A 57,671-nucleotide genomic window follows, 5' to 3' on the forward strand; every position below is an offset into this window, starting at 1 on the left:
CCCTTAGTTCAGTCGGTAGAACGCCGGACTGTTAATCCGTATGTCGCTGGTTCAAGTCCAGCAGGGGGAGCCAATTTCTACCTGGTAATACAGGTGATAGTTTTAAACCATTCCCCCTTAGTTCAGTCGGTAGAACGCCGGACTGTTAATCCGTATGTCGCTGGTTCAAGTCCAGCAGGGGGAGCCAATTTTCTTGCCTTCTCGAGCATCCTTGCTCACTATAATGCCCCATATATCGAACCTGGCTGCTCTATCAGCTAACTCTGTCGTCTAACCTCCCCGATTTAACAAGGATTGTGACTATGCGGGAAACTCGTCCCTTTGGTCAGGCTCTACTGTTGTCCGGTTTTATCATGCTGCTATGCAGCATTCTTCTCCCCTGGTGGGCCAGCTATCATAAACTGGATCAACAAGCAGAGTTTGTGGCCAGTCACCTCGCCCGCATTGTGGCAAGCCAACAGGATACCCTGCCCCTGACCGGTATCGCCGAATTGTCTACCGAGCGTCCGCTTGCCAGCCAGCACCCGGCCTGGTGGTTTGGGCAGCCTGCGGCCAATCAACAGCAAACCATTGATAATATGCCGGTGTTTTATCGGCTCGACAGTCAGATGGCGACTCGTCAATGGCTGCGGACCAGCCTGCCCCTGTCGTTGTCGATTCTGGTACTGTTTGCTGTTTTGTATTGGCGCTGGCACCGAAGAGAGCAAGCGCTCAACCGCTACTTGCACTCCTTGTTAACCGGCCCTGAAAAAGCAACACCGGGGCGTCAACATCCCCTTGCACAAGGTATTATCAACCTGCATCAGAGCTATAGCAGTCAGCTGGAACAGCTGCAGCAACAACTCAGCACCGCGCAGGACCAAAGCTACCAGGACAGCCTGACCAAGCTCGGCAACCGCTTTGCCTTTAACCGGGATCTCAAGGTCATACTCGACGATGAAAATCAGTTGGCAACCGCCACCCTGATGATAGTTCGCGCCGATGCACTGCCAGAAATCAACACCGCACTCGGCTTTCAGACAGGCGATCAGTATCTGCAAGACATCGTCAAACTGGTACGCAAAACCATTCAGTCGGAGCTGGGAGCCCATGCCTACCGTATCAGCGGTACCGAAATTGCCGTGCTGACCAAGGGCCAGTGTGAGCCCCTTGCCCAGCGACTGGGTACCCTGCTGAGTCAAGAGCTGCATCACTATCAGCATGTACATGAACTCAGTTGCGCCGCCTATATCGGATTCACCCAAATATTACCCGGGCAATCGGCAGAGCAGGTGCTCATTCGGGCCGATTTGGCGCTGGCTCAGGCGGAACAGGAAGCGCCCAATAGCTGGAGTATGGTGCTCAAGCAGAATGACGATGAAAACATGGGGGAGAACCAGTGGCGCCAACGTCTGCAGAGCATGCTGAGCACCAACCATATTCTGTTGCAGGTTCAGCCGGTACAGGTTTACAAGCCGGCCATGCTGGGCTACAACGAAATTTACACGCGTTTCCCCAATGACAAGGGCGGCATCTATCAGGCCGGCACCGTGTTTGCCATGTTGCAGCGTTTGGGCATGTCGATGCTGTTTGAACAAAAGATCATCGAGATGATTTTGCAGCACATAGAAAGCAAGCCCTTATCCGGCCAGCGCTGGGCCATCAACCTGACCCCCGCCAGCCTGCAACAAAGATCCTTCCTGATCTGGCTGGAGCGTATTCTGACGCACAACCGCGACATCACTTCAAAACTGGTCTTCGAGCTGGATGAGCAGGTGCTACAGCATCAGCTGGTGGCCGGTAAGCGCCTGCTCGATATCATCCGCCGCTGTGGGGCGCGGTTTGCCATCAGCCGGTTTGGCCATGGTTATGGCTCTTTTCGGCTGTTAAAAGAAGTGAAGCCCGACTACATCAAGCTCGATGGCCAGCTGGTCAGGCAACTAAAACAAGACAGCACCAACCAGCAGTTTGTACGCATGATAGTGGATCTGGCCCAACGCCTGGGCTGCTATGTGATTGCCGAAGGCGTGGAAACCCAGGAGCAAAAACAGCTATTGGAGTCGATGCATATCGATGGCGTACAAGGCTACCTGATTGCCAAGCCCAGTGACTTCGACAGCTTTACAGGCCTGATGACTTAAGGCGGATCAGTTGATTGATCAGCTCACCCAAATGACGGTAGCGCTTGAGCTCATCGGGGTTATAGTGCGTCGACATGATGGCCGGGCTGTGCCGATACTTGAGGTAGCGCATAATTTGCAAGCGATTGAAACCACCGACCCGATAGACTAAATCCAGCAGATTTTTAACCTGTTCCGAGTCCAGTCCACAAAGCTCGGTGTAGCCCGAGTCGAGTGGGCTGTAAATATCCACTTCAACTTCAGCCAGGTGACCCGCCTCCTGCAGGTATTCCAGCCACTGTTCCACATACATGGGTTTGGTACCGGCCAGGAGTTCAAAAAAGCCCTGCCCCGAGCGACACTCCGTCAGCAGCAGTACCGCCAGTTTATCGTTATCGCAGATAAAGGTCGTTGCGCCCTGTTCACTCCAGTCGAGTGCCTGCAAACGAATTTCGGCCTGGCCACCTTCTGAGCCTCGTACCTTGAAAATAAACACGCTACCTCTCCTGTTGATTAGGGGGTTGTTGTTCTTTCCCGTCGAAAGGTCATAGCCCCCGGGGCTTATCTTGTCGCAATCTCTATCATGGGTCAAAACCGGGCTTCACAGTTCCCGGTTATGGGTGTAAGGTTGGGCCAAAATTGTTCCCGTCGCTAGAGAGTTAGGAGTCATTGTCATGCCCAATAAGGAAGTGACCTATAGTATTTCTGAGTTGGCCCATGAGTTTGAGATCACTCCCCGCACGCTACGCCACTACGAAGAGTTGGGTCTGCTGGCTCCCAGGCGCAAAGGCAATACCCGCATTTACAGCCATAAAGACAGATTCAGACTGGCACTGACCATCAGAGGCAAACGACTGGGTTTCAGCCTGGCAGAAATGCGCGAGCTGTTCGAACTCTACGATGCCGAGCACCGCTCCCGGCCTCAGTTGCATTCCATGATCGCCATGATTGCAGAAAAGCGCGCCAGCCTGCGCCAGCAACAAGAAGATATCGCCAAGGTACTGGCCGAACTGGACGCCGCCGACATCATGGCCCGCGACACCCTGGAAAAGATAAAACACCACTAATTGAAACGTGAGGCGTTAAACGTGAGGCGAGAGGATCCCCTCACGCCTCACCATTCACCCATCACCGTTTTTTCTAGCAGCTGATGCTGGCCAGTTTGTCGAAGTAATCAGGAAAGGTCTTGGACGTGCATTTGGGATCCAGGATCACCACGGGGGTATCGCTTAACGCGACCAGCGAAAAGCACATGGCGATGCGATGATCGTTATAGGTGGCAATCTCGGCTTCCTGTAATTGTGCAGCCGGTGTCACCACCAGATAGTCTTCCCCTTCTTCCACCTCAACCCCCAGCTTGGTCAACTCGGTGGCCATGGCATAGAGGCGATCGGTTTCCTTTACTCGCCAGTTGTAGATATTGCGAATGCGGGTGGTGCCGCTGGCAAACAGCGCCGTGGTCGCTATGGTCATGGCCGCATCGGGAATATGGTTCATGTCCAGATCTACCGCTTGCAGTGGTGCTACGTGCTCGGCCTCAATAAAGTCATCACCCCAGGTGATCTTGGCTCCCATGGCTTCCAGCACGTCGGCAAAGCGAATATCGCCCTGAATACTGTTACGCCCAATACCCGTGACGCGCACCTTGCCCTTGATGGCCCCGGCTGCCAGAAAATAGGACGCCGATGACGCATCACCCTCTACCAAAAACTGGCCCGGCGACACATAAGTCTGGTTACCATTGATATAGAAGGTCTGGTAGTTGTCGTGCTCCAGCTCAACCCCGAACTGCCTCATGGTGTGCAGCGTAATATCGATATAGGGCTTGGAAACCAGCTCCCCCTTGATGTGGATCCGGGTATCGCCGGAGGCCATGGGTGCGGCCATCAGCAAGGCGGTCAAGAACTGGCTGGAAACAGAGCCATCAACGTGAATGTCACCGCCCCACAGCCCCTTGCCATTAATGAACACGGGGGGAAAACCATCGTTCTTGAGATAACTGACATCGGCGCCGGCTTCACGCAAGGCTTCGACCAAATGGCCGATGGGGCGTTCCCACATGCGTGGCTCGCCGGTCAAGGTAAACTCCCCGGTTCCCAGACAAAGGGCGGCGCACAAGGGGCGCATGGCCGTACCGGCATTTCCCAGAAACAAGGAAACCGGCTCGGCGGCACTAAACGCACGGCCCAGACCGTGGACCACACATTCGGTTTTATCGTCCGACAGCTCATATTGCACACCCAACGTCTTGAGTGCATCCAGCATGTAGCGAATATCATCGCTGTCGAGCAGGTTGGTCAGGCGAGTCGTACCCTGAGCCTGGGCGGCCAGCAACAGTGCTCGGTTAGAGAGCGACTTGGAGCCAGGCAGGTTCACAGTGCCCTCCACCCGGGCGATAGGAGATAATTTAAGGCTTTCCATAATATTCCTAGAGGTAAGGATAAACAAAACTGAGCTGCCTAGACGTTAACAGGGGCAAGGCGTCTGGGCAAGCTCACGACCTTGTGCAGGTCGCTTTACGCCAATATCCTGGCCAGTGCATCGAGGCAACGCTGGTTTTCATGCTCAAGACCGATGCTGATGCGCAAACAGTGTGGCAGTCCATAACCGGCGATGGGCCGCACTATGACCCCCTCGCGCAGCAGGGCTTCATAGACAGGCGTTGCATCCCGCTGCAGATCCAGGGTGATAAAGTTGCCTCTGGATTTCACGTAGCGCAATCCCTGCTGTTCAAAGAAGTGCTCGTAACGCGCCATTTCACGCTGGTTTAATGCCACCGCTTCAGACAGATAGGCTTCATCGCCCAATGCCGCTTCCGCCGCCGCCAGCGCCAGGCTGTTGCAGTTAAAGGGTTCGCGAACCCGATTCAGTACACCGATCAGCTCGGGGTGCGCCACCATGTAGCCCACGCGCAGCCCCGCCAGACCATAGGCCTTGGAAAAGGTACGCGACACTATCAGGTTGGGATATTGCGCCAGCCAGTCGATGGACGGATGCCGTTCGTCTTCGGCCACATACTCGGTGTAGGCCTCGTCCAGAATCACCAGCACCTGCTCCGGTACCTTGGCCAGAAACGCCGCCAACTCGGTCTTGGTCAAAAAGGTGCCGGTCGGGTTGTTGGGGTTGGTAATGCACACCAGCTTGGTCTGGTCGGTAATGGCCGCCGCCATCGCGTCCAGATCATGCCCGAAATCTTTAGCCGGCACTTCAACCGCCTGGGCACCGTGGGCCTGAGTCGCCATGGCGTACACAATAAAGGTGTACTGGGAAAATACCACCTGCTGACCCGCCGCCACAAAGGTGTGAAACACCAGATCGATCAGTTCGTTGGAGCCGTTGCCCAGCACCAGCTGCTCGGTACTCACTCCCAGCTTGTCGGCCAGCGCCGACTTTAACGCAAAGCCATTGGCATCCGGATAACGCGCCAGCTCGGGCAAGGCCCTTTCTATCGCGTCCCTGGCCTTGGGGCTCAGCCCCATGGGGTTTTCGTTAGAGGCCAGCTTGACGCTGTTACTGATGCCGAGTTCACGCTCCAGCTCTTCTACCGGCTTGCCCGGCTGATAAGGATGTAACTTCTCTACCCCGGCATTGGCCAGGGCTAAATAATCAATACTCACGATAGCTCCTTTACATTCTCAAGACCAGGTGATGAGTGAGGGAGAAACATTGTTTACCCCAGACCTTAAAGACCAAGAACTTTCTCAGCCACGGAATACACGGAACCACACGGAAAAATCAAGACCAAAGACACGCACCATCCTTTGTAGGGTCGAATTCATTCGACCAGACAGGAAGACGTGGCCTTAAAACGGTCGAATGAATTCGACCCTACCACAGGTTTACTTCTGTCCTTTCTCAAGCAATGGGGGATGGTGCTTGTCGCTCTTCCGTGGTTGCCGTGCTTCTTGTTACAAAGAGTCGTGGCAAAAATAGTTTTAGACTTGGGGAGGATCTCGTTCTCTACCCTTCACCCCTCACGCACTCTTATCGCTACTTTAAGCGTGTTGCTTGGCAAACTTGTCCATGAAGTCGACCAGTGCCTGCACCCCTTCAATGGGCATGGCGTTATAGATACTGGCGCGCATGCCACCCACAATGCGATGGCCCTTCAGCGCCAGCAGTCCCTCGGCCTTGGCTTGTGCCAAAAAGGCTTCGTTCAGGCTCTCGTCTTTCAGCTGAAACGGAATATTCATCCAGGAGCGCGCTTGTGGATGCACATTGTTGCTGTAGAAATCGCTGGCATCCACATAGTTGTACAGCAACTCGGCCTTGGCCTGGTTGCGCTTGCCCATGGCGTCCAGACCGCCTTCCCGCTTCAGCCACTTGAACACCAAGCCGGCCAGATACCAGGCATAGGTCGGCGGCGTATTCAGCATGGAGTCGGCCTTGGCCATGGCGGCATAGTCCATGATGGCCGGCGTTTGCGGGCAGGCCTGATCAAGCAGGTCTTCACGCACTATCACCACCGCCAGGCCAGATGGCCCTATGTTCTTTTGTGCGCCCGCATAAATCAGACCAAACTTGGTCACATCGATCGGCCGCGACAAGATAGTCGATGACATATCGGCAACCAGGGGAACATCGCCGGTCTCCGGTATAAAGGAGTACTCCACACCTTCAACGGTTTCATTGATACAGTAATGCACATAAGCCGCTTCGGGGTCGAGATCCCACTCGGTTGCCAGCGCCCGCGGGCCCTGTTCCGAGGCGGCGGCAAAGCCGTCCAATACCCGTACCGAGCCTACTTTCTCTGCTTCGGCAATGGCGGATTTAGACCACTGACCGGTGACAATATAATCGGCCCGGGCATTTTTCCCCATCAGGTTAAACGCCAACGCCGCAAACTGGCCCCGGCCACCGCCTTGCAAAAACAGCACCTTGTAATTGTCCGGGATCTGCATTAAATCGCGCAAATCCTGCTCGGCTTCTGCGGCCACGGCAATATAATCACTGCTGCGGTGACTCAGCTCCATGACCGACACACCCAGGTCATTAAAGTTACAAAACTCGGCCTGTGCCTGCTGCATGACGTCAACCGGCAACATGGCCGGACCAGCACTGAAGTTATACATCTTCTTCATTTCCCTGCGTTACCCTGTTTGCTACATAATGATAAAACGCCCGCCGAGTACCAGTGACCGGCAAGGGCGTTCTGGAATTCACAACCTGCATCATCCGACTCACCATCATAATGACATGATCGTTTTACACCGCCAGATGGCTAAATTAAAGGGATTTTATCGCTTGAATACCAGATGAACAAAAGGGGCCACCAGGGCCCCTTGTTTTCAACTGTCATTACTGTTCTGGTTCTGGCTGCTCATTGTCGCTGCCCTCGCCGTCTTGCTCGGCGGCTTCGGCACCGGTTTGCTCAATGGCTGTTTCCCCATCTTCGCTATCCAGTAACTCGTCGTCTTCTTCGGGCTCTTCAATGCGCTGCAAGCCCACCACCTGTTCGCCTTCTCCGGTACGGATCAAACGCACACCGGCGGTGTTACGGCCAATGAGGCTCACTTCCTGCACGCGGGTGCGCACCAGAATGCCACCATTGGTGATCAGCATAATCTCGTGCGTATCGTCGACCTGAATCGCTCCCACGACGGCACCGTTACGCTCGCCCACTTTTATGGACACCACACCCATGGTGCCACGACTCCGGGTTGGGTACTCTTCTAACGCCGTGCGCTTGCCATAACCGTTGGCGGTCACCGTCAGAATCGGACCTTCGCCGCGCGGTATAATCAAGGACACCACTTTATCTTCGGCGCCCAGGCGTATACCCCGTACCCCGGCGGCAGTACGACCCATGGGGCGTACCCCCTTGAACGGTCTGCTTTCGCCGGCGTCTGCCTCTTCATGATCGGTTGCATCGGACTCAAGGTCTTCGGCGTCATCATGGCCGCTGCCTTCGGCAAAGCGAACCACTTTACCGGCATCGGAGAACAGCATGATTTCGTTGCTGCCATCGGTAATGTCCACGCCAATCAACTCATCGCCTTCGCGCAGGTTAATGGCGCGGATGCCCGAGGCCAGAGGACGACGGAAGGCCGACAGGCTGGTCTTCTTCACGGTGCCATCGGCAGTGGCAAAGAACACATACTTATCGTCGCAGTATTCCTGCACCGGCAAAATGGCGGTAATACGCTCATCTTCGTCCAAGGGCAACAGGTTGACGATAGGACGGCCACGGGCAGCCCGGCTGGCTTCAGGCAACTGGTAGACCTTGAGCCAGTACACCTTGCCGGCAGTAGAGAAGCACAGAATGGTGTCGTGCGTGTTGGCGACCAGCAAACGTTCGACGAAGTCTTCTTCTTTCATCTTGGTAGCCGATTTACCACGGCCACCACGGCGCTGGGCTTCGTAGTCGGTCAGGGGCTGATACTTCACATAGCCCTGATGGGACAGCGTGACCACGACATCTTCCTGGGTGATCAAATCTTCGATGTTGATCTCGGAACTGGAGTTGGTGATCTCGGTGCGACGGGCATCGCCATACTGGGTTTTAATCAGCTCCAGCTCTTCGCGGATCACTTCCATCAAGCGTTCCGGGTTGTTCAGAATATAAAGCAGCTCGGCAATCAAGGTGAGCAGGTTTTTATATTCTTCCAGGATTTTCTCGTGCTCAAGACCGGTCAAACGGTGCAGACGCAAGTCCAGAATCGCCTGGGCCTGCTGTTCGGTCAGGTAATACATACCTTCACGAATACCGAATTCCGGCTCCAGCCACTCGGGACGGGCGGCATCGTCACCGGCCTGTTCCAGCATGCTGGCCACATTCCCCAGCTGCCAGCCTTGACTGATCAGGCCGGCTTTGGCTTCGGCCGCCGTCGCCGAGGCGCGGATCAGCTCGATAATGGGGTCGATATTGGCCAGTGCAATCGCCAGACCTTCCAGAATGTGGGCACGGTCACGGGCCTTGCGCAATTCAAAGATGGTGCGGCGCGTCACCACTTCACGTCTGTGCTGAATAAAGCACTTCAGCATGTCTTTCAGATTAAAAATGCGGGGCTGATTGTTATCCAGCGCCACCATATTGATGCCGAACACGTTTTGCATCTGGGTTTGTGAATAGAGGTTGTTCAAAATCACCTCACCCACTTCACCGCGGCGTACTTCAATCACAATGCGCATGCCGTCTTTGTCGGACTCATCACGCAGGGCAGTAATGCCCTCGATGCGCTTTTCTTTTACCAGATCGGCGATTTTTTCAATCAAACGCGCCTTGTTTACCTGATAAGGCAGCTCGGACACGATAATGGTCTCGCGGCCGGTTTTTTCATCGGTTTGCACTTCGGCCACGGCACGCACATAGATTTTGCCACGGCCGGTGCGATAGGCATCAATAATGCCGGACTTGCCGTTGATGATACCGCCGGTAGGGAAGTCGGGACCCGGGATCAGCTCGATCAACTGCTCGATGGTGATGTCTTCGTCTTCGATCAACGCCAGACAACCGTCGACCACTTCATTCAGGTTATGGGGCGGTATATTGGTCGCCATGCCCACGGCGATGCCTGACGAGCCGTTCACCAGCAGGTTGGGCACCTTGGTCGGCATCACGGCCGGTATCATCTCGGTGCCATCGTAGTTAGGCACCCAGTCGACGGTTTCTTTGTCCAGATCGGCCAGCAGTTCGTGGGAGATTCTGTCCATACGTATTTCGGTATAACGCATGGCAGCGGCGGAGTCGCCATCTACCGAGCCGAAGTTACCCTGGCCATCGACCAGGGTATAACGCATGGAAAATTCCTGTGCCATACGCACTATGGTGTCGTAAACCGCACTGTCTCCGTGCGGGTGATACTTACCTATTACATCACCCACCACACGGGCCGATTTCTTGTAAGCTTTGTTCCAGTCGTTGCCAAGTTCGTTCATGGCGAACAGCACGCGGCGGTGCACTGGTTTCAAACCATCTCGTACATCGGGCAGCGCACGTCCTACGATTACGCTCATGGCGTAATCCAGATAGGAGCGTTTCAGCTCGTCCTCAATGTTTATCGGCATGATTTCTCGGGCCAGATCGGTCATAGCAAGTCTTGTCCCCAGTTTATTGTTGGTATCGCAATAAAAAACGCATCATTCTACCATACAAATGCGCGCAGGGAGCACTGAAGCTGGCAGTGAATAGCTGCTTGGCTATAATGGCCACACTCACTTTTCATTTAACTAGCAATTAAGGCGCAGTCCGTGAATGTAGACCAACAGGAAATCGAGAAATTTGACGCCATGGCCTCCCGCTGGTGGGACCTAGACGGCGACTTCAAGCCACTGCATCGGCTCAACCCCTTGCGCCTTGGCTGGATTGCCGATAAGGCCGACGGCCTGTTTGGCAAGCACATTATCGACATTGGCTGTGGCGGCGGCATTTTAAGCGAAAGCATGGCCCGCGATGGCGCCGAGGTGATCGGCGTCGACATGGGCCGGGAGCCGCTGGCCGTGGCGCGCCTGCACGCGCTGGAAGCCGGGGTCAGTGTCAATTACCGCCAGGGAACGGCAGAGCAGGTAGCCGAGGAGCAACCCGGGCAATTTGACGTGGTGACCTGCATGGAAATGCTCGAGCATGTGCCCAGCCCGACGTCCGTGGTGCAGGCCTGTGCGCAGCTGGCCAAACCCGGGGCGACCCTGGTGTTTTCCACCATCAACCGCAACCCCAAAGCCTGGCTGATGATGATAGCGGCGGCCGAGCACCTCTTTAAAATGGTACCCAAGGGCACCCACGACCATAAAAAATTCATTACTCCCGCCGAGTTGTGTCGCTACATAGAGCAGGCAGGCCTGGTGGTAAAAGACATCAGTGGCGTTGTGTATCAACCATTAACCGGTGACTTCAAACTCAGTACGGACGCCGACGTCAATTATATGGTGCATGCCATCAAACCGGAGTAAACCATGACCTTGAGAGCCGTGTTGTTTGATTTGGATGGCACCCTGCTGGACACCGCAGGCGACATGGGCGCCGCCGCCAATCACGTGATTGCTAGTTTGGGCTTGCCGACGCTGTCTGAATCCGTGCTACAATGCACCACGTCAGACGGCTCTTATGCCCTGCTCAGGGCCGGTATTCACGCCGAATTAATTGAACAGCACGGCCTGGAGCAGTTACGCCGGCAGATGCTGGGCTTTTACGGTGACAACCTGTTCCATCACACCCGCCCCTACGACGGCGTGCCCGCCTTGCTGGACTGGCTCAACTTCAGTGGTATTCCCTGGGGTATCGTCACCAACAAGCCGGCGGCCCTGACCCAGCCCCTGCTGGCCGGGTTACCGCTGTTTGCCCGTTGCGGCGTCACTGTCAGTGCCGATACCCTGGCGCAGAAAAAGCCCCACCCTGCTCCCTTGCTGTTTGCCGCCGAGCAACTGGCCGTGGCACCCCAGCATTGCGTTTATGTCGGTGATCACAAGCGCGACATAGAGGCAGGTCGTGCCGCCGGCATGACCACAGTCGCCGCTACCTGGGGCTATATTTCGGCGGGAGAAGACCCCGCACAGTGGCAGGCGGACCATCAAATCAACACGGCTTCTACCTTGCACGACTGGCTGAAAGACACAATTGAAGCCAAACGCTGAAAGAACCAACAGGATCGCCAATTCTCCCTTTTTGCAAGGCAATTATTTTTAAAAATGTTTAGCGCCGAGCAGAAAAACAGCAGCCATTCGCTAACGCCAGACCGCCCAAGGGGTAGGCGTTAGCGAGTACAAACCAATTGCCGACTAATCACAGATTATCCACAGACCAGCGGCTTGACCGCAACTTGAGAATTAACACGCAACACTCTATATTGTGTCGCCTATCCACTACAGCAACTATATGTTGTGCTTTCTTCGGCAATCTACCACACTATATGGGATGATAGGTGGCACGCTCACGTTTGCCCGAAGTCGATGCAACACTACGGGAGAAGGTCTGTTTCATGAATAAAAATCTGCTGGTCACCAAGCGTTCAGGCGCGAAGGAACATCTTGATCTGGATAAGATCCACCGTGTGCTCGATTGGGCGGCCGAAGGCCTGGATAACGTCTCGGTGTCCCAGGTTGAACTGCGTTCACACATCCAGTTTTATGAAGGTATCCGTACCGAAGATATTCATGAAACCATCATCAAGGCCGCAGCCGACTTGATCTCGGAAGAGACCCCGGACTATCAATATCTGGCCGCCCGTCTTGCGATGTTCCACCTGCGCAAGAAAGCCTATGGCCGTTTTACGCCACCGCACCTTTACGACCATGTCGCCCGCCTGAGCGAGCTGGGTAAATACGACCAGCATATTCTGGCCGACTACAGCCGTGAAGAATTCAATGCCATGAATGACCACATCGTTCATGATCGCGACCTCACCTTCTCTTATGCGGCAGTCAAGCAGCTCGAAGGCAAATACCTGGTGCAAAACCGGGTCAACGGCGACATTTATGAAAGCCCGCAGTTCCTGTACATGCTGGTGGCGGCGTGCCTGTTCTCCAAATATCCCAAAGACACCCGTCTCGATTACGTGACCCGTTTCTATGATGCAGTGTCCCAGTTCAAGGTGTCTCTGCCCACGCCGATTATGGCCGGCGTACGCACCCCGACACGTCAGTTCAGCTCTTGCGTCCTCATTGAGTGTGGCGACAGCCTGGACTCCATCAACGCCACTTCCAGCGCCATCGTGCGTTATGTTTCCCAGCGTGCCGGCATTGGCATCAACGCGGGTCGCATTCGTGCTCTGGGTAGCCCGATCCGTGGCGGTGAAGCATTTCACACCGGCTGTATTCCGTTTTACAAGCATTTTCAAACGGCCGTTAAATGCTGCTCTCAGGGCGGCGTGCGTGGCGGTGCAGCCACCTTGTTTTACCCCATGTGGCACCTGGAAGTAGAGTCGCTGCTGGTACTGAAAAACAACCGCGGCGTAGAAGAAAACCGCGTGCGGCACATGGACTATGGCGTGCAAATCAACCGCCTTATGTATCAGCGCCTGATCAAGGGTGGCGACATTACCCTGTTCTCGCCCTCCGACGTACCCGGCCTGTACGATGCCTTCTTTGAAGATCAGGCCAAATTTGAAGAGCTGTACGTCAAGTACGAGCAGGACGACAGCATTCGCAAACGCACCATCAAGGCACTCGAGCTGTTCTCGCTGATGATGCAAGAGCGCGCCGGCACCGGTCGTATCTACATTCAGCACGTCGACCACTGCAACACCCACAGCCCGTTTGACCCAAGCGTAGCGCCGGTACGCCAGAGCAACCTGTGTCTGGAAATTGCCCTGCCCACCAAGCCGCTGACCGATGTTAACGACGAGGAAGGTGAAATTGCGCTGTGTACTTTATCGGCCTTTAACCTGGGTGCCATTAATGATCTGAGCGAGCTGGAAGAGCTGGCCGAGCTGGCCGTGCGTGCGCTCGATGCCCTGCTCGACTATCAGGACTACCCCTTGCTGGCGGCGAAGAATGGTTCCATGAACCGTCGTACTCTGGGTATTGGCGTGATCAACTATGCCTATTACCTCGCCAAACACGGCGTAAAATACTCCGACGGCAGCGCCCTGGGCCTGACCCACAAGACCTTTGAAGCCATTCAGTATTACCTGCTGAAAGCCTCGGTGAAACTGGCGCAGGAATTTGGCCCCTGCCCGGCCTTTGGCGACACCACTTACGCCCAGGGTATTCTGCCCATCGACACCTATAAAAAGGATCTCGATGCACTGTGCCAAGAGCCACTGCACCTGGACTGGGAAAGCCTGCGTGAGCAAATCAAGACCGTGGGTCTGCGTAACAGCACCCTGACGGCCCTGATGCCATCAGAAACCTCCAGCCAGATTTCCAATGCCACCAACGGCATTGAGCCACCTCGTGGTCTGGTTTCGGTGAAAGCGTCCAAAGACGGTATCCTGAAGCAGGTGGTGCCCGACTACGCCGAGTTGAAAAATCAATACGAACTCTTGTGGCAAATGCCGTCTAACGATGGCTACCTGCAACTGGTGGGCATCATGCAGAAGTTTGTTGATCAGGCCATTTCTGCCAACACCAACTACGATCCCTCACGCTATGACGGTGGTCGTGTACCCATGAAGCAGCTGCTGAAAGACCTGCTCACCGCCTATAAGTTTGGCCTGAAAACGCTGTATTACCATAACACTCGTGATGGTGCAGCCGACGCGCAAAACGATATGCAGGAAGACGATTGCGCCGGTGGCGCCTGCAAAATTTAACAATTGTGCCGACGGCATCTGCAAAATATAACTAATGATGGCGAGGTTCTCCTCGCCCTTATGCGTGGAATAGATAAATGTCTTACACTACTTTCAGTCAAGTTCAGAACGACGCCATGAAAGAGCCGATGTTTCTCGGAAACTCGGTCAACGTGGCGCGTTACGATCAACAAAAATACGATATCTTTGAAAAGCTGATCGAAAAGCAGCTGTCTTTCTTCTGGCGTCCGGAAGAAGTGGACGTGTCTCAGGATCGCATCGATTACCAGGCGCTGCCCGAGCACGAGAAGCACATTTTTATCAGCAACCTGAAGTATCAGACGCTGCTCGACTCCATTCAGGGCCGCAGTCCTAACGTGGCATTTTTACCCTTGGTATCGATCCCCGAGTTGGAAACCTGGATTGAAACCTGGTCATTTTCCGAGACCATTCATTCACGCTCTTACACTCATATTATTCGTAATATCGTGAGCGATCCGGGTGTGGTTTTTGACGATATTGTGGCCAATGAAGAGATTCTAAAGCGCGCCGGCGATATTGCCGGTTATTACGATGAGCTGATCCGCTACACCAGCCTCTACCATTTATATGGCGAAGGTAAGCTTGAATATAAAGGCCAGTCACTGGATATCAGCCGCTATGAGCTGAAGAAAAAGCTCTATCTCTGCATCATGAGCGTGAACGTGCTGGAAGCCATTCGCTTCTATGTCAGCTTCGCCTGCTCCTTTGCCTTTGCCGAGCGCGAGCTGATGGAAGGCAACGCCAAGATCATCAAGCTGATTGCCCGCGACGAAGCCTTGCACCTGACCAGTACTCAGCACATGATCAATATCTTGCGTGCCGGGGACGACGACCCAGAAATGGCGCAGATCGCCAAAGAGTGCGAACAGCAGTGTTTTGAACTGTTCCGTGATGCGGCGATTCAGGAAAAAGAGTGGGCAGAATACCTGTTTAAAGACGGCTCCATGATCGGCCTGAACAAGGACATTCTGTGCCAGTACGTGGAGTACATCACCAACCTGCGCATGCAGGCCATTGGCCTGTCGCCGGCCTTTGACAATGCCAAGCAAAACCCGATTCCCTGGATTAATGCCTGGTTATCATCAGACAATGTGCAGGTAGCCCCCCAGGAGGTTGAAGTCAGTTCGTATCTGGTAGGCCAAATTGATTCGCAGATGAATCATGATGACCTGGGTGACTTCGAACTGTGAGCCGCGTCTGTACCCAGGCGTTACGCTTTGAGCTTCGAGCAGGAGAAACCCTGCTCGAAGGGCTGGAGCGTACCGGTCACAGGGTAGAGTATCAGTGTCGCAGTGGCTACTGCGGCGCCTGCCGCATCCCTCTTGTGGCAGGTGAAGTCCGCTATCAAAGCCCCCCGCTCGCCTTTATTGCCGCCGGCGAGATCCTCCCCTGCTGCTGCCGCCCCCAGGGTGAAGTGGTACTGGATGTAGACGCCGAATTGCTCAAGCAGCAGGCTTGACGTCGTGAGGCGTAAGACGTAAAGGGTGAGTTCACTCTATACAACAAGGGTTAGCAGCTTAACGCCGCTAACCCTTTTTGTTGCCTGTGATGTGGGATCACACCAAGAGTATTACTCGCTCAAAACATTCAGATTTTCGTCCTGAAGCCGCACGACTCGCCAGTTATGTTGGGAACATGGCACCGGGCTTTTCCGTCTGGCCACAGTCGTGTTATGTTCGGACTCGCCATACTCACGGTTTGACAAGATAAAACGAGCCCCGTTAGCAAACGGCCGCCGGATATATTAAGGAAAATAACAATGCGCAACCCATTTCGTTCACTTCGCCGTACGCTTGGTGTGTCGGCGGCGACGCTGGCACTCGCCAGCGCTGTTTTCTCCGCTCATGCCGACACCCGCGTGACCTATAAATCGGCCTCGGCCGGTACCGCCTATTATCAGATGGGCGTAGAGCTCTCGGAAGCCATCCGTCAGGGTACGGATGACGCCATTATTCTGACCCTTGAAGAGAGTCAGGGTTCGGTACAAAACGTGATGGAAGTGATGGCTCGCCAGGGTAACTATGTATTTACCACGCCGCCCGCCCTGGTTAATCAAGCCATGGCCGGAGAAGGCGCCTTTGCCAAGCGCCAGCACCCGCGTTTTCAAGAAATTCGTGGTTTGTTCCCGATTCCCTCTATTACCATGCACTTTGTGTTGGCGGGTGACGAAGGTGTGACCGATATCAGCGCACTGGAAGGTAAGCATTTATTGATTGGCCGAGGCAGCTTTGGCGCCCGTGAAGCCGCTCGCTACCTGACACTGTTTGGCCTGGAAGACAGCGTGAAAATTGCCGATGCTGCCATTGGCAGTGGTCCCGACGCACTCAAAAACGGCCAGGTGGACGGCTTTGCAACTGCCAGCTCCTTCCCCTCGCCCAATGTCATTGAAACGGCCGCCAGCATGCCGGTGACCCTGATCAGCCTGACCGATGAGCAAATAGAACAGACAGGCGCGCCACGGCAAACCATTCCGGGTGGCACCTATCCCGGTGTTGCAGAAGACGTAGAAACCACCTCGCTTCCTGTCATTGCCTACACCACAACGTCTATGGAGGATGACACCGCCTATACGCTGACCAAAACCTTTTGGGAGCGTCGCGATGCCATGGCAGAAGAGGCCGCATGGTGGAGCAGCATTACCCCTGGCATGCTGACAAACATGACCGGCAAGCTACACCCGGGCGCGCTGCGTTATTACGAAGAAGCGGGCTTTGTGGTGCCTGACACCCTGCGATAATCCTTTTCGTTCCGCTGTTCACAGCCACGGCGCCAGCGCCGTGGCTGTGCTGTATTGATAGGTAATTTAGCATGCGTGTTTCTACTTCGTCGCCAGCGGCGACCCCTGCGGATGATGACTCGATAGCCTTTGGCTGGATCGCGTTAGGGGCGACCAGTGTCGTGTTTCATCTTGGATTAATCTTTTATGGCTTGACGCCTGCGCTCGTCAGTCGACCACTGCACATGGCGTTGTTGCTGCCCTGGATACTGGTCTACATGGCCAACACACCGGCACAACGAATAAGTGGTTGCCTGCTGACGGTGCTGGGCATTGCCGCCTGTGGCTATATTGCCGTTAACGAGTCTGCTCTGGCTGATCAGTACGGCTTTATTGATACCCACCTGCAGATGGCGATAGGCCTGTTTTTAATCGCCCTGGCGCTTGAGGCGGCACGCCGGGCGATTGGCTGGCCATTGCCGCTGGTGGCCCTGCTTGCCTTGATGTATGGCGCTTTTGGTCAATACATTCCGGGGACCTTTGGTCACCCGGGGCTGCCGCTGCCAAGCATGATCGGCACCCTGACCATTGCCGAAGGCGGGCTATGGGGGTCACTGACCGGCGTCAGTGTCAGCGTGGTCGCCATTTTTGTGATTTTCGGTGCCGTACTGAATGCCGGTGAAGCAGGCCAGGGCTTTATGAACCTGGCCAGCGCGGTCGCGGGTCGGCTCACGGGGGGAGCGGCCAAGGTGGCGGTGATTTCCTCTGCGCTCATGGGATCTATATCCGGCTCGGCATCGGCCAATGTGGCCTCCACCGGGGCCATCACAATTCCCTCAATGGTACGCCTGCGTTACCCGCGCTCGCTGGCCGGCGCGGTGGAAGCGGTTGCCTCCTCCGGTGGGCAAATCATGCCACCGCTGATGGGCGCGGGCGCCTTCGTCATGGTGGAGCTCACGGGCACACCCTATACGCAGATTATGGCGGCAGCCATGCTGCCGGCCGTGCTCTACTTTTTGACGGTTTGGGTAGGTATTAATGCCTATGCGACCCGCCATGATCTCAAGCCCCTGGACGAAAGCGAGCGTCCCGGCGGGAAAGAGGTATTGATTACCTCGCTGTTTTTCGCCATCCCGTTCGTGCTGCTGCTGGAGCGTATTTTTAACGGCGGTTATACCCCTCAGTACGCTGCCAGCATTGCGATTTTTGCCGGTATGGCGCTGCTGATCTTTGATGTGACGCTGCGCGTTTCGCTGTCCGGCTTTGCCAGGCGTTTATCGGAAGCCGCGGTGACCGCCGGGCGTCAAATTGCCGTGATTGGTGCCATCATCCTCTGTGCGTCACTGGTGGTCGGCGTGCTGTCGTTGACCGGATTAGGCGTCAAGATTACCTCGGGTATTCTTTCGCTCTCCAACGACATGCTCTGGCCTGCGCTGCTGCTCACGGCATTGGCCTGCTTGATTCTGGGTATGGAGGTACCGACCACCGCCGCCTATGTCATCTGCGTTTCTGTTGCTGGGCCCGCGTTGATCTCCCTGGGGCTGGAGCCACTGCTCGCGCACCTGTTCGTCTTCTGGTATGCGCTACTCTCTACCATCACACCGCCGGTGTGCGGCGGGGTATTTATCGCCGCGGGCATGGTGGGAGAGAACTGGCTGAAAGTGGCGCTCAAGGCCATGGCGTTAGGCATAGGGCTGTATATTATCCCCCTGGCGATGGTCGCCAACCCTGACATGATCCAGCTGGCCTTTAATCCTTCAGGCGCCCTGCTGGGTGCGCTGAAAGTGGCGGTTGGCCTGGGTGCTATCTCTTACGGTGTGATTGCACGTAAAGCCCTGTGGCAACGAGGCGCACTGATTGCGGCTGGCGGCATACTGATCTTCGTGATTTAAACCTGTGCATCCAACCGCAGTGGTGAAGAGGCCGGCAACGGCTGGGTAGCAAACATCACCCAGGTATCCAGCGCAGGCCCCAGTGACTGTAGCAAACGCAACTGCTCGGGGGCCTGCTCTATTACCTCTTCGGCGCAAATGCCCGCCTCAAAACGCCCCGCCAGCAGCCCGTCTGCCACCGCCACTATGGTAGGGACATCAATGGTCTTGTATTCCGTCAGGTCGGTGTAGTAGCGTGTTGCTGGCTGAATCGCCACCTGAGTGGGCCGGGCAATGGCGCGTTGTGCAACCAGGGCGAGTGGCTTGCTGCCCGCAATAAAAGTATCCACCGGGTAAGCTCTATGCATATAGCGACCAACGCAATCGCCATGGGTGGCATGGGCGCTACACTGCAACACGTGACTGACTTGCCCACTCATCAATGCCTGAAACGCCTCGTCGAACTCGGTGAATAGCACCAGGCTGCCCTCGCCCGAACAGCGCATTTCAAGATAACGCCTGGCAATCATTTCGTGGTTGCTACCACTGGGCCCTAAGGTCGCAATTTTCACGGCGCTCCTTATCAATCAACAGTTGGCTTAAAACAATAAGTTATCACGTATAACTGATGTGGGCTCTGGGCTAGACAGTCTGCCTTTAAAGACCAAACCACCTTTGCCACGGAATCCACTGAACCCACGGAAAGATAGACATCAAGACAAGACGCTATGAGCCAAGCCACAATACTCAATCCCTCAGGGCTCGGGTGTGTTGCTGGTCCTCTTTACTCTTTACGCATCACCCTTCACGTGTTTTTGCGCAAATACTCGTTCAACAGCCGTACGTTGCGCACGTTAGCCTTGAAGGCAAAGTCGAACAGATCGCCGAAGAGGGGGATAATGCCCACCACCAGCTCGATCAGCACATTCATCGCCATCCGTGCCAATACCCGCAACGGCAACTTTAACCGGGCCGCTTCCACCACTATGTACGACGATAACGCGGCACCTATCAGATCGCCAATGCCGGGAACCAGCCCGATAATGCCATCCAGCCCGACTCTAAAGCCGCCAGGTAACCTAACGGCGCTGTCGAGTATCCAGGCCACACGCTCCAGGCGCTTGCTGGCCGCCGCCTGGCTATAATGTGTCGTCTTGGCGTTCAATACAGTGCGCTCAATTTTTTACACTCGACTCTTTGCATCAACATACCGGCTCATTTTTTGGCTATCACCCACACGGCATGCACGATACCCGGAATATAGCCCAGTAACGTCAGCAGAATATTGATCCAGAAATGCTTGCCGATCCCGACCTGCAGAAACACCCCCAGCGGCGGCAACAGTATGGCAATAATGATCCGAATAAAGTCCATAACAAGCTCCTGTGATACTGGTATCAGGCCAATCAACCCTAGGGTCAACAGACCCTAGATAACGGTAGCAGATAACCGGGCCCTTATTTGTACATCGGCTGTGAGTGCGTCATGGTTTATCCGATGGCGCTAAAGGAAATCGGTGCCAGCTCAAGCGACCATTCTGCTCGAAGGATTTTTCTCGCTCGCACACAAACAGTTGCTTGCCCATTTCTATTACCGCGCCTTTCGAATAACGCTGATCGGCATAAAAGCACACCGGCTCCAATTCCGCGTTCAGGTTCAACTCGAGTGCCGGCTGCGTACTAATGGTATTGGCCGCCACCGAGGTCGAGCAAATCAGTAAAAATCCAACCCGAGCTCTCATCATGATACCCTTTCTCTTTACCTGTCAGTAACCCCATGGTAACACCCTGTCAGGTACATAAAACAAGGTTTGATAATGACAACACCCTATTGGCTGCTACTGGTACTCATACTAATCCCGCCACTCTTCATCAACCCTGCCCATTCGGCGGAAACAACCGCCATTGCCGCGCCGGCGACGGGCAGCCAGCCAATCGATTACCAGCGCGATATCAAACCGGTTTTTGAACAAAAATGCATTGCCTGCCATGCCTGTTATGACTCCCCCTGCCAGCTGAAGCTATCCAGTCATCAAGGTGTGCTCCGTGGCGCCAGCAAGGCCCCCGTATATGACGGCACTCGTACCAGAGACGCCCAACCCAGCCGCTTGCATGTGGACGCTCATCACGAGTCGGACTGGCGCCAGCGCGGCTTTTTCAGTGTGCTCGACAGCCAGGATGACCAAGCCGCCATCATGATGCGCATGCTGGCACTGGGCCGCCAGACAACCTGGGGCAACAACGAACGGCTGCCGGATGAACTGGACCTCTCCCTTCACCGCGCCAATCAATGCAGCCGACCGGATGAGTTTGATCTGTATGCCCGTCAGCATCCGCAGGCAGGCATGCCCTTTGCCGTGACCGGGTTAACCGACGAAGAATATCAAACCGTGAGCGACTGGATAGCCCAGGGCGCCCCGGTACCCGAACAAACCCTGACCTTGTCGCCGGCTCTGCAGCAGGCGGTCAACCAATGGGAAAGCTGGTTAAACCGCGACAGTGACCGCTATCAGCTGGTGGCGCGCTATCTGTATGAGCACTGGTTTTTAGCACACCTTTATTTCACCGAGCAAAATGACAGCGAACAGCAGGTGTTTTTTGAGCTGGTGCGCTCTCGCACCCCTGCCGGCCAGCCCGTTGAGGTGATTGCCACCACCCGGCCTACCGACAACCCAGGTGGCACCTTCTATTATCGGTTACGGCCACGGCTGGACAGCCGCGTACACAAGACCCACATTATCTATCCCCTGAATAGCGACAAGATGCAGCGTCTGAACCAGCTGTTTTTTGCCGACGACTGGGTCATTAACAAAATGCCCGGTTACGACACCGATTACGCCGCCAATCCGTTTTTTACTTATGCCGCCATTCCGGCCCGCGCCCGCTATCAGTTTTTGCTGGATGACGCCGAGTACTTTGTACGCTCATTTATACGCGGCCCGGTTTGCCGCGGACAGATTGCCACCGATGTGATCCGGGATCAGTTCTGGGTGGCGTTTCAGGCACCAGAGCACGATCTCTTCGTGACCGACGCCAGCCATCAGACCCGGGTGAGAGACTGGCTCACCCTGCCCGGCCTTAATTCCGATCTGCTCAGTCTGGGCCCGGACTGGATTTCTTATCGCAGTGCTCGCAACAGCTATTTAAAACATCGCCAGCTTGCCTACGCCAGCCAGTACCCGGAAGGCCCGGATCTCACTCACCTGTGGGATGGAGAAGGTCATAACCAGCAGGCCTTGCTCACGGTCTTTCGCCACCACGACAGCGCCAGTGTGGTCAAGGGCTGGCAAGGCAGTACACCGACCACCATGTGGGTGATGGACTATCCGCTGCTGGAGCGCACCTATTATGCGCTGGTTGCCAACTTCAATGTCTATGGCAGCGTTGCGCATCAGGCGAAAACCCGGCTCTACTTCGATCTGATCCGCAACGGTGCCGAAGCCAACTTGCTGCGCTTTTTACCGGCCGAGCAACGCAACCCGTTATTGCATCGCTGGTATGACAACAGTGCCCGCATCAAGCTCTTTACCAGTTATGCCGACGTAGATGAAACCACACCCAGCCGCATCAAGGTCAACGCCCGCCAGCCATTGACCGACTTCAGCCAGCAGGTGCTGGCCAAGCTGGCTCCCGTCGCCGGCCCCCAGGATATGCTCAATCGTTGTCGACAAGCCGATTGTGCAAGCTACAAAAACGCAGCCAGCCCCCCTCAGCCATCAGAGGCCGTTCTCTATCAGTTAAAACGATTGACCGGCGTGACCGCAAGCCAGCTGCCCGCCATCAAGTGGTTGCCGGATGTCACCTTGCTGCGCATAGAAAATGGAGAACAACGGCAGGTTTACAGCCTGATCCACAACCGGGATCACAGTAACGTCGCCTTCATGCTGGGGGAGGATCTGCGCCTTCGCCCCGAGAATGACACCTTGACCGTGCTGCCAGGGGTGGTCGGTAGCTACCCCAACTTCATCTTCAACGTTACCCGGCAACAGTTACCCGACTTTATGACTGCCTTGATTACCCTGCAACGGCCTGAGGAACTTCATGGCCTGGCAGATCACTTTGGCATTCGCCGCACCCATCCGGATTTCTGGTTTTATTTTCACGACATGCATCATTACCTGCAAGAAAACACGCCGCTGGAAGCGGGTTTACTGGATATGAATCGCTACCTTAATTTATAAGCGGCTTATTTATAAATAAATAGTACCGCTAACCGCCAAACACCCCTACCAAGCCAAGGAGTTGCTTTCCTCCCAGGCTTGGGCTAGGGTATTTGAACGGCTTGAAATTGGTTTACGCGATTAACTGCTTACATAAAAGCGCTGCTTACAGAGAGGGTTTATGTATAAGTATCAACGCCTTGATTCACCCTCACCTTTAGTTCAATGCAAGCCAACAACATTTATCTGACCGCCTTCTTCTTTATGTAGTTCTGTTTTTTGTGCGAAGCAAAGGAGATGTAACCTTGAAGTGTTTGCCTGCCGTGACCTGATTTAAACTGCCACAGTTTAAATGAATGAAAAAGTCGATTATGTAAGCCTGAGTGAAAAGAAAACGGCACTTTTCCGAGGGTTGTTCATTAAGGAGCTTGATCATGAGTAAGGAAAAAGTAAAAAAGAAAGCAGAGAAATCACTGAAAGAAAAGCGTCAGGAAAAACGCGATAAGCGCAAGAATACCGAGTAATTCCGAGGTCGGCCGTCAGGCCAACCGGTTCGCCGACACAGGAGCCAGTGTCTGCGAGCTGAAGTAGTAGTATGAATAACAAGCACGATCCAATTGGGCGCCTCTCGGCGCCCTTTTTTACGCTGCCGTCTGTTGGCTACGGGTAATGCTGTCGGAAACAGTACAGACTTATTCTGTTGCCGCCGTGGTAACCATGCCAGCCAGTGCCTTTTCTATTTTCGCTATCACGGCTTCGCAGCCGGCAATCTCATGCCTTTGCTCCAGATATCTGGGGTTGTTATAGGATATCCAGACCTTGTTCTCTTCGTCTTGCCAGATCAGGGCTTTTTGCGGCAAGTCGATGGCAACACTCTGCTGACATTGCATCAGCGGACTGCCTACCTTGGGATTACCAAAGAGCAGCAGCTCGGTATCTCGCAGCTCTATGTCGACATTAGCCGCCCCCTGAGCATGATTGATCCGGTTAAAAACCGTCATCCCCTTTTCTTGCAACGTGGTTTCCAGCCGGTCTGCGGTTTCTTGAACATTAAACGCACTTTCAATATTGATCATGCCGTCGCCTGCCTGGGCAGAGGCAGCAGTAAACAACATCAACAAAGCAGTAAAAATAGCCGTTCTCATCAACTTCTCCTCGAATGGAACCAAAGCATACTCACGCTCACCATGCTGTGTTGAGTCTAGACGGTCAAGTCTTGAAGCAGTCACCACAAATCAGCACTTTGCTAAATGAGAGTTCAGAGGCAACAAGCTAACCTCCTCCGACGCGCTAAACCGCATCCCTGCGACGCTCAGCACATGACGTCCTTGTCATGTGATGGTCGGCTGAGCTTATCCTCGTCGCCGCTTCTTAACCTCGGAGCCGTCGGCCGAGACACTACAAGTGCTGTTCTACCCAGCCTTGCGATGCTCAAAGGATTGACCAGAATAATGATCAACGCCTTATAACCCCCCTCATTTTAATAGCAGATCGCGCCATGTTAGCTTCATAACCTAAATATTCACTACCCCCGAAACCCGCTGACCGTGCGACTAACGCAATGATAAAAGGGCGTATCTTCCAAGCTCACTTGTGCAGAACCTGGCCTAGGTACCCTTGCCTCCTCAAACTAAAAGTACACATTTTTAAGTGTGTAGGGGATAAGCCAAAGGCTAACCAATTAACATGGATATCTTGTTAGTTAGTATTAGTTGTTCGTGTTGATGATAGCCTGTCTCAACGCGAGCCGTGGTCTTAAATTGATAACAGTTCTATTTTAAGATTCTTGTAATTCGGCATAAGTAATCGCTTGCTTACTGTTATGCCGACTTTAGCTCCTCAGGCAAGACAATACGACGAGTGGCAATATGGGCAATAATAACACAGCATAGTCCGACAGTGATCGGCGTAAATGAGTAACCCATAAACTCGGTCAGCATACCGAATAACAAACCACCCAAGGCACCACCGCCAACATTAATCGCTCCCCACAGGCTCATAACCCGGCCTCTGAATTCACTTGCCACTGAAACCTGAATAAGTGATTGAGTGCCTACAGCACACACAGTGGCACAAAAGCTTAAGCCCCCTACAATCAGCAATCCCAGTTCAAAACTACTGGTATAACTGAACAGCACCAACAATAAACCTGAGGCAATCGCCCCCATACGCATTGCCGGAAATAAGCGCTCGGCACTAAAGAATGACAGCAGTAAACCCGCAATAATCGCACCGATCCCCGCTGCTGAATTAAGCCAGGCTAAGGCCTCCACTCCCCGATCGTAGAGTACCTCAACCGCTGCGGGCAATATTTCCAGCAAGCCCCGACCTAATATTGCCGAAGCGGCAATCAGCATTAATAAGCGCAGGATTAGAACTGAACTCAGAGCGTAATCAAACCCGGCCTTTATATCCATAAAAAAGGTCAATTGCTGTGCCTTGGATATTCTCTGGCAGTTATCGAGCTTTAACAAAAGTAATACCATAGTTAGTGGTATATAACAGGCCGCGACTACCGTAAGTGCGGTGGCATTCCCCTGATATTTAATTAGCAGCCCTGCAATAACCGGCCCAGTAAAACGTGACGTATTGTATAAAATTGCATTAATGGCCACGGCCTTAGGCATGTTTTCGGCACTGACCAATTCTGGTACTAAAGACAGCCGTATCGACTGATAGGCACTATTGGCCACGCCGATCCCCAGAGCAAACAACAATAACACCAGCGCATTCACTAACTGTTGCCACACCAACCAGGCTAGTAACAGCGATAACAGCCCAAGTAAAGTGCTGGTTACGACGGCCGCCTGACGACGGTTAATGCGATCCACCATTGCTCCAAACAATGGCCCGACCAATATAGTCGGGAAAAACATTAAAAAGGCCAGCATTCCCAACCAGCTTTCTGAATGAGTCAGATCCCAGATCATCCAGCCCAGTGTCATGCGTTGAATCCAAAGACCCTGGGTGGAAAAAATACTGCCACATAAATAAGTTAGATAATTATGTTCAGTAAAAATAGAGCGCTGCACTGTTACCATCCTCATGAAAACAGGGCATCATACAGCAAAATTAACCGGTGCCATATCACAGTAATTCCGAGTGAAGGCAAAGAATACGCCCAATCCAGCAGCTATACTGGCAAATAGCGTGCTGTAACAAATAAACTTATCAAGAAATAAAAAGTACTCATTACAAAGTCCCCGCCACAACTTTACACTACCCGGTACTCTCAGTAGCATACCGGCATTAAACAGCCGTTAAAAACAGTTAACCCAACAGAATCAAGGTCACAACCATCATGTCAGATAACATCAACATCATCACTCAGAAAATTGAAGAAAAATTTAATGATATCGAGCGTCAAATTTTTTCTGGTGATATGTTCTCGCAATGGCGAGGCTCATTTGAAGTAAAGAAAGTTTACGTAAAAAAAGAAAACGCCGACATTAAGTGTGATCTCGACATCAGGTTAAAGCACTGGCCTGAAGGTATTTCAGTTAAAGTTTACAAACACAAGGCGCTGGCGGTTCTGGCCTATGTTAAGGATCAGCAGCTGTGCCAGGAGCACCTGAACACCGAACCGGTACCTTGTAAGTTCTGGAAGGATGCCTTTTATTTCTCCCATATTGCAGATTTGGATCAAGGCCGCTATGTCCTGTTAGAAGGCAATGAGATGACTGATCAAGATACCAGCACTTGCCTGAACAAGCTAAAAATGCATATTGAAGAAATTAATAAAATTTTGGGAACTGCTACTACTGACCTCAGCATTTCTTTTTAAGTAACTATTCAGCTTAAGAATCGTAAAAAACTAACAAGACACCCATGTAAAAAGCTCAGCCACCAAGAGTTCCGTAGAACCAACAATCTGAGATGATGATCATCATCAGCATGGTGAATGATGAGGAGTAACTAAAAAATTGAGGGATTGGGATTGGTACTGATGTTGAAGCAACATACAAGAAATGAGCCTCATTCAGGCAACATTCGTGCACACCAGCAGGAGTGTAACAAAGTATGCTTGCGATTTAAGCCGCGGCTTAACCCTCAACAAGTCGTCAGTTATGCCGATGTCGGCATTGGCTAGCATGCGCAATACGCTGCTATACCAAGGTCAGTGCAGTTAAATTGAGCAGTTACTTACTCAGTTTGGTATTTGTCTCTTTTCCGTGTTATTCCGTGTATTCCGTGGCAAAAATCTTAATCTCCAGACATTAAAAAGGGGCGCCTAAGCGCCCCTTTCATGTCATGCGGTGTGCCTAGTCAGGCGACTCGCTTATTCCCACTCGATGGTGGCTGGTGGCTTACCGGAAATATCGTAAACCACGCGTGAAATGCCGTCGATTTCGTTGATGATGCGGTTGGATACATGCCCCAGGAAGTCGTAAGGCAGGTGTGCCCAATGCGCGGTCATAAAGTCGATGGTTTCCACGGCACGCAGTGATACAACCCAGTCGTACTTACGGGCATCGCCCATTACGCCTACCGAGCGTACTGGCAAGAACACGGTGAACGCCTGGCTGACCTTGTTGTACAAGTCGTGCTTGTGCAGCTCTTCAATGAAGATGGCATCGGCACGGCGCAGCAGGTCACAGTATTCTTTTTTCACTTCACCCAATACCCGAACACCCAAACCAGGCCCCGGGAACGGGTGGCGATACAGCATGTCGTAGGGCAGGCCCAGCTCCAGGCCAATACGACGGACTTCATCTTTAAACAGCTCTTTCAGCGGTTCAACCAGCCCCATCTTCATGTCTGCTGGCAGGCCACCCACGTTGTGGTGAGACTTGATCACGTGCGCCTTGCCGGTGCCCGCACCTGCAGACTCAATAATGTCTGGGTAGATGGTGCCTTGCGCCAGCCACTTAACGTCCTGGATCTGGCCGGCTTCTTGATCGAATACCTCGATAAAGACGCGACCAATGATCTTGCGCTTGGCTTCTGGCTCATCTTCACCGGCCAGCGCCGACAGGAAACGATCTTCGGCCGGCACATGAATAATGTTGAGACCAAAATGATCGCCAAACATTTCCATTACTTGCTCGGCTTCGTTCAGGCGCAGCAGACCGTTGTCCACAAACACACAGGTTAACTGTGAGCCAATGGCACGATGCAACAGCATGGCGGTTACGGAAGAGTCCACACCACCCGACAGGCCCAACAGCACTTTGTCGCTGCCTACCTGCTCACGAATGCGCGCGACGGCGTCATCGATAATGGTGGCGGGCGTCCACAAGGCTTCACAACCACAGATGGTGCGAATGAAGTGCTCCAGCATACGCGCGCCCTGGCGAGTATGGGTGACTTCCGGGTGGAATTGCACACCGTAGAAGTGACGGGTCTCGTCTGCCATGGCAGCAAACGGGCAGCTGCCGGTTTGCGCAACCTTTTTAAAGCCTTCGGGCAAGGCCACAACCTTGTCGCCATGGCTCATCCATACGTCCAGCAAAGGCTGGCCGTCGGCATTAATGGCATCTTCAATGTTGGCAAACAGGGCACAGTCGGCCACTCGTTGTACCTGGGCATAACCGAACTCACGCTCGCTGGAGCCAGCAACGGAGCCACCCAGCTGTTCGGCCATGGTCTGCATGCCGTAGCAAATACCAAATACTGGCACGCCGGCCTCAAATACATATTGTGGCGCGCGAGGGCTGTTCGCCTCGGTAACGGACTCGGGTCCCCCAGACAAGATAATGCCATTTGGATTAAAGTCACGGATTTGGGCTTCGGTTACGTCCCACGCCCACAGCTCGCAATACACACCCAACTCCCGAACGCGGCGGGCAATCAGCTGAGTATATTGAGAGCCGAAATCCAGGATCAAGATCCGGTTATCATGAATATTTTTGGTCATCGTCTTCCTACTCGTTACAAGAACCGCCTGTGGGGGGCAGACGGCAATAGAAAAACGGGGGAACTCGTCCCCCGTCTACTGCGTTTCGGGATCAACCTAACCGGTAGTTAGGTGCTTCCTTGGTAATGGTCACATCATGCACGTGCGATTCCTGAATGCCCGCGCCGGATATCTTAACAAATTCTGCCTTGGTGCGCAGGTCATCTATGGTCGCACTACCGGTTAATCCCATGGCACTGCGCAGACCGCCCATTTGCTGGTGAATAATTTCTTTCAGCTTGCCCTTGTAAGGCACTCGACCTTCAATGCCTTCCGGTACCAGTTTGTCGGCAGCGTTGTCGGTCTGGAAATAACGGTCGCTTGAGCCTTTGCTCATGGCGCCCAAGGATCCCATACCACGATAAGACTTGAAAGAGCGGCCCTGGAATAATTCGATTTCACCGGGCGATTCTTCGGTACCGGCAAACATGGAGCCCATCATCACACAGTTGGCTCCGGCGGCCAGCGCCTTGGCGATATCGCCGGAGAAACGAATGCCACCATCGGCAATGACCGGAATATCCAGCGCTTTCAAGGCGGCGACCGCATCGGCTACCGCAGTAATCTGTGGCACACCACAGCCGGTAACAATACGGGTGGTACAAATAGAGCCCGGGCCTATGCCCACTTTAACGGCACTCACACCGGCTTCGGCCAGCGCCAGCGCACCCTCGGCGGTCGCCACGTTGCCGCCCACAATCGCCAGGTCAGGATAGGCCTTGCGGGTTTCACGAATGCGCTCCAGCACGCCTTCGGAATGGCCGTGTGAAGAGTCAATCAGGAGTACGTCCAGGCCGGCCTCTACCAGCGCCTTGATGCGCTCTTCGTTACCCGGAGCGGCACCCACGGCGGCGCCAACGCGCAAGCGACCCTGGTCGTCTTTACAGGCATTGGGTTTGCTTTCGGCTTTCTGGAAGTCTTTGGCACTGATCATGCCGGTCAGCTGGCCCTTACTGCCCACGACCAGCACTTTTTCGATGCGGTTTTTCTGCATCAGGGCTTCAACCTGATCGCGAGGGGCGCCGGCTTCAACGGTCACCAGGCGAGACTTCTCGGTCATCACCTCGTCAACCCGCTTGCTCATGTCCTGTACGAAGCGCATGTCACGACCGGTAATAATACCGACCAGCTCACCGGTCGCAGTCACCACCGGATAACCGGCAAAGCCATTGATCAGGGTTTGTTCGCGCACATCGCCAATGGTCATGTCGGGGCGCACGGTAATGGGATCGGATACCACACCGCTTTCAAATTTTTTCACTTTGCGCACTTCGGCTGCCTGAGCTTCGACCGACATATTCTTGTGAATAAAGCCGATACCGCCTTCTTGCGCCAATGCGATTGCCAGATCGGCTTCGGTTACCGTGTCCATGGCTGCAGAAACAATGGGAATGTTCAGCGTAATCTCTCGCGTCAGGCGAGTACGGAGGTCTGCAGTATTGGGAAGTACGGTAGAATGGGCTGGAACCAGCAGTACATCGTCAAAGGTCAGGGCGTCTTGTTTAATCCTAAGCATCGCAATATTCACCATAGTTGGGGGGTAAAAATATTGCAGTAGAATTTTAGGCATGTCGCCCTTGTCGGTAAAGCGATTTTTGTCATTTTTGCCAATTAAGCGCAAAATAATGCTAAAAATGGCTTACCTTCATATAAAGATACTCATCAGAGGCCAATTTGCAGCAAGACAAGTTAACAGAGGTATATACCGTCACTCGCCTGAATCGACATGCCCGCATGTTACTGGAAGGTGAAATGGGCACGGTTGCACTCAGCGGTGAAATATCCAACCTGGCCACCCCCGGCTCGGGGCATTGGTACTTCTCCCTGAAAGACCAGCAGTCGCAACTGCGCTGCGCCATGTTTCGCGGCAATAACCGCAGCGTGGCCTTTCGGCCCAAAAACGGCGATCAGGTGTTGATCGTTGGCAAGGTCACCCTGTACGAACCCAGAGGCGACTATCAACTGGTGGCGCAAACCATGGCGCCCGCCGGCGAAGGCCTGCTTAAACAGCAATATGAAGCGCTTAAACAACGCCTGGGTGCCGAAGGTCTGTTCGATGCCCAGCGCAAGCAAGCCTTGCCGTCCCACCCTGTCCGCATTGGCATTATCAGTTCGCCAACCGGTGCGGCCCTGCACGATATTTTAAGCGTGCTGGCCCGCCGAGCCCCTCACTTGCAGGTGATTATCTACCCCAGCCAGGTACAGGGCGACATGGCCACCCCCCAACTGATATCGGCTCTGGAGCTGGCCAATCGCCGTGACGAAACCGATGTCCTGATCCTGGCCCGTGGGGGCGGCTCGCTGGAAGACTTGTGGTGTTTTAACGACGAGCGACTGATCCGCGCCATAGCGGCATCGCACTTGCCGGTGGTGAGCGCCGTGGGCCACGAGGTAGACATTACCTTGAGTGATCTGGTGGCCGATTTGCGGGCCCCCACCCCGTCTGCCGCCGCCGAACTGATCAGCCGTGACACCGATACTCAGCAGCAGCAATATCAACAGTGGCAGCAGCGGCTGCAACAGGCGCAGCGGCGCTATTTGTTGCAAAGCAGTCACCGGCTCACGCGCCTGAGTGCGCGTCTTCAGCTACAGCATCCACGCCAGCAATTGCAACAACAGGCTCAGCAACTGGATCAGCTGCAGGCCAGATTGCAACGCGCGCTGCACCAACGTCTCACCCAGGCACAGCAGCGTCTGGGGAATGCCAGGCTGCGCCTGCAGCATCAACACCCGGCCCAAGGCCTGCAAAGCCGTCAGCTTGCGCTTAACGGCCTGCAGCTGCGCCTGAGCAACCAGCTGAAAACCAGGCTGGATCGCAGTGCGCACCAGCTGGCTCTGGCTGGTTCTCGTCTTAATGCCATCAGCCCGCTGGCCACCCTGGCGCGCGGTTACAGCATTACCCAGCATGGCGCCCAGGTGATTACTCATGCCAGCCAGCTCAAGGCCGGTGACACCCTGCGCACCCGGTTGGCCAAAGGCGAAGTGCTGAGTCAGGTGGTTAGTGTCAGTGAGGTGTGAGGTGTGAGGTGTGAGGTGATCTAAAAAGCCTGTCTTGGTATCTGGTATTTCAACGGCACCTTATGACTAACACACTATACTGATATTAGAGCTAGAGAGGGCAAACGTACTTTTTGCCTTCGGGAGGTAGCCATGGGTATGTCAACCAAACTAAAAGACTATTTAAATCAACATCACATCGCTTACAGCAGCGTGCGGCACCCCTATGCACAAGGCAGTACGCAAAGTGCCATTGCCAGCCGAATTCCCCTGGCACAAATGGCCAAGGCCGTTATGCTGACCTGTGAGGATGGCAAGCCGATCATGGCCGTGGTGCCTGCCGCCGACACAGTCGACTTGCAGTGCCTGAACTATTTACTGCACAGCCAGCCACAGTTAGCGACAGAGCGTCAGCTGAGTCAGTGGTTTGACGACTGCGATGTGGGGGCCATTCCGGCATTGGGTGAAGCCTACTCGCTGAACACCCTGGTAGACGACGACATTCTGGCCATGGCTGATATTTATATGGAAAGTGGTGATCATCAGCAATTGATACATATCACGGGCGATGATTTCCGCTTGCTGGCCAACCGCTGGCAACACGGACACTTCAGCATCAAGCCTTCACCCTGGAGTCGCGTAGAAAGGATGTGATTGGCAACGTCAGGCGTGAAGGGTAAAACATAAAAGGAGCCTTGCGGCTCCTTTTTCTTTTCCAGCTTACAGCTTATCGCTTACGGCTTTACCAACCGGTCACTTCGCGTAGTGCCTTGCCGATGTCGGCCAGTGAACGTACCGTTCTCACGCCTGCATCTTCCAGCGCGGCAAACTTCTCGTCTGCGGTCCCTTTACCACCGGAGATAATGGCACCGGCATGGCCCATGCGCTTGCCCGCCGGGGCGGTAACGCCCGCGATGTAGGACACCACCGGCTTGGTCACATGCTGCTTGATGTAGGCGGCGGCCTCTTCTTCGGCGGTACCGCCAATTTCACCAATCATCACTATGGCTTCGGTGGCGGGATCTTTTTCGAACAGCTCAAGAATATCGATAAAGCTGGAGCCCGGAATCGGATCGCCACCAATGCCCACACAGCTCGACTGACCAAAGCCTTCGTCTGTGGTTTGCTTGACCGCTTCGTAGGTCAAGGTGCCGGAGCGGGAAACAATGCCCACCCTGCCCTTCTTGTGGATGTGGCCGGGCATGATACCGATCTTGCATTCGTCGGGGGTGATCACTCCCGGGCAGTTGGGACCTATCATGCGCACGCCGGTTTGCTCCAGCTTCACTTTCACGTCCAGCATGTCCAGGGTCGGAATGCCTTCGGTAATGGTCACAATCAGCTCGATGCCCGCATCGATGGCTTCCAGAATGGCGTCTTTACAGAAGGCCGCCGGCACATAGATCACGGTGGCAGTCGCGCCGGTCACTTCAACCGCTTCGCGTACCGTGTTGAACACCGGCAGGCCCAGATGGGTAGTGCCGCCCTTGCCCGGTGACACGCCGCCCACCATTTTGGTGCCGTACTCGATGGCCTGTTCGGAATGAAAGGTGCCCTGGCCGCCGGTAAATCCCTGGCAAATGACCTTGGTATCTTTGTTGATCAGAATGCTCATGCTGTTATTTCCCCTGTGCGGCGTTAACGACCTGCTCGGCGGCATCGGTCAGGCTGGTGGCGGCGATGATGTTCAGGCCGGACTCGGCCAGCTTGGCGGTGCCGGCTTCGGCATTGTTGCCTTCCAGACGCACCACCACGGGCACTTGCACGCCCACCTCTTTCACCGCACCGATAATGCCGTCGGCAATCATGTCGCAGCGTACTATGCCGCCGAAAATGTTCACCAGCACCGCTTTCACATTGCTGTCGGAGAGAATAATCTTGAAGGCTTCGGTCACCCGCTCCTTGGTGGCGCCACCGCCTACGTCCAGGAAGTTGGCCGGTGAGCCGCCGTGCAGGTTGACGATGTCCATGGTGCCCATGGCCAGGCCTGCGCCGTTCACCATGCAACCTATGTTGCCATCCAGCGCCACGTAGTTCAGTTCCCATTTGGCCGCATGCGCTTCGCGGGCATCGTCCTGGGAGGGATCGTGCATGTCACGCAGCTTGGGCTGGCGGTAAAGGGCGTTGGAGTCGATGTTGATCTTGCCGTCCAGGCAATGCAGATTGCCTTCGGCGGTGATCACCAGGGGATTGACTTCGAGCAGAGCGAAATCATAGTCCAGGAACATTTGTCCCAGACCGAGGAATATTTTGGTGAACTGCTTGATCTGGTCGCCCTTGAGGCCCAGTTTGAATGCCAGTTCACGACCTTGATAAGCCTGTGGGCCTACCAGGGGGTCGATGGCCGCCTTGTGGATGAGCCCGGGAGTTTCCTCCGCGACCTTCTCGATATCCACACCGCCTTCGGTCGATGCCATAAACACCACCCGACGGTTACCCCGGTCGACCACGGCACCCAGATAAAGCTCTTTGTCGATATCGGTGCAGGACTCAACCAGAATCTTGGCCACCGGCTGACCGTTGGCATCGGTCTGGTAGGTCACCAGATTCTTGCCCAGCCAGTGTTCGGCGAATTCTCGTATCTCTTCTTTGGTGTTAGCCAGCTTGACGCCACCGGCCTTGCCTCGGCCTCCTGCGTGAACCTGACATTTCACCACCCACATACTACCGCCGATCCTGCTGGCGGCTTCCACTGCTTCCTGTGGATTATCACATGCATAGCCTTCTGACACGGGCAGACCGTATTCAGCAAACAATTTCTTTGCCTGATATTCATGCAAATTCATGTTGTGTTTCCATTGTTGTGTAGGGATTCAGAGTATATTTATTTTCCGTTATCTAATTCTTCTTCAGGTATAAAAAAGGCCAGGCCGAAGCCCGACCTTGTTATCGGTATATTCTGGTTTTTATACGTCCAGCAACAAGCGGGTCGGGTCTTCCAGCAGTTCCTTGATAGAAACCAGGAAGCTGACCGACTCGCGTCCGTCGATGAGACGGTGGTCGTAAGACAACGCCAGGTACATCATCGGCAGAATTTCGACTTTACCGTCAACGGCCATCGGGCGGTCCTGGATCTTGTGCATACCCAGAATGGCGCTCTGTGGCGGGTTGATGATAGGCGTCGACATCAGAGAACCGAACACACCACCGTTGGTAATGGTGAAGTTACCGCCGGTCATGTCGTCTACGGTCAGCTTGCCGTCACGACCCTTGATGGCCAGATCCTTGATGGTCTTTTCGATGTCGGCCAGGCTCAGGCGATCACAGTCACGCAGTACAGGCGTCACCAGACCACGAGGGGTGGAAACAGCTATGCTGACGTCGAAGTAGTTGTGATACACGATATCATCGCCGTCGATAGACGCATTGACTTCAGGGAATCGCTTGAGTGATTCCACTACGGCTTTCACGTAGAAAGACATAAAGCCCAGACGAATGCCGTGACGCTTCTCGAACACTTCCTGATACTGCTTGCGCAGGCTCATGATCGGGCCCATGTTGACTTCGTTGAACGTGGTCAGCATGGCGGTGGTGTTTTTCGCTTCCAGCAGGCGCTCGGCCACGCGCTTGCGCAGACGGGTCATGGGTACGCGCTTCTCGGTACGCTCACCCAGGGCTACCACAGGTGCTTCAACCTTGGCGGCAGGGGCTGTGGCTTTCTTGTCGCCGCCCTTGATGAAGGCTTCCACGTCTTCCTTGGTAATGCGGCCACCCTTGCCAGAACCGGACACCTTGGCCACGTCTACGTTGTGCTCGGCCACCAGACGACGTACCGCTGGGCTCAGGCTGTCGTCGCCTTTGGCGTCGGCCTGGCTGTCTTCTTTGGCTTCGCCATTGCCAGAAGCCGCTTTTGCACTGGTCGCTTCACCGGCTACGGCGCCTTTCTTGATACGGCCAATCAACTGCTGACCCAGCACGGTCGCGCCAGAATCTTCGAGGATCGCTTCCAAAACACCCGCTTCAGGTGCTGGCACTTCCAGCACGACCTTGTCGGTTTCAATGTCGACGATCACTTCGTCACGTTCAACCTGATCCCCTGGCTGCTTGTGCCAAGTTGCGATAGTGGCATCGGCAACGGACTCTGGTAAGTCTGGAACCTTGATTTCGATGGTCATCAATATGTCCTTTGTGCGTTAAGCTTGAGTCGGCGTCAGTGCGTCTTCGACCAACGCTTTTTGTTGTTGTAAGTGAACAGAGGTATAACCTACCGCCGGTGAAGCCGAAGCTGCACGTCCGGTATAGCGCAAACTGGCTCCCTCGGGAATAGCCGCGCGGAAGTGGTGTTGGCTACAGTACCAGGCGCCCTGGTTCTGTGGCTCTTCCTGACACCAGGCAAAATCGGTGACGTGCTGATAATCTTCCAGAATTGCAGCCACTTCTTCCTGAGGGAAGGGATACAACTGCTCGATTCGAATAATGGCCACATCCGTTTGCTCGTTCTTGCGTCTTGCATCCAGCAAATCGTAATACACCTTGCCCGAGCACAGCACCACACGCTTCACGCCTTTGGGATCCAGATCATCTATTTCGCCAATCGCGTTCTGGAAAGTCCCGTTTGCCAGGGTTTCCAGGTCGGATACGGCCAGCGGATGGCGCAACAATGACTTGGGCGACATCACCACCAGCGGTCGACGCATGGGGCGCAATACCTGACGGCGGATCATGTGGAATACCTGAGCCGGTGTCGTCGGAGTGACGACCTGCATGTTGTGCTCGGCGCACAGCTGCAGATAACGCTCCAGGCGGGCACTCGAGTGCTCCGGGCCCTGGCCTTCGTAGCCGTGTGGCAACAGCAGGGTCAAACCACACATGCGGCCCCACTTCTGCTCACCCGAGCTCAAGAACTGGTCAATGACCACCTGGGCACCGTTGGCAAAGTCACCAAACTGGGCTTCCCACACGGTCAGTCCGTCCGGCTCGGCGGTGGCATAGCCGTATTCAAAGGCCATGACCGCTTCTTCACTTAATACCGAGTCATACACCTGGAACTGGCCCTGGTTGTCAGACAAGTGGCAAAGTGGCGTATAGGTACTGGCATCGTTCTGGTTGTGCAGCACCGCATGGCGGTGGAAGAAGGTACCCCGACCCGAATCCTGACCGGTCAAACGGACTTCATAGCCGTTATCGCACAGGGTGGCGTAGGCCAGCACTTCGGCAAAACCCCAGTCCGCCAGCTTTTCGCCCTTGGCCATCAGCTTGCGGTCATTGTAAATCTTGCCAACCTGACGCTGCAGGCTGTGGCTCTCGGGGTAGGAGGTCACGCGCTCGGCCAGGTCTTTCAGCTTGTCGAGCTCGTAGCTGTCGTCATAGGCCATGTCCCACTCGTGGCCCAGATACGGGGACCAGTCAACGGTGACTTTTTCCATTGAACGCCACTCTTTCACCACGCATTCGCCGCCATCCAGGGCATCGCGATATTCGTTGATCATGACGGTGGTGTCTTCAGCGGAAATAGTGCCATTGGCAATCAGCTTGTCGGCATAAATCTTGCGCGGCGTAGGATGCTTCTTGATCTTCTGGTACATCAGTGGCTGGGTTGCACTCGGCTCATCGGCTTCGTTATGGCCATGACGACGATAACAAACCAAGTCGATCACCACGTCGCGACCAAACTCGTTACGATAATCCAGCGCCAGCTGCGTCACCTGTACCACGGCTTCCGGATCATCGGCATTCACGTGGAAAATCGGTGCCTGTACCATTTTGGCGATGTCGGTACAGTATTCGGTAGAGCGCGTATCTCTGGGGTTGGAGGTAGTAAAGCCCACCTGGTTGTTCACCACGATACGCACGGTGCCGCCCACGCCGTAACCACGGGTCAGCGACATGTTGAAAGTTTCTGCCACTACACCCTGACCGGCAAAGGCCGAGTCACCGTGAATGGTAATCGGCAACACCTGACGACCATCCGGGTTGTCCAGACGATCCATGCGGGCACGCACCGAGCCGATAACCACGGGGTTAACGATCTCAAGGTGTGAGGGGTTGAACGCCAGCGCCAGATGCACGCTGCCGCCCGGGGTGTCAAAGTCGGAGCTGAAGCCCATGTGGTATTTCACGTCACCGGAGCTTTCGGTCTCGTATTTGCCGGCAAAGGCATCAAACAAGTCTTGCGGACGCTTGCCCAGTACGTTGACCAGCATGTTCAGACGGCCACGGTGTGCCATGCCGATCACGACTTCCTGACCACCGTTTTCACCAAAGCGACGGATCAGCTCTTTGGTCATGGGGATCAGGGCATCACCGCCTTCCAGCGAGAAGCGCTTGGCGCCGGGGAACTTGGCACCCAGGTATTTTTCCAGGCCTTCGGCAGCGTTCAGGCTTTCCAGAAAGCGCAGCTTGTCTTCTTTACTGAATTTGGGCTCGCCCACTACAGGCTCGAGCTGGCTCTGAATCCAACGCTTTTCGCGGGTGCTGGTAATGTGCATGTATTCTGCACCCACAGAGCCGCAGTAGGTCTTTTTGAGGGCCGCAACCAGGTCTTTCAGCTTCATGGTTTCCTGGCCAATGGCGTAGGAACCCACGTTGAAGGTAGCGTCCAGATCAGAACCGGTCAGGTTGTGAAAAGCCGGATCCAGCTCGGCCACCACTTTGCGCTCCCACAGGTTGAGCGGGTCGAGGTTTGCATTCTGATGGCCACGGAATCGATAGGCGTTAATCAGCTGCAGAACTTTAACCTGCTTGGCATCCGTATGGGGGTCACTAACCGGGGTCGCGTAGCGAGAGGTGTCTTTGGCAAGACGGCGAAAATAATCTCTGACTTGCGAATGAGGCTGGTCTTGAACGTTCTCTTCTTGCGCTGGCAGCTCGTTGAACACGGTTTGCCATTGCTCGGGAACCGATTCAGGATCAGCAAGGTAAGCCTCGTAAAGGTCTTCTACATAGGTCGCATTGGCACCGGCCAGGTAAGAAGATTCCAGCCAGGCTTGCATAACGCCATTGTGCATCTTTATCCCTTTATAACGTCTCGACAGGGCTGCTGTCGTTTGGTCGTCGAGTTAACAACGCCGCCCAGGTGGGCGGCGAATTATCTAGCGAGCGATTACACTGCCCGCTTTAATAACATGGATTTAATGCTACCAATCGCTTTGGTTGGATTTAGTCCTTTAGGGCAAACATCCACGCAGTTCATTATGCCATGGCAACGGAACACACTAAAGGAGTCTTCCATGCTGGCCAGTCGTTCATCGGTAGCCGTGTCGCGGCTGTCGGCCAGCCAGCGATAGGCGGCCAGCAAGCCGGCGGGACCGATAAACTTATCAGGGTTCCACCAGAAAGACGGGCAGGAAGTCGAGCAGCAGGCACACAAAATACACTCGTACAACCCATCCAGCTTGTCTCGCTCTTCCGGTGACTGCAGATGTTCCCGCGCAGGCGGCAGTTTTTCATCGGCAATCAGGAAGGGTTTGACCTTTTCCCACTGGGTGTAGAACTGTGTCATGTCGATGACCAGGTCGCGCACTACCGGCAGACCGGGCAAGGGCCGGATCACCACTTTATTGCCCTGCTTGATCAGATCGGACAAGGGCGTGATACAGGCCAGTCCGTTCTTGCCGTTCATGTTCATGCCATCGGAGCCACAGACCCCTTCGCGGCACGAGCGACGAAACGACAGCGTCGGATCCTGCTCTTTCAATGCCAACAGCGCATCCAGCACCATCATGTCGGAGCCTTCGGAGACTTCCAGCCGATAGTCTTTCATGTGCGGCTTGGCGTCGGTTTCTGGATTGTAACGATAAACTGAAATAGTAACTTGCATCTTTAATCCCCTCCCCTTAATAAGTCCGCGCTTTTGGCTCGAATGCTTCACGAAGATTCGGTGACAGATTCACGGGCCGTGTGCTCATGGACTCGGTTTCAGGGCTGTACAAGGAATGGCATAACCAGTTTTCATCATCACGATCCGGGTAATCGAATCGGGAGTGAGCACCACGACTTTCGGTACGGAAGTTGGCCGCTACTGCAGTGGCGTAGGCCGTTTCCATCAGGTTATCCAGCTCCAGGCACTCGATACGCTGGGTGTTGAAGTCACGGCTGGTGTCGTCCAGACGGGCATTCTTGAGGCGTTCGCGAATTTTCTTCAGCTCGGCCAAACCGGCTGCCATGGCATCACCTTCGCGGAATACCGAGAAGTTGTGCTGCATGCATTCTTGCAGGTCTTTCTTGATTTGTGCCGGATCTTCGCCGTCGCGGTTATTTTCCCAACGGTTATAACGGGCCATGGCCGCATCTATGTCCGCAGGGGTAGCGTCTTTGACGTCGCTCAGTTCGTGCAGCGCTTCCACCAGGTGACGACCCACGGCACGACCGAATACCACCAGATCCAGTAGCGAGTTGCCGCCCAGACGGTTGGCACCGTGCACCGATACGCAGGCAATTTCGCCAACGGCAAACAGGCCTTTCACCGGCACGTCGTTACCATCGGCATCCACGCTCAGCGCCTGGCCGTTCACGTTGGTCGGCACGCCGCCCATCATGTAGTGACAGGTAGGAATAACCGGAATCGGCTCTTTGACCGGATCCACGTGGGCGAAGGTGCGCGACAGCTCACAGACGCCAGGCAGACGGGACTCGAGTACTTCTTTGCCCAGGTGATCCAGCTTCAGCTTGATGTGCGGACCCCAGGGGCCATCGCAGCCGCGGCCTTCACGGATCTCGATCATCATGGAACGAGCAACCACGTCACGACCGGCCAGATCTTTGGCGTTGGGCGCATAACGCTCCATGAAGCGCTCGCCGTCTTTGTTCAGCAGATAACCGCCTTCACCGCGGCAACCTTCGGTCACCAGGGTACCCGCGCCGGCAATACCGGTGGGGTGGAACTGCCACATTTCCATGTCCTGCAGCGGCACGCCGGCACGCAGGGCCATACCCACGCCGTCACCGGTGTTGATGTGCGCGTTGGTGGTGGACTGGAAGATACGACCGGCACCGCCGGTGGCGAGAATGGTCGCCTTGGCCTTGAAGTACACCAGCTCACCGGTTTCGATGTCGATGGCGGTACAACCAACCACGTCGCCGTCCTGGTTTTTCACCAGATCCAGCGCATACCACTCGGAGAATACCGTGGTCTTGTGCTTGACGTTTTGCTGGTACAGGGTGTGCAGCAGGGCGTGACCGGTACGGTCGGAAGCGGCCGCGGTACGCGCCGCCTGTTCACCACCGAAGGCCTTGGACTGGCCGCCGAAGGGACGCTGGTAGACCTTGCCGTTGTCGAAACGAGAAAATGGCAGGCCCATTTGCTCTAATTCAAGAATGGCCTCGGGGCCGCTCTGACACATGAATTCGATGGCGTCCTGGTCACCGATATAATCGGAACCCTTGACGGTATCGTACATGTGCCATTCCCAGTTATCGTCGTGGGCATTGCCCAGCGCAACGGTAATGCCGCCCTGAGCCGATACGGTATGTGAACGAGTTGGAAATACTTTGGATAAAAGCGCACAGCTTTTGCCCGACTCGGCTATTTGTAGTGCGGCACGCATGCCTGCACCGCCGGCGCCGATTACTACGGCGTCAAATTCGCGAATGGTAATTGTCACCTTATACACCCCACAGTACGACGATACCGGTCAATACATAAACCAGCAGTAACACCACTACTCCAGCCTGTGCAGCACCACGCAACATGGCGCACTTCACATAATCGGAGAGTACCTGCCAGGCGCCAATCCAGGCGTGAATCAACACCCCCAGCAGCGCCAGTAGCGTAAACACCTTGGTAAAGGTTTTAGCGAAAAAACCCGTCCACACGTCATAAGTTATGTCGTTAAAGGCGATAAACCCTACCAGATACAGGATGTATAAGGTCATGATGACCGCGGTGACGCGTATCAGCACAAAGTCGTGTACGCCACTGCGGCCGAAGCTTGCAGAATTAGTTACCATACCATTATCCCCGCTAGCAGCGACAACACCGCAGTCACACCCAGTGCCACCTTGGCGCTTAGTGCTCCTGACTCCAGTTCTTCACAGTAGCCCATGTCCATAATGAGATGACGAATGCCACCCACTACGTGATAGGCCAGCGCAGTCAAAATCCCCCACAGGATAAACCAGACAAAAAAGCCGTCGATTATATCCACTACCGCCAAGAATCCGTCTTGCGAAGAGAGCGAATAGCTTAGCAGCCATAGCAGGATGGCGAGTGCGAACAGTGTGATGATGCCGGAAACCCGGTGCAGGATAGAAGCGATTGCAGCGACAGGTTGGCGAATAGTCCGTAGATCGAGGTTTACAGGTCTCTGTTTTTTAGTCACGGTCTTGCCCACTTGGCTCCATTGAGCACGTTAGTTATTGTTTTAGATAGACATAGCCCGGATATTAGGAATGCGGGTGTTGAAAGCAAATATTGGTCGAAACCAGGTCGCACGAAGACAGCCAAAACTCCTCCCTCGTTGTTTGCAACATTCCACAACTGCTCCATATACCCTCGCCGCCAGTATATTAAGGGCAAAAAACAATTACAACGTGGTGTTAGAGGCAAATGACAAATCTGTAAAGCCGATCGCACTACGGGCACTGTTGCTGCCAGCCAGAACGAGGTAAATTGACATTACCCCCCAGTTCTGTTTCAAATATGCCCGCACCACAGGAAGCATTAGTAGTTAAACATTCACTTAAACTGTGTAAAAATACTTACCTGCGGACCTATTATAAAAAAAGTGAAGGAGACGTGCTATGGCTGACCAAAAGGCCACTCTACATTTGCCAGGTAAGGAGCCTATCGAGCTTCCCATTACCTCAGGCACTGCCGGCTACGATGTAATCGACATCAGCTCTCTGGGCTCAAGTGGATACTTCACCTATGACCCTGGCTTTATGGCCACGGCGTCCTGCCAGTCCGACATTACCTATATCGATGGCGACCAGGGTATTTTGCTGTACCGCGGCTACCCTATCGAACAACTGGCGCAACAAGCCAACTACCTTGAAGTCTGCTACCTGCTGCTTTACGGAGAAGCCCCGACTGCCAAGCAGTTCGAGGAGTTCCGAGGCACCATCATGCGCCACACCATGGTGCACGAACAGCTGTCGTCCTTCTTCAAGGGCTACCGCCGTGACGCCCACCCCATGGCCATCGTATGCGGTGTAATCGCCGGTCTGTCGGCTTTCTATCATGATCCCATGGATATTCATGATCAGAGACACCGGGAAATTGCCGCCCACAGAATGATTGCCAAGCTGCCGACCATTTCGGCCATGGCTTATAAATATTCTATTGGTCAGCCATTTATCTATCCGCGCAATGACTTGAGCTACGCCGGCAACTTCCTGCAAATGATGTTTGCCGTGCCCTGCGAAGAGTACAAGGTCAACCCGATTGTTGAACGCGCCATGGACCGCATCTTCACCCTGCATGCGGATCACGAGCAGAACGCCTCAACCTCGACCGTGCGTCTGGCAGGCTCCAGTGGTGCCAACCCGTTCGCCTGTATTGCCGCCGGTATCGCTTCCCTGTGGGGGCCGGCTCATGGCGGCGCCAACGAAGCCTGCCTGATGATGCTGGAAGAGATCGGTTCCGTAGACCGCATTCCCGAGTTTATCGAGCGTGCCAAGGACAAGGACGATCCTTTCCGTCTGATGGGCTTCGGCCACCGGGTCTACAAGAACTTCGACCCGCGCGCCAAGGTGATGCGTGAAACCTGTCACGAAGTGCTGGACGATCTCAAGATTGAAGATCCGCTGCTGGATGTAGCCATGGAGCTGGAGCGCATCGCGCTGTCAGACCCCTACTTCGTCGAGCGCCAGCTGTACCCGAATGTCGACTTCTATTCAGGCATCATCCTGAAGGCCATCGGTATTCCGACCAGCATGTTCACCGTGATTTTTGCACTGTCCCGCACCGTGGGCTGGATGTCACACTGGAACGAAATGATGTCTGATCCCAAGCAGAAGATCGGTCGTCCACGCCAGCTGTACACCGGCGCTGCCGAGCGTGAGTTCAACACTCAGGTAGCAAAATAACCGCCGTTAAGCGTCACCGCTAAACAGCAAAAGGCCGGCATCATATGCCGGCCTTTTTTGTTTCTGTGAAGCGTGAGGCGTGAGGCGTGAGGCGTGAAGCGTGAGGCGTGAGGCGTGAGGCGCAGCATGTTGGTACCGGCGCCGCCGATATTTTCATACGGCACAAGCAAAAACACCGAACCTTAAACAGATTCGGTGTTTTGTAGGGTCCAATTCATTGGACCACGCAGATACGAGTTTACTCGGCGGAGTACTCGGTCATCAGCTCGCCGGCCTTGTCGACCATTTTGCTGGAGCCGACAAAGTACGGGGTACGCTGGTGCAGTTCGGTAGGCTTGATTTCCATGATACGGCGGAAACCATCGGTCGCCTTGCCACCGGCCTGCTCGGCCATGAATGCCAGCGGATTACACTCATACAACAGGCGCAGTTTGCCATTGGGCGAGCTGGTGCCGGACGGATAAATATAAATGCCGCCCTTGAGCATATTGCGATGGAAATCAGACACCAGAGAGCCGATATAGCGTGAGGTATAAGGGCGGTTGGTGGCTTCGTCTTTTTCCTGGCAGAACTTGAGGTACTTCTTCACGCCTTCGGGGAACTTGATGTAGTTACCTTCGTTGATCGAGTAAATCTTGCCTTGCTCGGGAATGCGGATGTTCTCATGGGACAGACAGAACGACCCCAGAGTCGGATCATAGGTAAAGCCATGTACGCCATTCCCCGTGGTATACACCAGCATGGTAGAAGAGCCATACACCACGTAGCCTGCGGCCACCTGGTTAACACCGGGCTGCAGGAAGTCATCCATGGTCACCGGCTGGCCTGGCTCGCTAACGCGACGGTAAATCGAGAAAATAGTCCCTACCGACACGTTGACGTCGATATTGGAAGAGCCATCGAGCGGGTCCATCAACACCACGTATTTGGCGTTGCACTGGCGATCGTCAGCAAAGCCCACAAAGTGGTCTTCTTCTTCAGAGGCAATGCCACACACCTCGCCACGGGCCTCTAATGCCGCTTTAAAGACGTCATTGGCAAACACATCCAGTTTCTGCTGTGTTTCGCCCTGTACGTTTTCGCTGCCGTTGCTGCCACCAATAATATCGGTCACCAGGCCGGCGCGGTTAATTTCCCGGTTTACCACCTTGGCGGCGCGACGGATAGAAGACAGCAGCGAGGTCAACTCGCCACTGGCGCTGGGGTATTCAGCTTGGTTCTTGATGATGTATTCACCCAGGGTAATCATAATCTTCCTCAATCGTTTTCTTGAGACGTTAGCCGCCATAATTTCAGGGCAAATACACCCTGTTCATTTTTATTACAAAATTCATTATCAGTCATGCCGCATGACTTGCTCTTTATTGCTGCCTGTTACTGCCCGGGAGCCAGTCGCTGGCGCACCGCCTCCAGATCGGCCGGTGTATCCACCCCCGGCAGCGGTACTTCACAGGCATCGGCCAGGGCAATGGTCTCGCCGTGCCACAGCACTCTTAGCTGTTCCAGTTTTTCCAGCTGCTCCAACGGACTGACCGGCAATTCCAGGTAATGTTGAATAAAGCCTGCCCGATAGGCATAAATACCAATATGACGCCGACAGTGGCTTAAGTCGGGTGTGCCTGCCGCCATGCCGTCCCGATCGAAAGGCACGCCAGAACGGCTGAAATACAGGGCCTGACCATGGGCATTGCCGACTACCTTGACCACGTTGGGGTCGTGCAGTTGCTCGACATGCTCGAGGGGCGTCGCCAGGGTCGCCATGGGGGCCGCGCTGTTGGCCAGCAAGCTGGCAACCTGGTCCACCAGGGCCGGAGGCAGCAAGGGCTCGTCACCCTGCACATTCACCACTATTTCATCGGCTGCCAGCGCGAGGCGCTCTACCACCTCCGCCAGTCGTTCGGTCCCCGACTCATGGTGTGAGCCCGTCATGCACACTTCCACGCCGGTGTCGGCCAGGGCATCACGAATACGGGTATCGTCGGTGGCCACCACCACCCGCAGCGCAGCACTTTTTTGTGCCTGCTCTGCCACCCACAAAATCATGGGTTTACCGTGAATGTCGGCCAGCGGCTTGCCGGGCAGTCGGGTTGAACTAAAGCGGGCGGGAATAACAACCACGAAGCTCATGCGGGCAACTCGTCCAGGCTCAGCTTGCGGGCCCGGTTTTCCAGTAATACCGGAATGTTTTCGGTAATCGGGTAAGCCAGTCTGTCGAAACGACACACCAATTCGTTATGAGCACGGTCCAGCTGCAGCTTTCCCTTGCAGACCGGACAGGCAATAATTTCCACCAGTTTAGCGTCAATCGCCATCGTGTAGTTCCTTAAGTCGAGTTAAAAGCACATGTTCAAACGCCACTGGCAATTGCGCATCTACCGGCAAATACCAGGTATCGGGGTGGCCTCCGGGCCACTTGACCGCATCTTTTTCGGTGATCAGCAAAGGGGCCGATTGTAAATCATCCAGTTGCCCGGGTACCACCGCCTTGTGATCGGCCAGCGCCAGCCGCTGCTCTACAACAAACCCCAGCTGCTCCAGGGTAGTAAAAAAGCGCGGGGGATGGCCAATGCCGGCCAGCGCATGCACCCGGGTTCCCGCTGCAGGGGCTTCCTGCTGCCCGGACGGGTGAGAGACCGGCTGCAAGGTTCCCGGCCGCAGGCTCATAAGATGTTCGCCACTCCGGACGGGCCCACCATTGTTAATGATGGCATCCACTGTATTCAGCCGCCACTGGCCCTCGCGCAGCGGGCCCATGGGCAGTAACCAGCCGTTACCGAAACGACGCTTGCCGTCCACCACCACCAGCTCGATATCCCGCGCCAGCGCATAATGCTGCAAGCCGTCGTCACTGATAATGATGTCGACACCCACCTCGGCCAGCAGGGCCGCCGCCTCTGCCCGTCTTGGCCCCACCACCACGGGGCAGCCCGTGCGCCGATAAATCAACACCGGCTCGTCACCGGCTTGTTCCGAACGGGTATCCGCCTGCAACAACAGCGGGTATTGCTCGCTGTTACCGCCATAACCGCGACTGATCACGCCCGGTGTATAGCCCTGCTCGCGCAGCCATTGTACCAGCCAAACCACCACAGGTGTCTTGCCGTTGCCGCCCACGGTCAGGTTGCCCACCACAATCACCGGCACCGGTGCCCGGTATTGCTGCTTGATCCCAAGGCGAAACAAGGCGCGGCGCAAACCGCTGACCAGGACAAACACCGCACTTAGGGGCGCCAGCAACCACAGCCAGGCGGCGCCTTTATACCAGGCTTGCATCAGCTCTCGCCATATTGAATGCTTCTCAGCTGGGCATAGGCACCCTGCTGTTCGAGCAGTTCAAGGTGCGATCCCCGCTCCACTACCCGGCCTTCGTCAATCACCAGAATTTCGTCGGCACTTTCAATGGTCGACAAGCGGTGCGCAATCACCAATGCGGTTCTGTTCTTGCGCAGTACGTCCAGTGCCGCCTGAATATGGCGCTCCGATTCGGTGTCCAGCGCCGAGGTGGCTTCGTCCAGGATCAACAGCGGTGCATCACGCAACAAGGCTCTGGCAATGGCAATGCGCTGGCGCTGGCCGCCGGACAGGCTGGCACCATTTTCGCCAATCACTGTGTCGTAACCCTGCTCCAGCTTGTTGATAAACTCGTCGGCATAGGCCACCTTGGCCGCCGCTATAATTTGCTCGCGGCTGTACTCGCCTTCGGCGGCGTAGGCGATGTTATTGGCAATGGTATCGTTAAACAGGTGTACCTGCTGCGATACCAGCGCAAACTGCCGGCGCAGGTCACTCAAACGATAGTCGCGCAGCTCGACGCCATCGAGGCGAATTTCGCCGCCATCGTAGTCGTAAAAACGGGTCAGCAAACCGGCAATGGTACTCTTGCCCGAGCCGGAGCGTCCCACCAGGGCGATGGTCTTGCCGGGAGACAGGGTAAAGCTGACATCCTTCAAGGCCGGGGTCTCCTTGGTGGGATAGGTAAAGCTGACCCGGTCGAACTCCAGATGGCCCTGTGCCCGGGTTAACGGTCGGGTGCCATTATCCCGCTCCCCGTCGCTGTCCAGCAAGGCAAACAGGCTCTGGCTGGCGGCAATGCCGCGCTGATAGGAGGCATTCACCTGGGTCAGGCTCTTGAGCGGGCGCATCAGCATCATCATGGAGGTGACGATCACGGTAAAGGTGCCCGGGGTCAGCTGGTCCTGAATATTGTCGAAGGTAGACACATACAGCAGTATGGCCAGCGCGCTGGAGGCAATCACCTGTACCAGTGGCGTACCAATAGAGTCTGCAGCCACCATCTTCATGTGCTGCTGGCGCACCGCATTACTCACCCGCCGAAAACGCCCCGCTTCCACCTGCTGGCCATTGAACATCAACACTTCTTTATGGCCTTTGAGCATCTGTTCGGTGCTGCTGGTAATGTTGCCCATGGCATCCTGCATGCCCCGGCTCAAGCGGCGAAAGCGTCGGCTGATGATGGCGATCATCACCCCGACCACAGGGCCTACCACAAAGAAAATCAGCGACAATTGCCAGGAGTGATAAAACATCAGGCCCAGCAAACCGATGACGGTGGCGCCTTCTCGCACCAGGGTCACCAGGGTCGAGCTGGCCGCAGAAGAGACCTGAGAGGCGTCATAGGTGACTTTCGACAATAAGTTACCGCTGTTATGACGGTCAAAAAAGGCCACCGGCATGGTCATCAGCTTGCTGAATACTTGCTGCTGCAGCGCCATCACCACATGGTTGCCCACCCAGGCCATGAAGAAGCCGGATAAAAAGGTACAGACACCGCGCAAAAAGACGATGCCGATCACAAACAACGGCATCCACTTCAATACCGCCGGATCCTGGCCGGTCAGACCATCATCAATCAGCGGTTTAATGGAGTAAACAAAGGCGGTATCCACGGCCGCATAACCTGCCATACCGATAATGGCCACCAGCAAACCGAGTTTGCGCTCCTTCACATAACCCAGTAACCGCTTGAGCACCGGCCAGGATGATGTGTGTGCATCTTGGGACATAAGGTCTCTACCTTGAAAAACAAGGCGCTATTCTAACGGCTTAGCGCCGTTCAACCAAGTATTCAGCTTGTGATACCAGGCTCCGGGTCGTTTTGTCTGCACTAAACGCCAACCCGAACCCTCTGCCACCAGGTGCACCATGCCCTGTTCCCCGGTGATGACCTGCCTCACCCCCAGCTGCTTGAAACGTGCCATCACCTCGGAGGACGGAAAGCCCCAGCGGTTGGCAAAACCGGCGGTATGTACCACCCAGTCGGGGTTGACCGCCTGATTAAAGGCGTCGGTAGAGGAGCTGTTGCTGCCATGATGGGGGCTCAGCAGCAGCTGGGCCGCCAGAGGTTGCCCGGTGGCCAGCAGTGCCTGCTCGGCTCTGGCTTCTATGTCGCCGGTTAATAACAGCGACCGTCGGCCGTCGCTGATATGCAGCACACAAGAGTCGTTATTACTGTGGCCGGTCACGGTTACTGGCCACAGCACGGTCAGGGTCAGATCCCCCCAGCGCGTCTGCTGCCCGGTTCGACAGCGCTGACCATCGGGCCAGGCTCCCCAGCGCCGAGCGATCGGCAAACTGTGGGCCAGATAATCCCGATTGCCGCTGTGATCCTGGTCGTTATGGCTGATCACCAGATAGTCGAGCTCTTTTATGCCCAGGTGGCGCAGCAAGGGCAGTATCACCCCATCGGCCATATTGAACCCCGAGCTAAAACGATTGCCGGTATCGTATAGCAACGCCTGCCTGCCCTGCGTCACCAGCACAGACAACCCCTGCCCCACATCCAGCACCCGCACCTGCCAGCCGGGCGCGGGGAGCAATTGCCAGAGCAAGAGGCACCCGGGCAGCACCAGCAAGCCCCGCGCCTTGGGTAACAGTGCCAGCGGCAACAGCATCAACAACAAGCCCATTCCCTGAGCCTTTGCCGATAACCAGATCCAGGGGGATACACTGTCGTTCAGCCAGTGCAGACCGGCTATCAAGGGTTCAAACAAGGCGTTTAACAGGCCGAATAGCCCACTGGCCAGCATCGGCACGGGCACCACCAACAAGGATGCCAGCAGCAACAGCGGGATCAATAACAACGAAAACAGCGGGATCAATATCAGGTTAACGGGTAACGATAACCCGCTCACGCCCCCGAACAACAGCATGACCAGGGGTAACAACAAAACAGTCAGTCCCAGTTGCAAGCGCCATAGTCGTCGCCCGCCCAGCCAGCCGGTGGTTACCAATAATGCCGCCACCGCCAATACCGACAACCAGAACCCGTGATCCAGCGCCAGCCAGGGATGCACGGCCAGCAGCAGCGTCATGGTCAGCAACAAGATGCGCCGCCCGCTCCAGAAGCGGCCCCAGCAATAGAGCCCCAACCACAATATCAGCATCAGCAGGGCGCGCTGGGTGGGTACCGAAAAACCCGCCAGCCAGGCATAACCCAGTGCCAGGGTCGCCGCCAGAACGGCCGCCCCCCAGCGGTTGCCGAACAATCGCCCCACCAGCAACCCCAGGCCGGCCACCAAACCAATATGCAGCCCCGAAATGGCAAACAAATGGCTAATGCCCAGCCCGCGCAGCATGGCCCAGTCCCGGGGCTCCAGTCCGGAGCGCTCGCCTATGCTTAATGCCAGCAGCCAGGGCTGAGCGGGCAGCTCCGCCGTCATCGCCTTGATATGGCGAACCACTCGACTACGATTTGTGTTGTCAGACGGCTGATGGGTGAGGGTACCCGCCACACTGCCGCGCGCGGTAATACCCTGCCCCAGCAACCAGCGGGCGCTGTCGAAGGTGCCCGGATTATGCAGGCCGTGAGGCAGGCGCAACTGGCTGATTGACTGAAAGTGATCCCCCACCCGAGGCGGCGTTTGCTCGCTGTACCAGGACAACAAAACCCGCGGCTGGGGGGAAAGTACTTGACCATTAAGGCTTTTCAGCCTGACAATCAGCCTGCTTGCGGCCGGGCCTCCGGGCTGAACCGTCTCCACGGAGCCGGCAATCAGCTGAGTTCGCTCGAATAAAGTCGGCTGCTGCAGCCAGTTCAGTTGCCAATGGCTGTAACATAGCGCCCAGATCACACCGAATAATAAGCACGCCACCGCCGGCCTTCGTTGCCAGCTGATACCGGCAAGACACGCCAGTGGTATCCACCAGTCCCAGCTGGGGAGCCAGGGCCAAATCATGATACTTGACATGCCGAAGCAAAAAGAAAAAAGCGGCTTATCCATCCGATAAGTATTGCGGACTTAAAGCAAATGCCAAAAAAGACGTTAAAACGCCTGATGCCAGACCCCGGCACCATCAAGAACAATAAATATTTGGGGTTGCTGGGCAACCGGCTGCACGACAACAATTTATGGTACCTGAACCGACACTCGGCCGCCGGCGCCTTTGCCGTGGGGCTGTTTTGCGCCTGGGTACCCCTGCCCTTTCAAATGGTGCTGGCCGCCCTGCTGGCCATGACGTTTCGGGTTAACCTGCCGCTGTCTGCCGTGTTGGTCTGGCTAAGCAACCCGCTGACCATGCCGCCGATGTTTTACTTTGCCTATCGACTCGGCTCGTTTCTGCTGGACAGGCCCCATCACTACAAACACTTCGAGCTCAGCCTGTCCGGACTGGGCAGTGCCATGAGTTCGGCGGCGCCGCCTTTCTTGCTGGGGTGTCTGGTGATGGCTATAGTGAGCTCTGCCACCGGCTATATGGTGATCCACGGACTCTGGCGCTGGACGGTCGCCCGGCGCTGGAAACAACGACGGCGTAACGCAGAATGATACGACAGTGGTTACGTTCCAGAATGCCCAGTCAGGATGCACTGCGTGAGCACAGGCTGTGGGGCTTGTTTGGTGAACGTTTACTCGCCCCCGACTACTGGAGCTATAACCGCCAGTCGGTTGCCGTTGCCATGGCCGCCGGTTTGTTTGCCGCCTGGTTGCCCCTGCCTCTGCACTCACTCGTGGCCATAGCCCTGGCCATCTGGTTACGCGGCTACCTGCCCCTCGCCATCGCCATGGTGTGGGTCAACAACCCGCTGACCATAGCGCCCATGTTTTACCTGGCCTATCAGCTGGGCGTTCGCCTGCTGGGCCTGCCCGCCCGCGAGTTCAGCTATGCGTCTTTAGAGCAAGACTTCACCCTCTTCATCTGGCCCCTGCTGACCGGCGCCCTCCTGCTGGGCCTGGCCTCGGCCTTTTTCGGCTGGCTACTCACCCGCCTGTACTGGCGCTACAAAATACACAAAGCCTGGAAAGCACGGCAACGCTGATGCCGTGAAGGGTGAGGTGTGAAGGGTGAAGACGGCAACTGCACAACCTGTCGTTTTATGTAGTCTGCCGCTTTAGCTGGCAGTCCCGTCTCAGCGGGATAAAACACCATACTGCTCCGCAGTCCCGCCAGCTAAAGCGGCGGCTACAGATAGCTGTGACGTTCGTCAGCAAGACGACCACCACAAAAAAAGCGCCGGCTATCAGCTCGGCGCTTTTTGGTTTGTGTTACCGCTTACCGCTTCACGCTTCTCCCAGCAATTGCCTGGGCAGTAGCTGGCCGGCGCGCCAGGCGGGGTAGACGGTGGCCAGAAAAATCAGCACCAGTGCCGAGCCGGTCACCAGCCATAAGTCTGCCCAATGGAACTCGGTGGGAATAAAGTCGATAAAGTAAATTTCCGGATTTAAAAACCGATGTCCGGTCACCCTCTCTATGGCCGCCACCAAGTCCGATAACCGGGTGGCCAGCAACACGCCCAGCAAGCCACCGATAAAGACGCCGGTAATGCCGTTCAGCATGCCCTGTACCACAAAGGCACCCCGAATTTGCCAGGGGCCGGCACCCATGGTTTTAAGAATGGCAATGTCGCCCTTCTTCTCGTTCACCGCCATCACCAGAGTCGACACAATATTAAAACTGGCCACCGCCATTACCAGCAGCAGCACCACTATCATCAGGGTGCGCACCAACTGAATGTCGTGATAGATATTGCCCTGGCTTTCCATCCAGCTGCTCACGTAAAACGGCACCGGCATGCCCATGGCCGCGTGCATGGTTAACTGATCCGCCGCCAACACTTCATTAACCCGCAAATGAAAGCCCGAAATGGCATCGCCTATGTCCTTCAGCTCCTGGGCATCCTGCAAATGGGTATACCCCAGCACGCTGTCGAGCTGGCCGCCCAAACTCAATATACCTACCAAGGTAAACCGATGGCGCTTGGGGGAGCCAAAGCCTTCACTGCCCGGGGCCGGTAGCAATAACGACACGCTGTCGCCGACCGTTAGCCCCAGTTGATCGGTAATGGCCTTGCCCAAAATCAGTTCACGCTCGCCGGGGCGCAACATCGACAGACTGGCACCGTTTAAATAGGGTGTCAGCTCGGAAACCCTGGCCTCATCGGCGGGCATGATGCCTTGCAACTGCACCGCCTTCAGCTTGTTACCCCGGCTAAGCAACCCCTCCAGCGGCACCACGGGCGACACCGCCACTATGCCGGGAGACCCCTCCAGCCGGGCCGCCATCGACTGCCATTGGGTCACCGGCCCTCTGGCGGTGGTCAGTTGACCATGAGGCAACACCGACAAGATGCGATTTTCCAGCTCGCGCTCAAAGCCGTTCATCGCCGACAGGCCCAGAATCAGCGCACTCACGCCAATGGCGATGCCCGCAATAGAGGCCACCGAGATAAACGAAATAAAACGGTTGCGCCGTTTGGCCCGGCTAAAGCGCCAGCCCCAAAACACACTCAAGGGTCGAAACATCAAGCTTGCTCCTGCACTGAACCCACGCCGACGGGCGCGTGCGGGGCGTCATCCGTCAACCAGCGCCCGTCGACCAGCTGGCCGTCGACCAGGCGTCCATCCACCAGTCTGCACTGCCGGTCGAGACGCGCGGCCAGTGCCAGATCGTGTGTCACCACCACCAGGCCGGTACCCAGCTCGCTTTGCAGCTCGGCCAGCAAGGCAAACACCTCGGCGGCACTGTGGGCATCCAGGTTACCGGTGGGCTCGTCGGCCAACACCAGTCGCGGCTTGTTCACCAACGCCCGCGCGATGGCCACCCGCTGGCGCTCGCCACCAGACAAGGCAGAGGGTCTGTGCTCCAGTCTGTGCCCCAGACCTACTCGGGTTAACAAGGCTTCGGCGGCGGCTCGGGCCTCGGCCGCCGGCCGGCCGGCAATCAGCAACGGCATGGCGGCATTTTCCAGCGCGGTAAACTCACCCAGCAAGTGATGAAACTGATACACAAAGCCCATGTTCCGATTACGAAACCGTGCCTGAGCACGATCGCGCATTTGATGCAGGTTTTCGCCTTCTATCAATACCCGACCACTGGTGGGCGCATCCAGACTGCCCAGTAAATGCAGCAGGGTACTCTTGCCCGAGCCCGAGCTGCCCACCACGGCCAGGCTCTCACCGGCGGCCAGCTGCAGGCTCACCCGGTCCAGTATGGTGATCGGCTGTGCCCCGTCCAGGTGAGTTTTAGTTAAATTTTCAACCACTAACAGCGGGTTATTCATAACGCAGAGCCTCGGCAGGATGAACGCGCGATGCCCGCCACGCCGGATACAGGCTGGCCAACACGCACAATAATAAAGTGGAAAACAACACGGTAAGCAGCTGCATCGGTAACAGTAATACCGGCAACTGGCTGCCCCCGGCGGCGCCATAAAAATTCAGGCCCAAGACATTGAGCACGGCGTCCAGGTTCAGGCTGAGCAAGACTCCCAGCACAAAGCCCAGAATGCTGCCCAGCACGCCACTGAAGCCGCCCTGGATCATGAAAATGGTCATAATGCGCCTGCGGCTCAGACCCAGGGTTTTCAGCATGGCAATTTCGGCTTCCTTGTCGGTCACCACCATCACCATGGCCGACAGAATATTAAAGGCCGCCACCAGCACAATCAGCGCCAGCATAAAACTCATCAGCCGTTTTTCCATTGCCACCGCCTGAAACAGCTCGCCCCGGGTATGCTGCCAGGTTTCATAAACAAGCGGCTCGGGCAATGTGGGCAGGGCAGACAGCGCAAAGGGATCGTCCAGCCACAACCGCAGGCCCGATGCCTGGCCCGGAGCATAGCGCAACAGGCGCGCGGCATCGTCCAGGCGCGTGACAATCAGCTGACGGTCGACGTCGGTGCCGGTGCTAAAGGTGCCCACCAGGGTAAACAACCGCTGGCTGGGCACGCGGCCCAGGGGGGTAAAGCGACTGCCTTCGGTCACCGTCACCCGTACCTGGTCGCCGGGCTCGACCCCCAGTGAACGCGCCACGCTCCAGCCCATCACCACGCCATAGGGCAAGTATTCAAAATACTCCCGGGTGCGGGCATCCAGGGCTTGCAGTACCTGATCCTGACTATTGGCGGGGTCTATGCCATACAGCTCGACGCCGGTGATATGGCCGGGCCCCTGCACCATGGCCTCGGCCCGAATAAAGGGCGCGCTGGCGAGCACTTCATCGCTGTTGGCAAACAGACTCTGATATTGTTCCGGGTCGGCCAGTCGGCCCTGCTGCTGGGTGACCAGGGCATGGGGCAGCACGCCCAGCATGCGATCTTTAAGCTGCTGTTCAAAACCATTCATCACCGCCGACACCACAATCAGCGCCGCCACCCCCAGCAAAATACCTATGGTAGAAAAGCCGGATACAAAAGAAGCAAAGCTACGCTGGCCCCGTGCACCCGCATAGCGTAAGCCCAACATTAACGTCAGGGGTTGAAACATGGTCTAATCATCCGTTTTTTAAAGAGTTTTACCTCACCCGCAAGTTGCGGAATAATAAAGGTATGTGAATGGCGCAACAAGAGCAGCGAATGATGGCAGACCCTTATTTCAGCATCGACTATCGGGCACAGGTTAACCTGTGCCCACTGGCGGATGGCGAATCCGTGCCCGACGCCGACACCTTGGAGGCGGAAATCCCGGCGCCATTCAAGCTTATCAGTGAAGTGACCCGCATCGATACCAATAATGCCCGCCTGCTACGCAACCTGGCCGAGCATGCGAGCGAGCTGGTCGAGATCATCAACTTGCAGTCGCGCAAAATCGACCTGGTACTCAGCTATGTGCTGGCCAACGAAGACGACCCGGCCGATCGGCACCACACCCTGAGCCTGGGCGGCGGCGGTTTTACCTTTTTATCGCGACAGCCTCTGGCCGAAGGCTGCACGGTACGCTTCAAACTCTTTTTACCCGAACTGTCGGTTGCGGTTTATGGTTATGGAGAAGTGCGGGCAGAGTCCGAGCCCGAGCATTATCATTGCCACTTTACTGCGTTACGCGAGCAAGACCGCGACGCTCTTATTCGTGCTAGCCTGCAACTGCAAGCCAAGCAACTTAAAGCCCGCGCCGAACGCCGCGCCCAACCAGACGGCCCCACAACATCATGATCCAGATAGCCAGCCCCACTCCCAGACCCAAGGCCAGCCTGGGGCAACTGATTGGCAGCAGCCTTGCCCTGGCCATCGCCGAACAAGTCAAACAGCAGCAACAACTGGTGCTGTTGATGGTGCCGGACACCCCCACCGCCTTGCGGCTGGAGCAGGAAGTTCGCCACCTTCTGCAGCAAGACGCCACCACAGGGCAAGCCCTGCCGGTGCAGCTGTTCCCCGACTGGGAAACCCTGCCCTACGATCAGTTTTCGCCGCACCAGGATATTATCTCCCAACGGCTCGAAACCCTGTATGGCATACCGGCGCTGCAACGGGGTCTGCTGATCGTCCCCATCACCACCCTGATGTTGCGTACCCCGCCCCGGGCCTGGCTTGAGCAAAACAGCCTGCTGCTGAAAACCGGCGACAAACTCGATATGCACGGCCTGCGCACCCGGCTGGAAAGCGCCGGCTATCGCGCGGTAGAGCAGGTATTGGAGCACGGCGAATTTGCTGCCCGTGGTGCCCTGCTCGACCTCTACCCCATGGGAGCCGACGAGCCCTATCGCATCGACTTTTTTGATGATGAAATTGACACCCTGCGCCCCTTCGACCCCGACACCCAGCGCTCGCGCGACACGGTGGCGCAGGTTCGCATGTTACCGGCGCGGGAGTTTCCTACCGACAGCCTTGCCATAGAGCGTTTTCGGGGCCAGTACCGCGAACGCTTTGCGCTGCGTAACGAGCCCGAGTCTCTGTATCACAGGGTGAGCCAGAGCCAGTTTCCGGCCGGCATAGAGCATTATTTTCCGCTGTTTTTCGAACACACCCAGACCCTGTTCGACTCGCTGCCCGACAGCTTGCTGGTGCTGACCGTGGGTGATTTGTCTGATGCTGCCAATGTGTTCTGGCAGGATGTGCAGGAACGCTACGAGGACCGTCGTCACGACACCCTGCGCCCGCTGCTGCCGCCCGACGAGCTGTATCTGCAGCCCGGTGAGGTATTGCAGCAACTCAACCAGTGGCCGCAACTGCTGTTAAGCCAAACGCCGGTGCTGGAAAAAGGCGACCGGCTGAATGCGCCCATTCATCCGCTGCCAGAGCTGGAAGTGGAACATCAGAAAGCCGAGCCGCTCACCCGCTTGCTGCAGTTTTGTGACCAGTTCAAGGGCCGGGTGTTGTTCTCGGTAGAAACCGCCGGTCGGCGCGAAGCCTTGATTGAATTGTTTGCCGGCTCCGCCATCAAGCCCTGGCCCTATAACAGCGTGAACGAGTTTCTGGCCGGCAGCGATCCCATAGGCCTGCTGGTTGGCCCGCTGTCGCAAGGCTTTATTCTGGATGATCGCTTTGCCCTGATTTGCGAAGGCGACTTGCTGGGTGGCCGCGTTAT

48 protein-coding genes and 1 tRNA gene (1 of these 49 running past the window's edge) are annotated in these 57,671 nt (G+C 55.5%); 19 read left to right on the forward strand and 30 right to left on the reverse strand.

The genetic code is table 11. The features are described 5' to 3' along the window. Positions 1 to 111 precede the first annotated feature (111 nt). A tRNA-Asn gene (locus ACN0VL_RS09825) sits at positions 112 to 187 on the forward strand. A 115-nt stretch (positions 188 to 302) separates the two neighbouring features. After that, positions 303 to 2,120 carry an EAL domain-containing protein gene (locus ACN0VL_RS09830; protein WP_417616875.1) on the forward strand — a complete coding sequence of 606 codons (1,818 nt, stop codon included), beginning with the start codon at positions 303 to 305 and terminating at the stop codon, positions 2,118 to 2,120. Here the strand turns inward: ACN0VL_RS09830 and ACN0VL_RS09835 are convergent. Beyond that, positions 2,101 to 2,595: a hypothetical protein gene (locus tag ACN0VL_RS09835; protein WP_417616877.1), complete on the reverse strand. Its 495-nt coding sequence runs from the start codon at positions 2,593 to 2,595 to the stop codon at positions 2,101 to 2,103. The genes ACN0VL_RS09830 and ACN0VL_RS09835 overlap by 20 nt on opposite strands. Positions 2,596 to 2,773: 178 nt before the next feature. On the opposite strand from ACN0VL_RS09835, the gene ACN0VL_RS09840 reads away from it, so the two are divergent. After that, complete coding sequence (locus tag ACN0VL_RS09840; RefSeq protein ID WP_417616879.1) at positions 2,774 to 3,166, forward strand: MerR family transcriptional regulator; 393 nt, start codon at positions 2,774 to 2,776, stop codon at positions 3,164 to 3,166. A 73-nt stretch (positions 3,167 to 3,239) separates the two neighbouring features. Here ACN0VL_RS09840 and aroA read toward each other — a convergent pair whose 3' ends face one another. The 4 genes from aroA to gyrA form a co-directional block, all read right to left on the reverse strand. Next, entirely contained in the window at positions 3,240 to 4,520 is a 1,281-nt protein-coding gene (gene aroA, locus ACN0VL_RS09845; RefSeq protein WP_417616881.1) for a 3-phosphoshikimate 1-carboxyvinyltransferase, read from the reverse strand. A 95-nt stretch (positions 4,521 to 4,615) separates the two neighbouring features. Next, positions 4,616 to 5,716: a histidinol-phosphate transaminase gene (gene hisC, locus ACN0VL_RS09850; RefSeq protein ID WP_417616882.1), complete on the reverse strand. Its 1,101-nt coding sequence runs from the start codon at positions 5,714 to 5,716 to the stop codon at positions 4,616 to 4,618. A 378-nt stretch (positions 5,717 to 6,094) separates the two neighbouring features. Next, positions 6,095 to 7,180, reverse strand: coding sequence for a 3-phosphoserine/phosphohydroxythreonine transaminase (serC, locus tag ACN0VL_RS09855; protein WP_417616884.1), 1,086 nt, complete (start codon positions 7,178 to 7,180; stop codon positions 6,095 to 6,097). Between the two features lie 217 nt (positions 7,181 to 7,397). After that, complete coding sequence (gyrA, locus tag ACN0VL_RS09860) at positions 7,398 to 10,130, reverse strand: DNA topoisomerase (ATP-hydrolyzing) subunit A (RefSeq protein ID WP_417616886.1); 2,733 nt, start codon at positions 10,128 to 10,130, stop codon at positions 7,398 to 7,400. Positions 10,131 to 10,289: 159 nt separating this feature from the next. On the opposite strand from gyrA, the gene ubiG reads away from it, so the two are divergent. The 7 genes from ubiG to ACN0VL_RS09895 all read left to right on the forward strand — a co-directional run bounded on the left by ubiG (position 10,290) and on the right by ACN0VL_RS09895 (position 18,916). Continuing rightward, positions 10,290 to 10,988 (forward strand): bifunctional 2-polyprenyl-6-hydroxyphenol methylase/3-demethylubiquinol 3-O-methyltransferase UbiG, encoded by a 699-nt coding sequence (ubiG, locus tag ACN0VL_RS09865; RefSeq protein ID WP_417616888.1) that lies wholly within the window; start codon positions 10,290 to 10,292, stop codon positions 10,986 to 10,988. Positions 10,989 to 10,991: 3 nt separating this feature from the next. Next, entirely contained in the window at positions 10,992 to 11,669 is a 678-nt protein-coding gene (locus ACN0VL_RS09870) for an HAD family hydrolase (RefSeq protein WP_417616890.1), read from the forward strand. Positions 11,670 to 12,013: 344 nt separating this feature from the next. Further along, positions 12,014 to 14,287 (forward strand): class 1a ribonucleoside-diphosphate reductase subunit alpha, encoded by a 2,274-nt coding sequence (gene nrdA / locus ACN0VL_RS09875; RefSeq protein ID WP_417616892.1) that lies wholly within the window; start codon positions 12,014 to 12,016, stop codon positions 14,285 to 14,287. A gap of 77 nt (positions 14,288 to 14,364) precedes the next feature. Beyond that, a complete protein-coding gene (gene nrdB, locus ACN0VL_RS09880) occupies positions 14,365 to 15,498 on the forward strand; it encodes a class Ia ribonucleoside-diphosphate reductase subunit beta (protein WP_417616894.1) in 1,134 nt (377 codons plus the stop codon). Next, on the forward strand, positions 15,495 to 15,767 hold the full coding sequence (gene yfaE, locus ACN0VL_RS09885) for a class I ribonucleotide reductase maintenance protein YfaE (RefSeq protein WP_417616895.1): 273 nt from the start codon (positions 15,495 to 15,497) through the stop codon (positions 15,765 to 15,767). The genes nrdB and yfaE overlap by 4 nt, the downstream gene beginning before the upstream one ends. 300 nt (positions 15,768 to 16,067) lie before the next feature. Next, positions 16,068 to 17,045 (forward strand): TAXI family TRAP transporter solute-binding subunit, encoded by a 978-nt coding sequence (locus tag ACN0VL_RS09890; RefSeq protein ID WP_417616897.1) that lies wholly within the window; start codon positions 16,068 to 16,070, stop codon positions 17,043 to 17,045. 71 nt (positions 17,046 to 17,116) lie between these two features. Then, the gene (locus ACN0VL_RS09895; protein WP_417616898.1) at positions 17,117 to 18,916 is read left to right on the forward strand and encodes a TRAP transporter permease; all 1,800 of its coding nucleotides are present in this window, start codon (positions 17,117 to 17,119) and stop codon (positions 18,914 to 18,916) included. On the opposite strand, the gene ACN0VL_RS09900 is transcribed toward ACN0VL_RS09895, so the two are convergent. From ACN0VL_RS09900 to ACN0VL_RS09915, 4 genes are all read right to left on the reverse strand, one after another. Next, a complete protein-coding gene (locus ACN0VL_RS09900) occupies positions 18,913 to 19,467 on the reverse strand; it encodes a hypothetical protein (RefSeq protein WP_417616900.1) in 555 nt (184 codons plus the stop codon). The two genes, ACN0VL_RS09895 and ACN0VL_RS09900, sit on opposite strands and share 4 nt — an antisense overlap. Positions 19,468 to 19,700: 233 nt before the next feature. Next, positions 19,701 to 20,060, reverse strand: coding sequence for a DUF4112 domain-containing protein (locus ACN0VL_RS09905; protein ID WP_417616902.1), 360 nt, complete (start codon positions 20,058 to 20,060; stop codon positions 19,701 to 19,703). A 50-nt stretch (positions 20,061 to 20,110) separates the two neighbouring features. Then, on the reverse strand, positions 20,111 to 20,269 hold the full coding sequence (locus tag ACN0VL_RS09910; RefSeq protein WP_104487697.1) for a YqaE/Pmp3 family membrane protein: 159 nt from the start codon (positions 20,267 to 20,269) through the stop codon (positions 20,111 to 20,113). 109 nt (positions 20,270 to 20,378) lie between these two features. Then, the gene (locus ACN0VL_RS09915) at positions 20,379 to 20,639 is read right to left on the reverse strand and encodes a DUF1496 domain-containing protein (RefSeq protein ID WP_417616904.1); all 261 of its coding nucleotides are present in this window, start codon (positions 20,637 to 20,639) and stop codon (positions 20,379 to 20,381) included. Between the two features lie 72 nt (positions 20,640 to 20,711). On the opposite strand from ACN0VL_RS09915, the gene ACN0VL_RS09920 reads away from it, so the two are divergent. After that, entirely contained in the window at positions 20,712 to 23,075 is a 2,364-nt protein-coding gene (locus tag ACN0VL_RS09920; RefSeq protein WP_417616906.1) for a fatty acid cis/trans isomerase, read from the forward strand. Between the two features lie 671 nt (positions 23,076 to 23,746). Here the strand turns inward: ACN0VL_RS09920 and ACN0VL_RS09925 are convergent. Then, the gene (locus ACN0VL_RS09925; protein ID WP_417616907.1) at positions 23,747 to 24,199 is read right to left on the reverse strand and encodes a DUF302 domain-containing protein; all 453 of its coding nucleotides are present in this window, start codon (positions 24,197 to 24,199) and stop codon (positions 23,747 to 23,749) included. A gap of 675 nt (positions 24,200 to 24,874) precedes the next feature. After that, a complete protein-coding gene (locus ACN0VL_RS09930; protein ID WP_417616909.1) occupies positions 24,875 to 26,086 on the reverse strand; it encodes an MFS transporter in 1,212 nt (403 codons plus the stop codon). A gap of 269 nt (positions 26,087 to 26,355) precedes the next feature. Between ACN0VL_RS09930 and ACN0VL_RS09935 the strand changes: the two genes are divergently transcribed. Then, positions 26,356 to 26,838 (forward strand): hypothetical protein, encoded by a 483-nt coding sequence (locus ACN0VL_RS09935; protein ID WP_417616911.1) that lies wholly within the window; start codon positions 26,356 to 26,358, stop codon positions 26,836 to 26,838. Positions 26,839 to 27,333: 495 nt separating this feature from the next. On the opposite strand, the gene guaA is transcribed toward ACN0VL_RS09935, so the two are convergent. Next, a complete protein-coding gene (gene guaA, locus ACN0VL_RS09940) occupies positions 27,334 to 28,911 on the reverse strand; it encodes a glutamine-hydrolyzing GMP synthase (RefSeq protein ID WP_417616913.1) in 1,578 nt (525 codons plus the stop codon). A 91-nt stretch (positions 28,912 to 29,002) separates the two neighbouring features. Beyond that, a complete protein-coding gene (gene guaB, locus ACN0VL_RS09945; RefSeq protein ID WP_417616915.1) occupies positions 29,003 to 30,466 on the reverse strand; it encodes an IMP dehydrogenase in 1,464 nt (487 codons plus the stop codon). 218 nt (positions 30,467 to 30,684) lie between these two features. Between guaB and xseA the strand changes: the two genes are divergently transcribed. Together xseA and ACN0VL_RS09955 are read left to right on the forward strand one after the other, a co-directional pair. Further along, on the forward strand, positions 30,685 to 31,968 hold the full coding sequence (gene xseA, locus ACN0VL_RS09950) for an exodeoxyribonuclease VII large subunit (RefSeq protein WP_417616959.1): 1,284 nt from the start codon (positions 30,685 to 30,687) through the stop codon (positions 31,966 to 31,968). 138 nt (positions 31,969 to 32,106) lie between these two features. Continuing rightward, on the forward strand, positions 32,107 to 32,601 hold the full coding sequence (locus tag ACN0VL_RS09955; protein WP_417616917.1) for an aminoacyl-tRNA deacylase: 495 nt from the start codon (positions 32,107 to 32,109) through the stop codon (positions 32,599 to 32,601). An 88-nt stretch (positions 32,602 to 32,689) separates the two neighbouring features. Here ACN0VL_RS09955 and sucD read toward each other — a convergent pair whose 3' ends face one another. From sucD to sdhC, 8 genes are all read right to left on the reverse strand, one after another. Then, on the reverse strand, positions 32,690 to 33,562 hold the full coding sequence (gene sucD / locus ACN0VL_RS09960; protein WP_417616918.1) for a succinate--CoA ligase subunit alpha: 873 nt from the start codon (positions 33,560 to 33,562) through the stop codon (positions 32,690 to 32,692). A 4-nt stretch (positions 33,563 to 33,566) separates the two neighbouring features. Next, positions 33,567 to 34,733 (reverse strand): ADP-forming succinate--CoA ligase subunit beta, encoded by a 1,167-nt coding sequence (gene sucC, locus ACN0VL_RS09965; RefSeq protein ID WP_417616920.1) that lies wholly within the window; start codon positions 34,731 to 34,733, stop codon positions 33,567 to 33,569. Positions 34,734 to 34,853: 120 nt separating this feature from the next. Then, the gene (gene odhB, locus ACN0VL_RS09970) at positions 34,854 to 36,062 is read right to left on the reverse strand and encodes a 2-oxoglutarate dehydrogenase complex dihydrolipoyllysine-residue succinyltransferase (protein WP_417616922.1); all 1,209 of its coding nucleotides are present in this window, start codon (positions 36,060 to 36,062) and stop codon (positions 34,854 to 34,856) included. Between the two features lie 18 nt (positions 36,063 to 36,080). After that, positions 36,081 to 38,894 (reverse strand): 2-oxoglutarate dehydrogenase E1 component, encoded by a 2,814-nt coding sequence (gene sucA / locus ACN0VL_RS09975; RefSeq protein WP_417616924.1) that lies wholly within the window; start codon positions 38,892 to 38,894, stop codon positions 36,081 to 36,083. Between the two features lie 95 nt (positions 38,895 to 38,989). Continuing rightward, entirely contained in the window at positions 38,990 to 39,706 is a 717-nt protein-coding gene (locus ACN0VL_RS09980) for a succinate dehydrogenase iron-sulfur subunit (RefSeq protein ID WP_417616926.1), read from the reverse strand. Between the two features lie 16 nt (positions 39,707 to 39,722). Next, entirely contained in the window at positions 39,723 to 41,489 is a 1,767-nt protein-coding gene (gene sdhA, locus ACN0VL_RS09985; RefSeq protein WP_417616928.1) for a succinate dehydrogenase flavoprotein subunit, read from the reverse strand. A 1-nt stretch (position 41,490) separates the two neighbouring features. Beyond that, positions 41,491 to 41,835: a succinate dehydrogenase, hydrophobic membrane anchor protein gene (gene sdhD / locus ACN0VL_RS09990; RefSeq protein WP_417616929.1), complete on the reverse strand. Its 345-nt coding sequence runs from the start codon at positions 41,833 to 41,835 to the stop codon at positions 41,491 to 41,493. Next, a complete protein-coding gene (sdhC, locus tag ACN0VL_RS09995; protein ID WP_417616931.1) occupies positions 41,829 to 42,218 on the reverse strand; it encodes a succinate dehydrogenase cytochrome b556 subunit in 390 nt (129 codons plus the stop codon). The genes sdhD and sdhC overlap by 7 nt, the downstream gene beginning before the upstream one ends. 409 nt (positions 42,219 to 42,627) lie before the next feature. Here sdhC and ACN0VL_RS10000 point away from each other — a divergent pair, with 409 nt between their 5' ends. Next, on the forward strand, positions 42,628 to 43,914 hold the full coding sequence (locus ACN0VL_RS10000; RefSeq protein ID WP_417616933.1) for a citrate synthase: 1,287 nt from the start codon (positions 42,628 to 42,630) through the stop codon (positions 43,912 to 43,914). Between the two features lie 238 nt (positions 43,915 to 44,152). Here ACN0VL_RS10000 and fbp read toward each other — a convergent pair whose 3' ends face one another. The 6 genes from fbp to ACN0VL_RS10030 all read right to left on the reverse strand — a co-directional run bounded on the left by fbp (position 44,153) and on the right by ACN0VL_RS10030 (position 51,110). After that, positions 44,153 to 45,163, reverse strand: coding sequence for a class 1 fructose-bisphosphatase (fbp, locus tag ACN0VL_RS10005; protein ID WP_417616935.1), 1,011 nt, complete (start codon positions 45,161 to 45,163; stop codon positions 44,153 to 44,155). Between the two features lie 125 nt (positions 45,164 to 45,288). Further along, the gene (gene kdsB / locus ACN0VL_RS10010; RefSeq protein ID WP_417616937.1) at positions 45,289 to 46,041 is read right to left on the reverse strand and encodes a 3-deoxy-manno-octulosonate cytidylyltransferase; all 753 of its coding nucleotides are present in this window, start codon (positions 46,039 to 46,041) and stop codon (positions 45,289 to 45,291) included. Further along, positions 46,038 to 46,226 (reverse strand): Trm112 family protein, encoded by a 189-nt coding sequence (locus ACN0VL_RS10015; protein WP_188629502.1) that lies wholly within the window; start codon positions 46,224 to 46,226, stop codon positions 46,038 to 46,040. Before ACN0VL_RS10015 ends, kdsB begins: the two co-directional genes overlap by 4 nt. After that, positions 46,216 to 47,187 (reverse strand): tetraacyldisaccharide 4'-kinase, encoded by a 972-nt coding sequence (gene lpxK / locus ACN0VL_RS10020; RefSeq protein ID WP_417616939.1) that lies wholly within the window; start codon positions 47,185 to 47,187, stop codon positions 46,216 to 46,218. The genes ACN0VL_RS10015 and lpxK overlap by 11 nt, the downstream gene beginning before the upstream one ends. Continuing rightward, positions 47,187 to 48,938: a lipid A ABC transporter ATP-binding protein/permease MsbA gene (msbA, locus tag ACN0VL_RS10025; RefSeq protein WP_417616941.1), complete on the reverse strand. Its 1,752-nt coding sequence runs from the start codon at positions 48,936 to 48,938 to the stop codon at positions 47,187 to 47,189. Before msbA ends, lpxK begins: the two co-directional genes overlap by 1 nt. 27 nt (positions 48,939 to 48,965) lie before the next feature. Next, positions 48,966 to 51,110 carry a DNA internalization-related competence protein ComEC/Rec2 gene (locus ACN0VL_RS10030; RefSeq protein WP_417616943.1) on the reverse strand — a complete coding sequence of 715 codons (2,145 nt, stop codon included), beginning with the start codon at positions 51,108 to 51,110 and terminating at the stop codon, positions 48,966 to 48,968. A 72-nt stretch (positions 51,111 to 51,182) separates the two neighbouring features. On the opposite strand from ACN0VL_RS10030, the gene ACN0VL_RS10035 reads away from it, so the two are divergent. Both ACN0VL_RS10035 and ACN0VL_RS10040 read left to right on the forward strand, forming a co-directional pair. Beyond that, positions 51,183 to 51,698, forward strand: coding sequence for a DUF2062 domain-containing protein (locus ACN0VL_RS10035; RefSeq protein WP_417616945.1), 516 nt, complete (start codon positions 51,183 to 51,185; stop codon positions 51,696 to 51,698). Then, positions 51,695 to 52,189, forward strand: a complete 495-nt coding sequence (locus ACN0VL_RS10040) for a DUF2062 domain-containing protein (RefSeq protein ID WP_417616946.1) — start codon at positions 51,695 to 51,697, stop codon at positions 52,187 to 52,189. The genes ACN0VL_RS10035 and ACN0VL_RS10040 overlap by 4 nt, the downstream gene beginning before the upstream one ends. A 241-nt stretch (positions 52,190 to 52,430) precedes the next feature. Here ACN0VL_RS10040 and lolE read toward each other — a convergent pair whose 3' ends face one another. The 3 genes from lolE to ACN0VL_RS10055 are packed head-to-tail and all read right to left on the reverse strand — an operon-like array spanning position 52,431 to position 55,634. Further along, positions 52,431 to 53,672 carry a lipoprotein-releasing ABC transporter permease subunit LolE gene (gene lolE / locus ACN0VL_RS10045; RefSeq protein ID WP_417616948.1) on the reverse strand — a complete coding sequence of 414 codons (1,242 nt, stop codon included), beginning with the start codon at positions 53,670 to 53,672 and terminating at the stop codon, positions 52,431 to 52,433. Next, positions 53,672 to 54,430 (reverse strand): lipoprotein-releasing ABC transporter ATP-binding protein LolD, encoded by a 759-nt coding sequence (gene lolD, locus ACN0VL_RS10050; protein ID WP_417616950.1) that lies wholly within the window; start codon positions 54,428 to 54,430, stop codon positions 53,672 to 53,674. Before lolD ends, lolE begins: the two co-directional genes overlap by 1 nt. After that, positions 54,423 to 55,634, reverse strand: coding sequence for a lipoprotein-releasing ABC transporter permease subunit (locus ACN0VL_RS10055; protein ID WP_417616952.1), 1,212 nt, complete (start codon positions 55,632 to 55,634; stop codon positions 54,423 to 54,425). Before ACN0VL_RS10055 ends, lolD begins: the two co-directional genes overlap by 8 nt. Positions 55,635 to 55,702: 68 nt before the next feature. On the opposite strand from ACN0VL_RS10055, the gene ACN0VL_RS10060 reads away from it, so the two are divergent. Further along, the gene (locus ACN0VL_RS10060; protein ID WP_417616954.1) at positions 55,703 to 56,299 is read left to right on the forward strand and encodes a PilZ domain-containing protein; all 597 of its coding nucleotides are present in this window, start codon (positions 55,703 to 55,705) and stop codon (positions 56,297 to 56,299) included. Next, on the forward strand, positions 56,296 to 57,671 hold the 5' end (the start) of the coding sequence (mfd, locus tag ACN0VL_RS10065) for a transcription-repair coupling factor (RefSeq protein WP_417616955.1). It continues 2,080 nt past the right edge of the window; only the first 1,376 of its 3,456 coding nucleotides appear in the window; the start codon lies at positions 56,296 to 56,298; its stop codon lies beyond the right edge, outside the window. The genes ACN0VL_RS10060 and mfd overlap by 4 nt, the downstream gene beginning before the upstream one ends.

It is taken from the genome of Oceanisphaera sp., assembly GCF_048268965.1.
Lineage (GTDB): Bacteria > Pseudomonadota > Gammaproteobacteria > Enterobacterales > Aeromonadaceae > Oceanimonas.

What these genes read in the sequence shown, in the direction of transcription:
- ACN0VL_RS09920 (WP_417616906.1), top strand. Translation starts at nt 20,712, where the DNA reads ATGACAACACCCTATTGGCTGCTACTGGTACTCATACTAATCCCGCCA.
- lpxK (WP_417616939.1), bottom strand. Translation starts at nt 47,187, where the DNA reads ATGCAAGCCTGGTATAAAGGCGCCGCCTGGCTGTGGTTGCTGGCGCCC.
- ACN0VL_RS09870 (WP_417616890.1), top strand. Translation starts at nt 10,992, where the DNA reads ATGACCTTGAGAGCCGTGTTGTTTGATTTGGATGGCACCCTGCTGGAC.
- sucD (WP_417616918.1), bottom strand. Translation starts at nt 33,562, where the DNA reads ATGAGCATTCTGATCAACAAAGATACCAAGGTCATTTGCCAGGGATTT.
- ACN0VL_RS10000 (WP_417616933.1), top strand. Translation starts at nt 42,628, where the DNA reads ATGGCTGACCAAAAGGCCACTCTACATTTGCCAGGTAAGGAGCCTATC.
- xseA (WP_417616959.1), top strand. Translation starts at nt 30,685, where the DNA reads ATGTTACTGGAAGGTGAAATGGGCACGGTTGCACTCAGCGGTGAAATA.
- guaB (WP_417616915.1), bottom strand. Translation starts at nt 30,466, where the DNA reads ATGCTTAGGATTAAACAAGACGCCCTGACCTTTGACGATGTACTGCTG.
- kdsB (WP_417616937.1), bottom strand. Translation starts at nt 46,041, where the DNA reads ATGAGCTTCGTGGTTGTTATTCCCGCCCGCTTTAGTTCAACCCGACTG.
- lolD (WP_417616950.1), bottom strand. Translation starts at nt 54,430, where the DNA reads ATGAATAACCCGCTGTTAGTGGTTGAAAATTTAACTAAAACTCACCTG.
- odhB (WP_417616922.1), bottom strand. Translation starts at nt 36,062, where the DNA reads ATGACCATCGAAATCAAGGTTCCAGACTTACCAGAGTCCGTTGCCGAT.
- ACN0VL_RS09935 (WP_417616911.1), top strand. Translation starts at nt 26,356, where the DNA reads ATGTCAGATAACATCAACATCATCACTCAGAAAATTGAAGAAAAATTT.
- sdhD (WP_417616929.1), bottom strand. Translation starts at nt 41,835, where the DNA reads ATGGTAACTAATTCTGCAAGCTTCGGCCGCAGTGGCGTACACGACTTT.
- ACN0VL_RS09830 (WP_417616875.1), top strand. Translation starts at nt 303, where the DNA reads ATGCGGGAAACTCGTCCCTTTGGTCAGGCTCTACTGTTGTCCGGTTTT.
- msbA (WP_417616941.1), bottom strand. Translation starts at nt 48,938, where the DNA reads ATGTCCCAAGATGCACACACATCATCCTGGCCGGTGCTCAAGCGGTTA.
- sucA (WP_417616924.1), bottom strand. Translation starts at nt 38,894, where the DNA reads ATGCACAATGGCGTTATGCAAGCCTGGCTGGAATCTTCTTACCTGGCC.
- nrdB (WP_417616894.1), top strand. Translation starts at nt 14,365, where the DNA reads ATGTCTTACACTACTTTCAGTCAAGTTCAGAACGACGCCATGAAAGAG.
- ACN0VL_RS09980 (WP_417616926.1), bottom strand. Translation starts at nt 39,706, where the DNA reads ATGCAAGTTACTATTTCAGTTTATCGTTACAATCCAGAAACCGACGCC.
- ACN0VL_RS09895 (WP_417616898.1), top strand. Translation starts at nt 17,117, where the DNA reads ATGCGTGTTTCTACTTCGTCGCCAGCGGCGACCCCTGCGGATGATGAC.
- ACN0VL_RS09915 (WP_417616904.1), bottom strand. Translation starts at nt 20,639, where the DNA reads ATGATGAGAGCTCGGGTTGGATTTTTACTGATTTGCTCGACCTCGGTG.
- lolE (WP_417616948.1), bottom strand. Translation starts at nt 53,672, where the DNA reads ATGTTTCGACCCTTGAGTGTGTTTTGGGGCTGGCGCTTTAGCCGGGCC.
- serC (WP_417616884.1), bottom strand. Translation starts at nt 7,180, where the DNA reads ATGAAGAAGATGTATAACTTCAGTGCTGGTCCGGCCATGTTGCCGGTT.
- gyrA (WP_417616886.1), bottom strand. Translation starts at nt 10,130, where the DNA reads ATGACCGATCTGGCCCGAGAAATCATGCCGATAAACATTGAGGACGAG.
- nrdA (WP_417616892.1), top strand. Translation starts at nt 12,014, where the DNA reads ATGAATAAAAATCTGCTGGTCACCAAGCGTTCAGGCGCGAAGGAACAT.
- ACN0VL_RS10015 (WP_188629502.1), bottom strand. Translation starts at nt 46,226, where the DNA reads ATGGCGATTGACGCTAAACTGGTGGAAATTATTGCCTGTCCGGTCTGC.
- fbp (WP_417616935.1), bottom strand. Translation starts at nt 45,163, where the DNA reads ATGATTACCCTGGGTGAATACATCATCAAGAACCAAGCTGAATACCCC.
- ACN0VL_RS10030 (WP_417616943.1), bottom strand. Translation starts at nt 51,110, where the DNA reads ATGATTTGGCCCTGGCTCCCCAGCTGGGACTGGTGGATACCACTGGCG.
- ACN0VL_RS09840 (WP_417616879.1), top strand. Translation starts at nt 2,774, where the DNA reads ATGCCCAATAAGGAAGTGACCTATAGTATTTCTGAGTTGGCCCATGAG.
- ACN0VL_RS10035 (WP_417616945.1), top strand. Translation starts at nt 51,183, where the DNA reads ATGCCAAAAAAGACGTTAAAACGCCTGATGCCAGACCCCGGCACCATC.
- guaA (WP_417616913.1), bottom strand. Translation starts at nt 28,911, where the DNA reads ATGACCAAAAATATTCATGATAACCGGATCTTGATCCTGGATTTCGGC.
- aroA (WP_417616881.1), bottom strand. Translation starts at nt 4,520, where the DNA reads ATGGAAAGCCTTAAATTATCTCCTATCGCCCGGGTGGAGGGCACTGTG.
- ACN0VL_RS09955 (WP_417616917.1), top strand. Translation starts at nt 32,107, where the DNA reads ATGTCAACCAAACTAAAAGACTATTTAAATCAACATCACATCGCTTAC.
- ACN0VL_RS10060 (WP_417616954.1), top strand. Translation starts at nt 55,703, where the DNA reads ATGGCGCAACAAGAGCAGCGAATGATGGCAGACCCTTATTTCAGCATC.
- ACN0VL_RS10040 (WP_417616946.1), top strand. Translation starts at nt 51,695, where the DNA reads ATGATACGACAGTGGTTACGTTCCAGAATGCCCAGTCAGGATGCACTG.
- ACN0VL_RS09925 (WP_417616907.1), bottom strand. Translation starts at nt 24,199, where the DNA reads ATGAGAACGGCTATTTTTACTGCTTTGTTGATGTTGTTTACTGCTGCC.
- sucC (WP_417616920.1), bottom strand. Translation starts at nt 34,733, where the DNA reads ATGAATTTGCATGAATATCAGGCAAAGAAATTGTTTGCTGAATACGGT.
- ACN0VL_RS09910 (WP_104487697.1), bottom strand. Translation starts at nt 20,269, where the DNA reads ATGGACTTTATTCGGATCATTATTGCCATACTGTTGCCGCCGCTGGGG.
- ACN0VL_RS09890 (WP_417616897.1), top strand. Translation starts at nt 16,068, where the DNA reads ATGCGCAACCCATTTCGTTCACTTCGCCGTACGCTTGGTGTGTCGGCG.
- ACN0VL_RS10055 (WP_417616952.1), bottom strand. Translation starts at nt 55,634, where the DNA reads ATGTTTCAACCCCTGACGTTAATGTTGGGCTTACGCTATGCGGGTGCA.